The 57,671-nt window shown below is 61.2% G+C and carries 41 protein-coding genes and 1 other RNA gene (1 of these 42 running past the window's edge); 22 read left to right on the forward strand and 20 right to left on the reverse strand.

The window, feature by feature from the left end; all coding sequences use genetic code 11:
• The 4 genes from BMY45_RS22425 to BMY45_RS22440 form a co-directional block, all read left to right on the forward strand.
• Positions 1 to 284: transposase (locus BMY45_RS22425; protein ID WP_143071689.1), on the forward strand; the 284-nt coding region annotated here is incomplete at its 5' end.
• Positions 285 to 489: 205 nt separating this feature from the next.
• On the forward strand, positions 490 to 1,869 hold the full coding sequence (gene hemN / locus BMY45_RS22430) for an oxygen-independent coproporphyrinogen III oxidase (RefSeq protein ID WP_092401682.1): 1,380 nt from the start codon (positions 490 to 492) through the stop codon (positions 1,867 to 1,869).
• A 93-nt stretch (positions 1,870 to 1,962) separates the two neighbouring features.
• Positions 1,963 to 2,697, forward strand: coding sequence for a fumarate/nitrate reduction transcriptional regulator Fnr (gene fnr / locus BMY45_RS22435; protein ID WP_092401685.1), 735 nt, complete (start codon positions 1,963 to 1,965; stop codon positions 2,695 to 2,697).
• Between the two features lie 74 nt (positions 2,698 to 2,771).
• Positions 2,772 to 3,320: an adenine phosphoribosyltransferase gene (locus BMY45_RS22440; protein ID WP_092401688.1), complete on the forward strand. Its 549-nt coding sequence runs from the start codon at positions 2,772 to 2,774 to the stop codon at positions 3,318 to 3,320.
• Between the two features lie 132 nt (positions 3,321 to 3,452).
• Here BMY45_RS22440 and recR read toward each other — a convergent pair whose 3' ends face one another.
• From recR to dnaX, 4 genes are all read right to left on the reverse strand, one after another.
• Positions 3,453 to 4,055, reverse strand: coding sequence for a recombination mediator RecR (gene recR / locus BMY45_RS22445; protein WP_047227281.1), 603 nt, complete (start codon positions 4,053 to 4,055; stop codon positions 3,453 to 3,455).
• Between the two features lie 66 nt (positions 4,056 to 4,121).
• A complete protein-coding gene (locus tag BMY45_RS22450; RefSeq protein WP_092401691.1) occupies positions 4,122 to 5,156 on the reverse strand; it encodes an NADP-dependent oxidoreductase in 1,035 nt (344 codons plus the stop codon).
• Positions 5,157 to 5,440: 284 nt separating this feature from the next.
• Positions 5,441 to 5,779, reverse strand: coding sequence for a YbaB/EbfC family nucleoid-associated protein (locus tag BMY45_RS22455; RefSeq protein WP_003183512.1), 339 nt, complete (start codon positions 5,777 to 5,779; stop codon positions 5,441 to 5,443).
• 64 nt (positions 5,780 to 5,843) lie between these two features.
• The gene (gene dnaX, locus BMY45_RS22460) at positions 5,844 to 7,910 is read right to left on the reverse strand and encodes a DNA polymerase III subunit gamma/tau (protein ID WP_092401694.1); all 2,067 of its coding nucleotides are present in this window, start codon (positions 7,908 to 7,910) and stop codon (positions 5,844 to 5,846) included.
• A gap of 142 nt (positions 7,911 to 8,052) precedes the next feature.
• On the opposite strand from dnaX, the gene BMY45_RS22465 reads away from it, so the two are divergent.
• Entirely contained in the window at positions 8,053 to 8,820 is a 768-nt protein-coding gene (locus tag BMY45_RS22465) for a substrate-binding periplasmic protein (protein WP_092401697.1), read from the forward strand.
• Here the strand turns inward: BMY45_RS22465 and BMY45_RS22470 are convergent.
• Complete coding sequence (locus tag BMY45_RS22470; RefSeq protein ID WP_092401700.1) at positions 8,772 to 10,514, reverse strand: putative bifunctional diguanylate cyclase/phosphodiesterase; 1,743 nt, start codon at positions 10,512 to 10,514, stop codon at positions 8,772 to 8,774. The genes BMY45_RS22465 and BMY45_RS22470 overlap by 49 nt on opposite strands.
• 338 nt (positions 10,515 to 10,852) lie before the next feature.
• Here BMY45_RS22470 and BMY45_RS22475 point away from each other — a divergent pair, with 338 nt between their 5' ends.
• The gene (locus BMY45_RS22475) at positions 10,853 to 11,167 is read left to right on the forward strand and encodes a helix-turn-helix domain-containing protein (RefSeq protein ID WP_092401703.1); all 315 of its coding nucleotides are present in this window, start codon (positions 10,853 to 10,855) and stop codon (positions 11,165 to 11,167) included.
• 157 nt (positions 11,168 to 11,324) lie between these two features.
• Here BMY45_RS22475 and BMY45_RS22480 read toward each other — a convergent pair whose 3' ends face one another.
• The 3 genes from BMY45_RS22480 to BMY45_RS22490 form a co-directional block, all read right to left on the reverse strand.
• Positions 11,325 to 11,570 carry a type II toxin-antitoxin system ParD family antitoxin gene (locus BMY45_RS22480; protein ID WP_092401706.1) on the reverse strand — a complete coding sequence of 82 codons (246 nt, stop codon included), beginning with the start codon at positions 11,568 to 11,570 and terminating at the stop codon, positions 11,325 to 11,327.
• A gap of 263 nt (positions 11,571 to 11,833) precedes the next feature.
• Positions 11,834 to 11,930: signal recognition particle sRNA small type (gene ffs, locus BMY45_RS22485), an RNA gene on the reverse strand.
• 147 nt (positions 11,931 to 12,077) lie between these two features.
• Positions 12,078 to 13,238 carry a zinc-binding metallopeptidase family protein gene (locus BMY45_RS22490; protein WP_092401709.1) on the reverse strand — a complete coding sequence of 387 codons (1,161 nt, stop codon included), beginning with the start codon at positions 13,236 to 13,238 and terminating at the stop codon, positions 12,078 to 12,080.
• A gap of 252 nt (positions 13,239 to 13,490) precedes the next feature.
• On the opposite strand from BMY45_RS22490, the gene BMY45_RS22495 reads away from it, so the two are divergent.
• Complete coding sequence (locus BMY45_RS22495) at positions 13,491 to 16,871, forward strand: hypothetical protein (RefSeq protein WP_143071691.1); 3,381 nt, start codon at positions 13,491 to 13,493, stop codon at positions 16,869 to 16,871.
• Positions 16,872 to 16,998: 127 nt separating this feature from the next.
• Here BMY45_RS22495 and ligA read toward each other — a convergent pair whose 3' ends face one another.
• The 4 genes from ligA to BMY45_RS22515 form a co-directional block, all read right to left on the reverse strand.
• Positions 16,999 to 19,356 (reverse strand): NAD-dependent DNA ligase LigA, encoded by a 2,358-nt coding sequence (gene ligA, locus BMY45_RS22500; protein ID WP_092401715.1) that lies wholly within the window; start codon positions 19,354 to 19,356, stop codon positions 16,999 to 17,001.
• A 192-nt stretch (positions 19,357 to 19,548) separates the two neighbouring features.
• Complete coding sequence (gene zipA / locus BMY45_RS22505) at positions 19,549 to 20,394, reverse strand: cell division protein ZipA (protein WP_092401718.1); 846 nt, start codon at positions 20,392 to 20,394, stop codon at positions 19,549 to 19,551.
• Positions 20,395 to 20,603: 209 nt separating this feature from the next.
• On the reverse strand, positions 20,604 to 24,092 hold the full coding sequence (smc, locus tag BMY45_RS22510; protein ID WP_092401721.1) for a chromosome segregation protein SMC: 3,489 nt from the start codon (positions 24,090 to 24,092) through the stop codon (positions 20,604 to 20,606).
• Between the two features lie 2 nt (positions 24,093 to 24,094).
• Positions 24,095 to 24,754 (reverse strand): GntR family transcriptional regulator, encoded by a 660-nt coding sequence (locus BMY45_RS22515; protein ID WP_092401724.1) that lies wholly within the window; start codon positions 24,752 to 24,754, stop codon positions 24,095 to 24,097.
• A gap of 382 nt (positions 24,755 to 25,136) precedes the next feature.
• Here BMY45_RS22515 and xdhA point away from each other — a divergent pair, with 382 nt between their 5' ends.
• The 4 genes from xdhA to guaD all read left to right on the forward strand — a co-directional run bounded on the left by xdhA (position 25,137) and on the right by guaD (position 31,267).
• Positions 25,137 to 26,591 (forward strand): xanthine dehydrogenase small subunit, encoded by a 1,455-nt coding sequence (xdhA, locus tag BMY45_RS22520; protein WP_092401727.1) that lies wholly within the window; start codon positions 25,137 to 25,139, stop codon positions 26,589 to 26,591.
• A complete protein-coding gene (xdhB, locus tag BMY45_RS22525) occupies positions 26,584 to 28,983 on the forward strand; it encodes a xanthine dehydrogenase molybdopterin binding subunit (RefSeq protein ID WP_092401730.1) in 2,400 nt (799 codons plus the stop codon). Before xdhA ends, xdhB begins: the two co-directional genes overlap by 8 nt.
• Before the next feature lie 117 nt (positions 28,984 to 29,100).
• Complete coding sequence (xdhC, locus tag BMY45_RS22530; RefSeq protein WP_092401733.1) at positions 29,101 to 29,943, forward strand: xanthine dehydrogenase accessory protein XdhC; 843 nt, start codon at positions 29,101 to 29,103, stop codon at positions 29,941 to 29,943.
• A 19-nt stretch (positions 29,944 to 29,962) separates the two neighbouring features.
• On the forward strand, positions 29,963 to 31,267 hold the full coding sequence (guaD, locus tag BMY45_RS22535) for a guanine deaminase (RefSeq protein WP_092401736.1): 1,305 nt from the start codon (positions 29,963 to 29,965) through the stop codon (positions 31,265 to 31,267).
• Positions 31,268 to 31,398: 131 nt separating this feature from the next.
• Here guaD and BMY45_RS22540 read toward each other — a convergent pair whose 3' ends face one another.
• The gene (locus BMY45_RS22540; RefSeq protein WP_003183531.1) at positions 31,399 to 32,163 is read right to left on the reverse strand and encodes a GntR family transcriptional regulator; all 765 of its coding nucleotides are present in this window, start codon (positions 32,161 to 32,163) and stop codon (positions 31,399 to 31,401) included.
• Between the two features lie 242 nt (positions 32,164 to 32,405).
• On the opposite strand from BMY45_RS22540, the gene BMY45_RS22545 reads away from it, so the two are divergent.
• On the forward strand, positions 32,406 to 33,596 hold the full coding sequence (locus BMY45_RS22545) for a benzoate/H(+) symporter BenE family transporter (RefSeq protein ID WP_092401739.1): 1,191 nt from the start codon (positions 32,406 to 32,408) through the stop codon (positions 33,594 to 33,596).
• A gap of 117 nt (positions 33,597 to 33,713) precedes the next feature.
• Here BMY45_RS22545 and BMY45_RS22550 read toward each other — a convergent pair whose 3' ends face one another.
• On the reverse strand, positions 33,714 to 34,058 hold the full coding sequence (locus tag BMY45_RS22550) for a YggL family protein (protein ID WP_047227158.1): 345 nt from the start codon (positions 34,056 to 34,058) through the stop codon (positions 33,714 to 33,716).
• Between the two features lie 231 nt (positions 34,059 to 34,289).
• On the opposite strand from BMY45_RS22550, the gene dacB reads away from it, so the two are divergent.
• A complete protein-coding gene (gene dacB / locus BMY45_RS22555) occupies positions 34,290 to 35,756 on the forward strand; it encodes a D-alanyl-D-alanine carboxypeptidase/D-alanyl-D-alanine endopeptidase (protein ID WP_092401742.1) in 1,467 nt (488 codons plus the stop codon).
• A gap of 137 nt (positions 35,757 to 35,893) precedes the next feature.
• On the opposite strand, the gene BMY45_RS22565 is transcribed toward dacB, so the two are convergent.
• The gene (locus BMY45_RS22565; RefSeq protein WP_092401748.1) at positions 35,894 to 38,278 is read right to left on the reverse strand and encodes a sensor domain-containing diguanylate cyclase; all 2,385 of its coding nucleotides are present in this window, start codon (positions 38,276 to 38,278) and stop codon (positions 35,894 to 35,896) included.
• Between the two features lie 142 nt (positions 38,279 to 38,420).
• Positions 38,421 to 40,691 carry a bifunctional 23S rRNA (guanine(2069)-N(7))-methyltransferase RlmK/23S rRNA (guanine(2445)-N(2))-methyltransferase RlmL gene (rlmKL, locus tag BMY45_RS22570; protein WP_092401751.1) on the reverse strand — a complete coding sequence of 757 codons (2,271 nt, stop codon included), beginning with the start codon at positions 40,689 to 40,691 and terminating at the stop codon, positions 38,421 to 38,423.
• Positions 40,692 to 41,222: 531 nt separating this feature from the next.
• Here rlmKL and rmf point away from each other — a divergent pair.
• Positions 41,223 to 41,438 (forward strand): ribosome modulation factor, encoded by a 216-nt coding sequence (gene rmf / locus BMY45_RS22575; RefSeq protein ID WP_003223300.1) that lies wholly within the window; start codon positions 41,223 to 41,225, stop codon positions 41,436 to 41,438.
• Positions 41,439 to 41,802: 364 nt separating this feature from the next.
• Here rmf and BMY45_RS22580 read toward each other — a convergent pair whose 3' ends face one another.
• Positions 41,803 to 42,837, reverse strand: coding sequence for a quinone-dependent dihydroorotate dehydrogenase (locus BMY45_RS22580; RefSeq protein ID WP_092401937.1), 1,035 nt, complete (start codon positions 42,835 to 42,837; stop codon positions 41,803 to 41,805).
• A 238-nt stretch (positions 42,838 to 43,075) separates the two neighbouring features.
• Between BMY45_RS22580 and BMY45_RS22585 the strand changes: the two genes are divergently transcribed.
• From BMY45_RS22585 to cobA, 8 genes are all read left to right on the forward strand, one after another.
• The gene (locus BMY45_RS22585; RefSeq protein WP_092401753.1) at positions 43,076 to 44,287 is read left to right on the forward strand and encodes a CmpA/NrtA family ABC transporter substrate-binding protein; all 1,212 of its coding nucleotides are present in this window, start codon (positions 43,076 to 43,078) and stop codon (positions 44,285 to 44,287) included.
• A 14-nt stretch (positions 44,288 to 44,301) separates the two neighbouring features.
• Positions 44,302 to 44,877, forward strand: coding sequence for an ANTAR domain-containing response regulator (locus BMY45_RS22590; protein WP_025212689.1), 576 nt, complete (start codon positions 44,302 to 44,304; stop codon positions 44,875 to 44,877).
• A 555-nt stretch (positions 44,878 to 45,432) separates the two neighbouring features.
• Positions 45,433 to 46,644 (forward strand): nitrate/nitrite transporter, encoded by a 1,212-nt coding sequence (locus BMY45_RS22595; protein WP_092401756.1) that lies wholly within the window; start codon positions 45,433 to 45,435, stop codon positions 46,642 to 46,644.
• Between the two features lie 9 nt (positions 46,645 to 46,653).
• The gene (locus BMY45_RS22600) at positions 46,654 to 48,324 is read left to right on the forward strand and encodes a bifunctional protein-serine/threonine kinase/phosphatase (RefSeq protein WP_092401759.1); all 1,671 of its coding nucleotides are present in this window, start codon (positions 46,654 to 46,656) and stop codon (positions 48,322 to 48,324) included.
• Positions 48,325 to 48,897: 573 nt separating this feature from the next.
• Positions 48,898 to 51,351 (forward strand): nitrite reductase large subunit NirB, encoded by a 2,454-nt coding sequence (gene nirB, locus BMY45_RS22615; protein ID WP_092401767.1) that lies wholly within the window; start codon positions 48,898 to 48,900, stop codon positions 51,349 to 51,351.
• The gene (nirD, locus tag BMY45_RS22620) at positions 51,348 to 51,665 is read left to right on the forward strand and encodes a nitrite reductase small subunit NirD (protein WP_092401770.1); all 318 of its coding nucleotides are present in this window, start codon (positions 51,348 to 51,350) and stop codon (positions 51,663 to 51,665) included. Before nirB ends, nirD begins: the two co-directional genes overlap by 4 nt.
• Positions 51,665 to 54,382 carry a nitrate reductase gene (locus BMY45_RS22625; RefSeq protein ID WP_092401773.1) on the forward strand — a complete coding sequence of 906 codons (2,718 nt, stop codon included), beginning with the start codon at positions 51,665 to 51,667 and terminating at the stop codon, positions 54,380 to 54,382. Before nirD ends, BMY45_RS22625 begins: the two co-directional genes overlap by 1 nt.
• An 11-nt stretch (positions 54,383 to 54,393) precedes the next feature.
• The gene (gene cobA, locus BMY45_RS22630) at positions 54,394 to 55,158 is read left to right on the forward strand and encodes a uroporphyrinogen-III C-methyltransferase (RefSeq protein ID WP_092401776.1); all 765 of its coding nucleotides are present in this window, start codon (positions 54,394 to 54,396) and stop codon (positions 55,156 to 55,158) included.
• A 191-nt stretch (positions 55,159 to 55,349) separates the two neighbouring features.
• On the opposite strand, the gene BMY45_RS22635 is transcribed toward cobA, so the two are convergent.
• The 3 genes from BMY45_RS22635 to BMY45_RS22645 form a co-directional block, all read right to left on the reverse strand.
• Entirely contained in the window at positions 55,350 to 56,384 is a 1,035-nt protein-coding gene (locus BMY45_RS22635) for an OmpA family protein (protein WP_092401779.1), read from the reverse strand.
• A gap of 107 nt (positions 56,385 to 56,491) precedes the next feature.
• Positions 56,492 to 57,082, reverse strand: a complete 591-nt coding sequence (gene sigX / locus BMY45_RS22640) for an RNA polymerase sigma factor SigX (protein ID WP_042729583.1) — start codon at positions 57,080 to 57,082, stop codon at positions 56,492 to 56,494.
• 90 nt (positions 57,083 to 57,172) lie between these two features.
• A protein-coding gene (locus BMY45_RS22645) for a mechanosensitive ion channel family protein (protein ID WP_047227144.1) crosses the window boundary here: on the reverse strand, positions 57,173 to 57,671 show its 3' portion. 326 nt of this gene lie beyond the right edge of the window; 499 of the gene's 825 nt are visible here — the last part of the coding sequence; its start codon lies off the right edge, out of view — the gene reads right to left on this strand; it ends in the stop codon at positions 57,173 to 57,175.

A 57,671-nucleotide genomic window follows, 5' to 3' on the forward strand; every position in this document is an offset into this window, starting at 1 on the left:
ATGCTTTCATTGCCTTCTTGGGAATGGATTTGCGAGTGTCGAAATCAGGACAAAAAGACGGTCGCCGCAGCTTGAGTAAACGAGGCGACCCGGAAGTACGCCGGCTTTTGCACAATGCCGCCATGTCGGCTAGTCGCACATCTGCTTGGAAAGGCTTCTATGAAAAGCAAAGAGCTCGCGGTTTCACTACCACTCAGGCGTTGGTAATGCTGGCTCGCAAGCTTGCCCGGATCGTATTCGCTCTGCTGAAAGGGCAAAGCGAATACCAACCAAAAGCGGCTTGAGGGCTTCCCCTCAACCATAGAATCTCCCACACTGGATCGCGGCTGACCCAAACCCTCATGAACAGCGCAAATCCCTGTGGGAGCGAGCCTGCTCGCGATGAGTCCCCACCACCCCCTGCCCCATGCCCGTTGACGCAAATCAACACGCCCCCGCGCCCACTTCCCTAGACTCACGCCCATGCCTGCCTATCCGGGGAACGCCCGCATGCTCGACGCCATTCATTGGGACTCAAACCTGATCCGCCGTTACGATCTGGCGGGGCCCCGCTACACCTCGTACCCGACCGCAGCGCAGTTCGGCAGCCAGGTGGGGACCTTCGACCTGCTCCACGCTCTGCGCGAAAGCCGCAAAGCCCTGAGGCCACTGTCGCTGTATGTGCATGTGCCGTTCTGCGCGAACATTTGCTACTACTGCGCCTGCAACAAAGTCATCACCAAGGACCGCAGCCGCGCCCATGCCTATCTGCAACGCCTGGAGCAGGAGATCCAGCTGATCGGCTGCCATCTCGACCCGGCCCAGCGCGTAGAACAATTGCACCTGGGCGGCGGCACCCCGACGTTCCTCAACCATGACGAATTGCGCCAGTTGATGGCCACGCTGCGCCAACACTTCAACCTGCTGGAGGACAATGGCGGCGACTACAGCATCGAAATTGATCCCCGGGAAGCCGACTGGTCCACCATGGGCCTACTGCGGGAACTGGGTTTCAACCGGGTCAGCATTGGCCTGCAAGACCTTGACCCGGCCGTGCAGCGCGCCGTCAATCGCCTGCAAAGCCTGGAAGAAACCCGCGCGGTGATCGAAGCCGCCCGGACCTTGCAGTTCCGTTCGATCAACATCGACCTGATCTACGGGCTGCCCAAACAGACCCCGGAAAACTTCGCCCGCACGGTCCAGGAAGTCATCCATCTGCAGCCGGACCGGCTTTCGGTGTTCAACTACGCCCACTTGCCGGAACGCTTCATGCCCCAGCGCCGTATCAACAGCCAGGACCTGCCCAATCCGGCGCAGAAACTGGCGATGCTGCAAGGCACCATCGAACAACTGACCGCGGCGGGTTATCGCTATATCGGCATGGACCACTTCGCCCTGCCCGACGACGAACTGGCGATTGCCCAGGAAGACACCACCCTGCAACGCAACTTTCAGGGCTATACCACCCATGGACACTGCGACCTGATCGGCCTTGGCGTGTCAGCCATCAGCCAGATCGGCGATTTGTACTGCCAGAACAGCAGCGACCTGAACCATTACCAGAACACCCTGGCCGACGGCCAACTGGCGACCAGTCGCGGGCTGCTGTGCAATGCCGACGATCGGCTGCGGCGCGCGGTGATCCAGCAACTGATCTGCCATTTCAATCTGCTATTCAGCGATATCGAACAAACGTTCAACATCGATTTTCGCGGTTACTTCGCACCGTGGCCGCAATTGCAGGGGATGGCCGAGGACGGCCTGATCGAATTAGACAGCACCCACATCAGGGTCCTGCCCGCTGGGCGCCTGCTGGTGCGCTCGGTATGCATGGTCTTTGATGCCTATCTGGAAGGACATAATCGACAGCGCTTCTCCCGAGTCATCTGAGCGCGACAATTTGACGACGAAACGCCACTGGCCGGAGTACCTGCGCTGGGTTACCCTTACGGCTTATGTGTGTTTCCCACAAGGATTTAAGTAATGTCCGAGCCAGTCAAATTGCGCGCTCACAACCAGGCCCATTGCAAGGATTGCAGCCTGGCTCCCCTCTGCCTGCCACTTTCATTGAATCTGGAGGATATGGACGCGCTGGACGACATCGTTAAACGGGGCCGACCGTTGAAAAAAGGTGAATTCCTGTTTCGCCAGGGCGACACCTTCGATTCCGTCTATGCCGTGCGCTCGGGCGCCTTGAAAACCTTCAATCTGAGCGATGGCGGCGAAGAGCAGCTCACCGGCTTCCACCTGCCCAGCGAGCTGGTGGGTCTGTCGGGCATGGACACCGAGAGCCATCCGGTCTCGGCCCAGGCGCTGGAAACCACTTCGGTGTGCGAGATCCCGTTTGATCGCCTGGACGAGCTGGCCTTGCAACTGCCGCAACTGCGGCGTCAGTTGATGCGGGTCATGAGTCGGGAGATCCGCGACGATCAGCAAATGATGCTGCTGCTCTCGAAGAAAACCGCCGACGAACGCATCGCCACGTTCCTGGTCAACCTCTCGGCACGTTTCCGCGCCCGCGGGTTTTCGGCCAACCAGTTCCGCCTGAGCATGTCGCGTAACGAAATCGGCAACTACCTGGGTCTGGCGGTGGAAACCGTGTCCCGGGTATTCACCCGTTTCCAGCAGAACGAGCTGATCGCCGCCGAAGGCAAGGAGATCCATATTCTCGACCCGATCCAGCTCTGCGCCCTGGCGGGTGGCTCGATCGAAGGCTGATGAGCAGGCGCGGCCCAGGGTTCGCCTTGCCGCGCTATACTCCGGCGTTTGCAGCCTGCCAGGACACCTAGACGATGGTCTTCGACTCCTTCGACATCAAATCCCTGATCCGCCCCGTGCTCGATTTCCCCAAGCCGGGCGTGATCTTTCGCGACATTACCCCACTGTTCCAGTCCCCCACCGCGCTGCGGCTGGTGATGGACAGCTTCGCCCACCGTTATGTCGAGGCCGAGTTCACTCACATCGGCGCGATGGATGCACGAGGCTTCTTGATCGGCTCAATCCTGGCTTATCAGTTGAACAAGCCCCTGGTGCTGTTCCGCAAGCAAGGCAAGCTGCCGGCGGATGTGCTGGCCGAGGCTTACCAGACCGAATACGGCGAAGCCTTTCTTGAAGTACATGCCGACAGCCTGTGCGAGGGTGATTCGGTGGTGATGTTCGATGACCTGATCGCCACCGGCGGCACGCTGATCGCCGCCGCCAACCTGATCCGCCGCATGGGCGCCAAGGTCCACGAGGCAGCGGCGATCATCGACCTGCCGGAGTTGCTTGGCTCGCAGCGTCTGGAAGACATGGGGATACCGACGTTCTGCCTGACGCAGTTTTCGCTGAGCGAAAGATAACGCCCGTCAACAGCACACAAACTCCATGTGGGAGCGAGCCTGCTCGCGATAGTGGTGTGTCAGCCGACATCAATGGTGACTGACACACCGCTATCGCGAGCAGGCTCGCTCCCACAGTTTTTTGTGTGGTCGTTACAACGCGATCGGTTTGCGCCCGGCAAACGAATGCGCCAGCGTCCCGCCGTCCACCAGTTCCAGCTCGCCACCCAGCGGCACACCATGGGCGATGCGTGAAGCGATCAGGCCCTTGTTGTTCAGCAGTTGGGCAATGTAGTGGGCGGTGGCTTCGCCTTCGACCGTCGGGTTGGTGGCGAGGATGACTTCGGTGAAAGTCCCGGCCTCTTCGATCCGCGCCATCAGTTGCGGAATGCCGATGGCTTCCGGCCCCAGGCCGTCGAGCGGAGACAAATGCCCCTTGAGCACGAAATAACGGCCGCGAAAACCGGTCTGCTCCACGGCGTACACATCCATGGGACCTTCCACGACGCACAGCAGGCTGTCGTCCCGACGCGGGTCGGCGCATTGCGGGCAAAGGTCGTCTTCCGTGAGGGTGCGGCATAAGCGGCAATGCCCTACCCCTTCCATGGCCTGGCTCAGGGCCAGAGCCAGACGCGAACCGCCGCTGCGATCACGCTCAAGCAATTGCAACGCCATGCGCTGAGCAGTTTTCTGACCCACACCCGGCAAAGTTCGCAGGGCGTCGATCAGTTGGCGAATCAAAGGGCTGAAGCTCATGGAGGAAATGTCCGACATAACAACGAGACGCGGTTTATACCCGCGCCTCCGATTAGCGTCAAATACTCAATCCTGCGCCACCCGAACCACCAGCTTGCCGAAGTTGCGCCCTTCCAGCAGGCCGATAAAGGCCTGTGGTGCATTCTCAAGGCCATCGACCACGTCTTCGCGGAACTTGACCTTGCCGTCACGCACCCAAGGCGCCATGGCGCTGATGAACTCCGGCTGACGGCCACTGAAGTCGTCGAACACGATAAACCCCTGGATCCGCACACGCTTGGTCAGCAAGGTACGCTGCAATTGCGGCAAGCGATCCGGGCCGCCGGGGGCTTCATGCTCGTTGTAGGACGCGATCAGGCCACAGAGGGGAATGCGCGCCTTGGCGTTGAGCAGCGGCACCACGGCGTCGAACACCTTGCCACCGACGTTTTCGTAATAGATGTCGATGCCCTGGTCGCAAGCCCGGGCCAGTGCGTCGGCAAAGTCATCGCGCTTGTGATCGACACAGGCGTCGAACCCCAACTCGTCGACCACGTACTTGCATTTCTCGGGACCGCCGGCCACACCGACCACCCGCAGGCCCTTGATCTTCGCCACCTGGCCGACCACCGAGCCGACTGCACCCGAGGCCGCCGCGACCACCAGGGTTTCCCCGGCCTTGGGCTGACCGATCTCCATCAAGCCCATGTACGCGGTCATGCCCGGCATGCCCAGCACACCCAGCGCCATCGACGGGCTGGGCAGCCCGGATGGGATCGGAATGACATTGCGGCCATCGCTGACCGTGTGGCTCTGCCACCCCGTCGCGCCCACCACCAGATCCCCCTCCTGAAACTTCGGATGCATCGAACGCTCGACCCGGCTGACAGCACCACCGGTCATCACCTCATCGATTTCCACCGGCGCGGCGTAGGAAGGTGCATCACTCATGCGCCCACGCATGTAAGGGTCCAATGAGAGAAACAACGTCTTGAGCAGGATCTGCCCCTCCTCCAGCTCCGGCAACGTCACCTGCTCCAGACGGAAGTTGTCCGGGGTGGGGGCACCTGTGGGGCGGGAGGCGAGGACGATGCGCTGGTGGGTGGTCGATGCTTGTGACATGGAAGCGTCTCCTTGATCGTTGAGTGGGACCTATAGGAAGCAGACTCTTTTGAAGGGGGTGTGTTCGATGTTTTTGCCGTTGGACCGCGGCGCCGCTTTCGCGAGTAAGCCCGCTCCCACAGGGCACTGTGGTGGACATAGATATTGATGCCCCCCCGGAACAGTGTGGGAGCGGGCTTGCTCGCGAAAGCAATCGTACAGACGCCACATTTCCCGAGCACAAACAAAAATGCCAGGCGCGATGCCTGGCATTGTGTGTAGCCCATCCCGTCCGGGATGGCGAGTCAGAACGGCAGTTTCATGCCCGGCGGCAGTTGCATGCCAGCGGTCATGCCGGACATTTTGTCCTGGCTGTTGGCTTCGATCTTGCGCACTGCGTCATTGACGGCGGCGGCGAACAGGGCTTCGAGCATTTCCTTGTCGTCTTCGCTCAGGCCTTCGACCACGCTCGGGTCGATGCTGACACGCTTGATGTCGTGGCGACCGGTCATGACCACGGTCACCATGTCGCCGCCGGACTTGCCGGTGACTTCGGCGTTGGCCAGTTCTTCCTGCATCTTGGCCATTTTTTCCTGCATCTGCTGCGCCTGCTTCATCAGGCCGGCCATGCCACCTTTCATCATGGGAATCACCTCGAAAGTACTTGGATAAACACCGCGCCCGGCCCGTTCGGCCTGGCGCTTTCAGTTATGAGCCCTGGGTCACCGGGGCCTCGACAGGTTCGATAGTATCGTGACGGACCACAGCGCCGAACTGTTGCATCATTTGCTGGATGAACGGATCACCGTGGATCGACTCCTCGGCTTCGCGCTGACGGTCGGCACGGCGGCGGGACGCAGCCTGGGCCGGCGTCTCCTGCTCAGGCTTGATCAGCTCGATGCTCAGCGTCAGGGTGCGCTGGTGATACTGGTTCAACGCATCGTTGAGGCGGCGCTGCTGCGTGGCGTTGAACAGCGCGCTGTGGGCCGGGTCCAGGTGCAGCAGCCAGTGGTCGCCCTCCACGGAGATCAGCGTGCAGTTGGCGGCAATGCTGCCGGTCATGCCGGTAATCGGCAGTTTCGGGAACAGCTCCAGCCATTGCAGGGCCAGCCCGGTGGCCGGCATCGCCGCCGGTTCAGGCTCGGGCTCCGGAGCCGGCTCCGCGGTATGTTCGCTGGCCAACTCGTCCAGATAGCTGTAGGCCGAATCCATGTCCGGCTCGATGTAATCCTCGTCCAGTGGCGGCTCATCATCCAGGTCCATGCCCGGCGTGGCGACATCAACGTCCGCCACCGTGGGCTCAGGCACCGGTGCGGCCACCCACTCGGGTGCGTCGGGTACCACGCTGTCGGGCGTGGGCATGGGCATCGGCGGCAGCTCGGGTTGCTCAGCGACGGTTTCCAGCACCGGCTCCACGGCGGGCTGCTGGACGACCTGGGCCTCGACCGGATCGTTCCAGGGCAGGTCGACCACTGCTTCAGCGACTGGCTGCGGCAAGGCCTCGACGACCGGCTCAGGCTCGGGTTCAGGCGCCGCGACGACAGGCACCGGGGCCGGTTGCGCCACCGCTGCCGGGGCAGAGGCCACTGCCGGCGCAACGACGGGCGCGGCAGCCACTGGCTTGGTGGAATCAGCTGTGGCCTGGCTGATCCCCACTGGCTTTAGCGGTTGCCTCGGGGCGTTTTCCGTGTCGGCCGGCCGGAACGCGAGCATTCGCAGCAGCACCATTTCGAAACCACCGCGCGGATCCGGTGCCAGCGGCAGGTCACGACGGCCGATCAGCCCCATCTGGTAATAGAACTGCACGTCTTCGGCCGGCAGTGCCTGAGCCAGGGCCAGCACCCGATCGCGGTCGCCATGGCCGTTGTCGACCCCCTCGGGCAAAGCCTGGGCGATGGCGACACGGTGCAATACGTTGAGAATTTCCGAAAGCACGCCATTCCAGTCCGGCCCCTGCTCGGCCAGGTGACGCACCGCTTCGAGCAACGCCTTGGCGTCGCCGTCGATCAGCGCATGCAATACGTCGTAGACCTGGCCGTGGTCGAGGGTGCCAAGCATGGCCCGCACATCGGCGGCCATGACCTTGCCTTCACCAAAGGCAATGGCCTGGTCGGTCAGGCTCATGGCGTCACGCATCGAACCATCGGCGGCGCGGCCCAGCAGCCACAGCGCATCGTCTTCGAACGGTACGTTCTCGACAGCCAACACGTGGGTCAGATGCTCGACCACCCGCTCGGGGGTCATGTTCTTGAGGGAGAACTGTAGGCAGCGGGACAAAATGGTTGCAGGAAGCTTCTGCGGGTCGGTGGTCGCCAGGATGAACTTGACGTAGGGCGGCGGCTCCTCGAGGGTCTTGAGCAGCGCATTGAAGGAGTGGCTGGACAGCATGTGCACTTCGTCGATCAGGTAGACCTTGAAGCGCCCACGGCTGGGTGCGTACTGCACGTTGTCGAGCAGTTCACGGGTGTCTTCGACCTTGGTGCGGCTGGCGGCGTCGATCTCGATCAGGTCGACGAAACGGCCTTCGTCGATTTCCCGGCATACCGAGCACTCGCCACACGGCGTCGAGGTAATACCGGTTTCACAGTTCAGGCACTTGGCGATGATCCGCGCGATGGTGGTCTTGCCGACGCCGCGCGTGCCGGTGAACAGGTAGGCGTGATGCAGCCGCTGGCTGTCCAAGGCATTGATCAGGGCCTTGAGCACATGGGTCTGGCCGACCATTTCGCGGAACGAGCGCGGACGCCATTTACGTGCAAGAACCTGATAACTCATCGAAAACCATCGCCACTGGAAAGCAGAAGCGGCTAATGCTAGCGGAGCAGGGGCGAAATTGCATCCGGTGTGCTCGTCTAATCTGTCTAAGCTTGGGTCAGAGCACGATTGTCGGCAGGATTTTGCACCATCAGGAGAGTTTATGCGTTCGGCCATGGGGGCTTTGCTGCTAATAGGTTCAGGGTGTTTTGCAGGCGAAATTCCGTTGCGTTTCGCCATTACCGACAGTTGGGCCATGCCCATGGTGCAGACTGAAGATGGTCGCCCGATCCAGGGCATCATCCCCGACGTAATGACCCGCCTGGCGACTCAGGTGGGGATGCCGGCGCAGTTTCATGTGCTGGCCCGCGCTCGACTGGACAATGCCATGAAACACGGCGAAGTCGACGTACGGTGTTATGTCACCCCCGAATGGGTAAAGGATACGGGTGGCAATTACCTGTGGAGCGTCCCGCTGTTTTTCCAGCGCGACGTGCTGGTGGGCACGGCCAGCGCCCCCAAGGTGGTGACGCCCGCCACCCTGCCCCACCAACCGGTCGGGACGGTGCTCAGTTATACCTACCCGACCTTGCAGCCGTTATTCGACGGCGGGCATCTGCGACGTGACGATGCACGCAGCCAGGAACAAGTCCTTGCCAAGCTTCTGGCCGGGCGCTATCGCTACGCGGTGAGCAATCAATGGGCGCTGGACTGGTTCAATCAACAGCATCCCCCGGACCGGCAACTGCGTGCCGTGGCGGTTCTCCAGGAGCGCGTGCTGGGCTGTTATGTGCGCGATGATCCAAACATTCCAGCACAACGCATTCTGCGCACCTTATTGAAGATGAAAACGTCGGGGGAAATCGACGCGATCATCCAGCGCTACACCGGACATAAAGAGTCGTCGGGGGCCGGATCCGATTCGCCCTGAACGTCCGACTGATGCTGCCATTGCGGCGGCGAAACAAATCCCCTCACCCAGCCAGGCACCTGGTCGGGTGGCATGGGTCGGGCGATGAAATAGCCTTGGGCCACTTCGCAGCCCAGGCGCAGCAGCAATTGACCATGCTCCAGGCTGTCCAGTCCCTCCGCCACCACCTGGCGACCAAACGCCCTGGCCAAACCGATGACCGCTTCGGTCAGCGCCAGATCATCGCGGTCATTGAGGATGTCGCGGACAAAGGTCTTGTCGATCTTGATGGTCTGCGTGCGCAGGTGTTTGAGGTCATTGAGCGAACAGTATCCCGTGCCGAAACCGCCCAGGGAAAACCCCACGCCCAAGGCCTGGCACGCCTGGAGACAGGCGCTGACGTGGGCAAGGTTTTCCACCGCCAAGGATTCAACGATCTGCAGATCCAGCATACGCGGCGACACCGCCGGGTGCCGTTGCAACACCTGCCGTAACCGCTCGACGAAATCCGCCCGCTGGAAATGCCGCGCCGAGATATTGATGCTCACCGGCCAGACTTGCCCTGCATGCTGCCATTGCTGCAACTGAATCAGCACCTGCTCCATGACCCACTCACCGATCTCGACGATCAGGTCGGTTTCCTCCACCAGAGGCAGGAACTCCCGGGGCGGCACCAGGCCTCGTTGTGGGTGTTTCCAGCGCAGCAGCGCTTCGAGCCCCACCACCGTGCCATGGCGCATGTTGACCTTGGGCTGGAAATGCAGGCGCAATTCGTTACCGGCCATGGCCTGCCGCACCCGCTCGACAGTCTGATAAGTGGCCCGCACTTCCTGGTCCCGGGACACGTCGAACAAATGAAAGCGATTGCGGCCGCTCTGCTTGGCCACGTACATCGCCTGGTCAGCGTGACGCAACAAGGTATCGGCGTCTTCGTTGTCACCGGGAAACAGGGTGACGCCAATGCTGGCGAAAACCTTGATGACCTTGCCATCAATGGCATACGGCATGGAGACGGCAATCAGCACCCGGTTCAACGCGGCATGCAATTCCTCCAGCCCGCATACATGGCGCAGTACCAGCACAAACTCATCGCCAGCCAACCGCGCCACCACATCCTCCCCGCGCACGATGCTGCGCAGACGCCGGGCGACCTCCACCAGCAACTGATCACCACTGGCGTGGCCGTGACCGTCGTTCACGGCCTTGAAGCCATCCAGGTCGAGCATACACACCGCCAGAGGCAAGCTCTGCGCCCTGGAAAATGCCAGGGCCTGATCCAGCAGGTCGGACAGGTAGGTGCGGTTGGGCAACCCGGTCAACACATCGTGACCGACCCGCCATTGCAGCGAATGCAACAACTGACGCTTCTCGCTGACATCAAAACGAATCGCCAGATAGCGTTCGATCCGACCGGTCGCATCGTCGATCACCGGCACCAGGGTGGTATCGACCCAATGCAGCGTACCGTCCTTGGCCCGGTTGCAAATCTCACCCTTCCAGACCTGCCCCAGGGCGATGGTGCGCCACATGGCGCTGAAGAACTCGTCCGGATGCTGACCGGAGTTGATCAGGCGATGATTAGCCCCCAACAGCTCATCGCGCGGGTAGCCAAAAAGCTTACAGAACTGGTCGTTGACGTAGGTAATGCGCCCGCTCAGATCGGTTTCAGAAAAAATCGCGGCGGCATCAACGGCTCTGCGGTACTTCTTATCCATCGAAGCAGTCATCCATGAGTCAGGCTCATTTGTCGCGCGCGGTTGCAACGCCCCAGGACAGGCGAAAAATCAACTAGGCTCAAACACCTTGAGATACGCTGGAGCGCGGGCCGTGGCGGTGCTATCTGAAGGCGCCAAGCATCGCCCTGTGTACAACAAGAAAACGCAAGGCTCGCCTTTTTCGCACATCCAGGCTTCTGAAGCAGGTCACCAAATGCCCGTGCCAAAGGCCGATTCTACGAAACACATCACATTTTGCAAAGCAAGGTGATGGATCGTGCGGTTGCCTAATGCGAAAATCTATCGTTAAGTTCTTGATTCTAAATGGGAATTAAGCGATGCAAATTTCAAGTTTGGGTCCAGCCATCAGACGCTATCGCAAAGTAGCGGGGCTTACTCAGGCTGAACTTGGCGAAAAAACCGGTTTTGACCCCAAAACCATCAGCCGCTTCGAAACCGGCACCTACACCCCGAGCATCGAAGCCTTGGTCTTGCTTGCCGACAAACTGGATGTGCAGCTCAAAGCATTTTTTGCCGACATGGACGACGAGGACGAACAGCGAGCGTACCTGTTTGGCGTCATACACAGAGCCACCGCGAAGGATCTGGGGAAGCTGATTGCGGCGGTAGATCAGGCACTGTCGAAGCCTTGAAGCAGGCATGAAAAAAGAGGAATTCGGACTGTCGGTGTGCGACGGATCGGGGCCCTCTTGGGCTTTTTTTGCTTGCTCGCTATCCAGCGCTGTTGAAAGGCTAACTGTCACAGATTCCGAAGCGAGATCACGCTCGGCGGCAGGTGTAAGGCGGTATTCAGTCATGCGTTGCCAGCATTCTCTTTTTGAACGCATCGGGATCGAATGGGCGAGGTTTTCCACTGGCCTCACCCTCTTTCAGGGCGGACCGGATAGCCTCAAGTTCGGCGCTACGCTCCTGCTCGCGCCGAATCAGATCGCGAATGTATTCGCTGTCATTGGTGTAGTGACCTGCTTCGATCTGAGCCTTGATCCAGCCGTCCTGTTGGTCGGTGACGGTGATGGTTTTTCGAACGGTACCCATGATGAGCCTCCGGGAAAATGATCGACTCACGCGAAATTATCATACTATTGGTGCGATATCGAGCATGACCACTACAGGGTCCCGTGCGCAAATCCTTTAACCCCAAGCCAAAAAGCCCCACCGCGCGGCGAAAGCAAGGGGGGGCTTTTTGCTTTCCATCAGGCAGCAGAAAACATCGACCGGTAATCGGTCAACAAAACAAAAAAGTAGATAAAGGAATTCGACAAACCTTGCGAACGAAGGCTTGGGCGTTATGGAGGCAACCCCACCAGCCACACCCCGGCACACAATGTTCCCGCTGTGGCTGCTTCCTTCCGGATCTGACCAGGTTCACGGGTAATCGTTGCGGGGGGACCGATGGGGTCACCATAACGACGCCCGCCTGACGGCGAGCCGCGCCATTGTACCTATCTGACGAGAAGTTACAACCGTTCGCGCCGGATTAAAAAACTGAAGATGTTCAAGCACTTGCCTGTGAGAACAAAGCGGCTCCCACACGTCGAGCGGTTACAGCAACACTTGGTCAGCCCGGCCGCCCTCCTCCTGAATTACCAGATGGATGAAATGCAGCTTGGTGATCACCGCAGCCGGTACGACGAACGGGTAGAAATCCGGTTGGCCCATGCTGCGCGACAGTTCGTTGAGCATGCCGGCCAGTTCGATCCAGGCGTTGACGAACGAGAGGAAGGCCACGCCACCAGTGTGTTCGGGATCGAACAAGGTCTCGGGCGGGAACGGCTGGTAGTCGAAATCCATGTCCCCGGCGCTCATACCGAAACCCAGGGCCGTGTCCACCGCGTCCATCATGTGCAGGTAATGCGCCCAGGTTTCCGCCCAGTCTTCCCAGGGATGCATGGTCGCGTAGGCGCTGACGTAGTGGGTTTGCCAGTCCAGCGGCGCGCCTTGCTGATAGTGGCGCTCCAGGGCTTCGGTATAACTGGCTCGCTCGTCGCCAAACTGCTCGCGAAAGGCATCGAGCCAATGGCTGTTGGCGATCAACCGGTCCCAATAGTAGTGCCCCACTTCATGGCGAAAATGTCCGAGCAAGGTGCGATATGGCTCACGCATCTGCTGGCGCACATGCTCACGGTGGGCATCGTCCGCCTCTTTGATGTCGAGGGTGACCAAGCCGCTGGCGTGGCCGGTGGTCGGAGGCGTGCCGTCTAGATCGACGCCGATGAAATCGAAGGCCAGGCCCTCACTTTCACTGACGGTTTTTGGAATGACCGGCAAACCAAGGGTGATCAGTTGCGCCACCAGCCGGCGCTTGGCGGTTTCGACTTTGCACCAGCGTTCGGGGTTTTCCGGGATCGACAGGTCGGGAATGGTGCGGTTCAGGCTGCAGGCGATGCACAAAGTGTCGTGCCCACTGGCCGGCAGCAACCAATTGCAGGCCGCCGGGGTGTCGAGGTTGGCGCAACGGCGGAACAACCCGGCTTGCGGATCGGCGTCCAGCGTCCAGGTGCCGGGTTGCTCCGCGGGTTGCAGGGACGACAACCGGCTTTGCTCCGGTTGATAACCCAGCGCTGCCAGGCAGGCCAGGCACTGGCTGTTGCGGAAAAACAGCGACTGACCGCAACGGCACGGCCAGATTTTGCTGTTCCGCGAGCGATCGCCCGTAAAGGGCGCGGCGATGCGTGAACTCAGTTGCTCGAAGAAGCGGTACATGGTGATCTCCCGGGGGCCTGCAAGACTAGATCACCCGCCGTGTGTGATCGTTCCCACGCTTGCAGCACCAGCGTCCGATAAGCCATGGCGAGAGTACTGATCTTGAAGCCTGGCGTCCTCTTGCGATGAACGGCGCCTGGAACTGTCATTCCTGACAGTAGACGCTCCCGCCCCGGCGCGTATTAATGATTCCTTCCTCCCTGCGCCTCTACTGTTTTATTGGCAGCCCCTCAAACGTCGAGGTGTTTTCCCATGGAAAAGCGATTCCCCCCACGCTATTCGCCCAGCAGCACGCCTTCAGCCGATCCACTTGACCCGCCCTGGTTGCCTAACTGGACGCTGCCCGTGGAGGGCTATGACGCCGGCATTCCAGCCAGGCTGGTGGAGGGCGGATTGCTTTGCGTCGTCGACCCCTGGTTTAACATGGAGGTTGGTGACGGCTTCAGCTTCTACTGGAGTGACAGCACAGCGCCGGTCTGGAGCACCACCATCGACCTGAACCAGAAAGGTCAGCGGCTGACGTTCCGTATCGATGAGGGGCACATCGTCAGCGGCGATGCTTTTCCGGTGTTCTACAGCGTGCTGCGCGTCGCCGCAACGCAGCCAATAGAGTCGCAGCCGCAGTGGAAGCTTTTGGTCAAACTCGACCGGCCTGGTGGTTACGATCCGGACCAAGGCACCCCAGGCCACTCGGGATTGAAATACTCGATTCCCCAGGACATCCTCGACCACGGGGTCGGTCCCGAGGAGGCCGCAGCCGGCGTGCCGATCACCATCAAGCCATACGATAACATGCGCCGCAGAGACCGGATCAACGTGGCCTGGGGCACTCAAAATGTCTATCACACGGTGACCGCTGCTGAGGAAAATACAGAGATCACCATCACCATCCCCAAGGAGATCATCGAGCTGGCCGAGGACAGCGATGGCATCGCCGTGGCCTATCAGGTGGTGGATGAATGCGGCAATTACCCGGGCGGGTACTGGCGCTGGTCGGCGGTGACCTATGTGCTGGTGGATGTGAACAACAACCGCCTCGATCCGCCGCTGGTGCTGGTCAACGGCTTTCCCGTCAGGGAGATTGACCTTGAGGTGTTGGCCGGGGACCCGGTCACCGTGCGTGTCACCGCAACTCGCTACGAACACGCCGTGGGCGATCTCTTGCGCCTGACCTGGCGCGGTACCGCCGCCGACAGTTCGCCGGTGGACGTCGGCCCGCTGGAGCAAACGGTCGACACCATTCCCTACTACTACGATTTCACCATCCCCCATGCCGATGTCGCGGCGATCGCCAGGGGACGGGCCTCGGTAAGCTACGTGAGGATCCGAAATGGCGAAAAAGACCTGCCCTCGAAAAGCGAACCCGTGACCGTGATCGGCGATCCCCGCCAATACCTGGCCCCGGAGATCGTGGAGGCCGTGGGCGGAACGCTGGATCCGGACCTGAATTTCTACACCCTGTCCGTTCCTTACTACCCAGGACGTGCCGACGGCGACGAGATCATCATCATCTGCGACGGTCGCACCGCCACCACGCTGCCGACCTACCATGAAGTGACCGCCATCGTAAGCGGGGAGGCGGTCGGCGCGCCCGTGTTGGCGAACTTGGCCAAAGAGCAGGTCAAGCGGCTCGATGGTGGCTCGCTCACTGTGTACTACAGCGTGAACGGCCAACCCGAATCGGAGTCTCTGGTATTGAGCGTGGGCGTTGCGGCGCCCTCGCTGCCTATCCCGACGGTGGTGGAAGCGCCCAACGACGTGTTGGACCCGGACGATGTCAATCCGTTGATTGGCGTGAACGTTCACGCGACCCATACCGCGACGATTCCCGATGATGTGGTCGTCCTGCGCTGGCGCGGCTCGTCGAGCAGTGCCCCGGACCAGACCAGACTCTTGACCGGCAACACGGCAGGCAAACTGGTGCCGTTTACCGTGCCATTCAGGTACGTGACCGAGAACCTCAACGGCACGGTGGATGTGAGCTATTCCGTTACGCGTGGCACGACTTTGCTGGGCAACTCCATCGTCCGACACCTGACGGTGGGTTCGGCCCTGGACCTCACCGCCCCCTCGGTAGAAGAGGCCAATGGCGCGAGCCTGAACCCGGTCGATGCCAAGGACACACTGACCGTCGTCGTGCCGACCAACGCCGCGCTGCTGCCCGACGACAAACTGAAAGTCACCTGGACCGGCGCGCCGGGCACACCGGCCGAGGGTTCGCACACCTCGGGTGACTGGCCGGTCAGGGATGGATGGAAGGTTCCGATCAGCAACAGCGTGGTGGCGTTCAGTATGGGGAAAGCGGTGACGGTTAGTTATACGGTGATCCAGAACGGCGTGGAGTCGCCGCCGTCGGATGCGTTTGCCTTGAATGTGCAGGCGATGCCTGTGGCGAGCCTGACGATGCCGTTGATTCCGCAGGCGGCGCAAGGTGGGATTGGCAGCGTGCTGGATCTGGGTAGCTTCGCCGGTGATACCCGCGTCACTGTCGCGCCCTGGCCGTTAATCGCGACGGGTCAGCGGGTTTGGCTGAAGTGTGAAGGGACTGCTGCGAGCAATGGTGCGGATTACACGATTGCGCTGCTCTCTGACTCAGAGGTTAGTTCGGGCCAAGTGACTGCCGGGCTTTCCACGCCGCTGCCACGGAGCGAGCTTGAGAAGCTGCGCGATGGTTCTGAGCTCAAGGTTGTGCTGTTGGTGACGTTCAATCGCACCGGTAATCAGAGTGAGGCTGTTACCTTTCCGTTGCGCATTTATACCGTCAATGCACTTGAACTGATTGCACCGACTCTCACCGATATCTCTGACAGCCAAGGCTCGATTGTCGATGGGACCACGGTCGAGACCAGTGTGACCGTCACCGGAACCGGCAACAGCGGTCAACAGATTCAACTGATGGATGGTGCCGCCGACATTGGTAACCCGATCAATATTCCCGACAACAGCACAAACTGGACATCCCGGCTTTCAGAGCTGACCCCAAAAGCCTACGAACTCAAGGCCAGGGCACTCTATGGCACGGGCATACCGGACTCAGCAGTGCTGCGCTTCAATGTACAGGCACCTACGCCGGAGCTGGTGTTCAACACTGCTCCGGTGACCTTGAGCGGCAAGGTTTATATGGTTCACGGGTATCCGAATCTGCCCGCCTTCGGTGACGGTACCGCGGTCCTTCATCAAGCCTCCGGAGGAGTGCCCGGTTACAGCTACAGTTCCAGTGAGCCTGGGGTCGCTGCGGTCGATGAAAACGGTTGGGTCACCGTGCGCAGAAACGGCGCCACCGCCATCACGGCGACAGACAGTGCCAAACAATCGAAAAGCTACACCGTGTATGTGAGCGGAGTCATTGTGTGTCAGGGCTTGGGCAACAATGACTGGACCGGGGCGAGCAACACCGCCGCTAACAATGGAATGCGCTTGCCTTCCATGGTCGAAATGCGGGAAATATGGGATACCTACGGCAGTGGCTGGCCAATAACGGAAAACAGGTTCTACTGGTCCCGCGACCAGGCATCGAGTGGTATCGGCGGTCGATACTACTTTGTGAAGAATCTGATCACAGGCGCGGAGGACAAATTAAAAGACCAAGGGGGCCCCTTCCCGGTGGCAGCACTCGTTGTAGGGCTCAAATGAATCGCCCGGACGCCACACCGCCCGAGCAAAACATCCCCATGTAGCAAGAGGATCTATCCCCGCAGGGACGGGCAGATAGATCCCCTCGCCACAAAAGCTTGAGTGCTGTCCGGCGAAGTGTTCACGGCTAAACCGTGATGCCATGCTTACTCAAAAACGCCACAAACGCCTCTTCATCCAGCACCGTAAGCCCCAGCTCATTGGCCTTGGTCAGCTTCGACCCTGCCCCCGGCCCGGCAACGACGCAATGGGTTTTCGCCGACACGGAACCGGCCACCTTGGCCCCCAGGCTTTCCAGTTTGTCTTTGGCGACATCGCGACTCATCAGCTCCAGCGACCCGGTCAGCACCCAGGTGTGCCCCGCTTCAGGCAGGCCTTCGACGACTTTTTTCTCGCTCTGCCAGTGCATGCCGAAATCCTGCAACTGCTTCTCGGCGGCTTCGGCCTGCTGGCGGTTATCGACGACAGTGAAGAACTCGCGCACGGCGTTGGCCTGTTTTTCCGGCAGGGCCTGGCGCATGTCCAGCCAGTCGGCGTTCATCACGGCCTGGAGTGAGCCAAATTTGTCCGCCAGTTTCTGCGCCCCGCCCGGCCCGACCGAAGGGATGTTCAGCTTGTCCAGGAAACCGCCCAGGGTGGTGCTGGCGGAGAACTCGGCGCCCAGTTCGCCCTGGTCCTGGATCTCCAGGCCATGGCGCAGCAAGCCCTCGATCACCTGACGGTTGTGCGAGTCTTCGAAGAAGCTGTGGATCTCGTGGGCCACTTCCAGGCCGACGTCCGGCAAGTACGTGAGCACTTGAGGCAGGGCCGCTTGCACACGCTCCAGTGAACCGAGGGAGCGGGCCAGGACCTTGGCGGTTTCCTCACCCACGTCCGGGATGCCGAGGGCGTAGATGAAACGCGCCAGGCTCGGCTTCTTGCTGTCGACGATGGCCGACAACAGGTTCTTGCTCGACAGTTCGGCGAAACCTTCCAGGTCGACCACTTGCTCGAAGGTCAAGGCATACAGATCGGCAGGCGAACCCACCAACCCCTCGTCCACCAACTGTTCGACGCTCTTCTCGCCCAGGCCTTCGATGTCCATGGCCCGGCGCGACACGAAATGAATGATTGCCTGCTTGAGCTGTGCGCCACAGGCCAGACGCCCGACGCAACGGTATACCGCGCCTTCGCTGATGGTTTCGCGGCCCTTGCTGCGCTTGATCAGTTGCGTGCGCTCCACATGGGAGCCACACACCGGGCACTGTTGCGGGATTTCAACGGCGCGGGCGTTTTCCGGGCGACGCTCGGTGACCACTTGCACCACTTGCGGGATCACGTCGCCGGCACGGCGGATAATCACCGTGTCCCCGATCATCAGGCCCAGGCGCGCCACTTCGTCCATGTTGTGCAGCGTGGCGTTGGCCACGGTCACGCCGGCCACCTTGACCGGCTTGAGTCGTGCAACGGGTGTCACGGCGCCGGTGCGGCCGACCTGGAACTCGACGTCCAACAGTTCGGTGAGTTCTTCGCTGGCCGGGAATTTATGGGCGATGGCCCAGCGCGGTTCCCGGGCGCGGAAACCCAGCTCGCGTTGGGAGGCGATGCTGTTGACCTTGAACACCACGCCGTCGATTTCGTAAGGCAGCGCGTTACGCCGCTCGCCGATGTCGCGGTAGTAATCCAGGCACTCGTCGATGCCGTGGGCCCGTTTCAATTCGCGGCTGATGGGCAGGCCCCAGGCTTTGAGCTGCTTGAGATTGCCGATGTGGGTGTCGGCAATGTCCGCGGTCACCTGGCCGATGCCATAGCAGCAGAATTCCAGGGGACGATTGGCGGTGATCTTCGAATCCAGCTGGCGCAAGCTGCCCGCGGCCGCGTTGCGCGGATTGGCGAAGGTCTTGCCGCCCGCCTCCAGTTGCGTGGCGTTGAGACGCTCGAAGCCGGCCTTAGACATGTACACCTCGCCGCGCACTTCAAGCACTGGCGGCCAGCCACTGCCCTGCAGCTTGAGGGGGATGTTGCGCACCGTGCGTACGTTGACGCTGATGTCTTCGCCGGTGGTGCCGTCGCCGCGCGTGGCACCGCGCACCAGCAGGCCGTCCTGGTACAACAGGCTGACCGCCAGGCCGTCGAGCTTCGGCTCACAGCTGTACTCCACCGCCGCACCACCGCCCAGCAAGTCGCCCATGGGCAGGTCGAGGCCTTCGGTCACCCGGCGGTCGAATTCACGCATCGTGGTTTCGTCGAAGGCGTTGCCCAGGCTGAGCATCGGGATTTCGTGGCGGACCTGGCTGAAGGCCGACAGTGCCACACTGCCGACACGCTGGGTCGGGGAGTCGCTGGTCACAAGTTCAGGATGCTGTTCTTCCAGGGCCTTGAGCTCATGGAACAGACGGTCGTACTCGGCGTCCGGGATGCTCGGTTCGTCGAGGACGTGGTAGCGGTAGTTGTGCTGATCCAGCTCGGTACGCAGCTGTTGGATGCGGGTTTCGACGGCAGTCATGGATGTTCTCTCATAAAGCAAAAGAGCAGCCTAGGCTGCTCATTCTCAATACTTCGATCGCTGGTAGGAACTGTAGGAGCTGTAGGAGCTGTCGAGTGCAACGAGGCTGCGATCTTTTTTCCCCGGACACTAGCGTCTCAAGCCAAAGATCGCAGCCTTCGGCAGCTCCTACAGGGCCTGCGATCTTTGGCCTCAGCGTTTCTGGGTCAACGCCCGGCGTTCGAATTCGACGATGCGCTGGCGGTAGTGTTCGATGGTCTGGGCAGTCAGCACGCTGCGCTGGTCGTCCTTGAGCTCGCCGTTGAGTTCCTGGGACAGCTTGCGCGCCGCGGCCACCATCACGTCAAAGGCCTGCTTGGGATGACGCGGACCTGGCAGGCCGAGGAAGAAGCTCACCGCCGGGGTGCTGAAATGGTCGATGTCGTCCAGGTCGAACACGCCTGGCTTGACCGCGTTGGCCATGGAGAACAGCACCTCGCCGTTGCCGGCCATGCTTTCATGACGGTGGAAAATGTCCATCTCGCCAAAACGCAGGCCGCTCTCCAGGATGTTCTGCAACAGCGCCGGGCCCTTGAAGCCGGCTGGGTCGCGGCAGATCACGCTGATCACCAGCACTTCCTCGGCCTGGGCCTGGTCCTTGTCGCCGCGCACGGGTTTGTTCTCGTCCGGGAAGTCGTCGTCGCGGCTGCTGAAGCTCGGGCCGCCGTCCAGGTCGAGATTGAGGTTCAGGTCGCCCTGGGACGGTTCGCTGTTGCGCTTGCCGCGTTTGGAACCCGACTCCCGTGGCTCGCGCACTGGCGCGCTCATCGATGGCAGGTCGTGCTCATCCAGTTGCGGCTCCTTATGGGTATCCAGCACCCGGGGCGGGCCCAACAGCTCGGCATTGCCATCATCATCCGGCAGGTTCGACAGGCTGCGGTCGAGGCGAAACTTGAGTTTCCCCTTGCCGCCGCGCATGCGGCGCCAGCCGTCGAAAAGAATACCGGCAATGACAATAATGCCGATGACGATCAGCCACTCGCGCAGACCGATTTCCATGTAATCCCGTGCCTCTATAAAAATGCTGAAAAATAAGGGGCTTAGCTATGTGCAAACCGCTTTAAAACGTGGCGCCAACTCTATGTTCTGAATGGCGTTTTGCCCACGCATACGAAAAATTGACATTAAACTAGCATGACCCGCAGCTACAAGCTACAAGCGGCAAGCCACAAGCCGCCTCACTTGCAGCTTGCCGCTCGCGCTTGGAGCTAACTGTCCACCATCGCCATCGCCTCCTCCACATCCACCGCCACCAGACGCGAGCAACCCGGCTCATGCATGGTCACGCCCATCAACTGGTCGGCCATTTCCATGGCTATCTTGTTGTGGGTGATGTAGATGAACTGCACCGTTTCAGACATCTCTTTTACCAGGCGTGCATAGCGCCCCACGTTGGCGTCGTCCAGCGGCGCGTCCACCTCATCGAGCATGCAGAACGGCGCCGGGTTCAATTTGAAAATGGCAAAAACCAGGGCCAGTGCCGTCAGCGCTTTTTCGCCCCCGGAGAGCAAATGGATGGTGCTGTTCTTCTTGCCAGGGGGGCGCGCCATGATGGTCACCCCTGTATCGAGTAAATCTTCGCCCGTCAGTTCCAAGTAAGCGCTGCCGCCACCGAAAACTTTCGGGAAAAGTGCCTGTAAACCGCCGTTGATCTGATCAAAGGTATCCTTGAAGCGATTACGGGTTTCCTTGTCGATCTTGCGGATGACGTTTTCCAGGGTCTGCAACGCTTCCACCAGATCGTCGTTCTGGGCATCCAGATAGCGCTTGCGCTCGGACTGCTGCTGGTACTCGTCGATGGCCGCCAGGTTGATGGCGCCCAGACGCTGAATGCGGACGGCGATGCGTTCCAGCTCTTCTTCGGCGTCTTTCTCGTTGGCCCCGGCCAGCAACGTGGCGAGCACGCCGTCGAGGTCGTAGCCGTCCTCGAGCAACTGATCCTGCAAGGCTTTGCGGCGCACCGTCAGGGCCTGCCATTCCATGCGTTGCTGTTCCATCTGACTGCGGATCAGTTGGGATTGCTGTTCGGCCTGGCTGCGGCGCTTTTCGGCGTCGCGCAGTTCGCGGTCGGCGTCTTCCAGGGCAATTTGCGCAGTCTTGAGCTCTTCATCAACGCTCATGCGCTTGTCGAGCAACTCTTCGAGTTTGAGGCGCAACTCTTCCAGCGGCGCTTCGCCCTCCTCCAGGTTCAGGCTCAGTTGCTCGCGTTTTTCGGTCAGGCGCTCGGACTGCATTTCCAGCCGTTCCAACGCCTGGCGCGTGGAATCGTACTGCGCCTTGAGCGAGCCCAGGCGCACCGCCAACTGATGGGCGTGATCCTTATGCTGGCGCGCATCCTGACGCACCCGATCGAGGCGTTCACGCAGACTGTCGCGCTGAGCCAGCAGCAACTCGCGCTGCTCGGTGTCCACGGCCATGGCATCGAGGGCTTCCTGCAGTTGCAGGCGCGCCTCACCGATTTGCTCATGCTCCAGCGCCCGTTGCTCGCCCAGCTCGGCGATTTCTTCCTCAAGGCGCGTGCGGCGCAAGGCCAGTTGTTCAACCTTGGCCTTGCCGGCGGACAGCTGCGCTTTGAGTTCGCCCTGCTGGCGTGCTTCGTCCTGCAACAGCCGACGCAAGTGTTCGCGACCATTCTCCTGCTGGCGCTGTTGTGCCCGCAGATTCTGTAATTCGGTTTCCAGGGCTTCGACGCTCGCTTCGCGTTCCTCGCGCTCGGCGCTCAGGCGCTGGATTTCCTGGCCCCGGGCGAGCATGCCGCTCTCGGCTTCACTGGCCCGGCGCACCCGCAGGAAATGCCGACCGACCCAATAGCCGTCCCGGCTGATCAGGCTTTCACCGGCCGCCAGCTGTCCGCGCAAGGCCAAAGCCTGTTCAAGGCTGTCCACCGGCTTCACCTGCCCCAACCAGGGAGACAGGTCGACCTGGGCCTCGACTTTATCCAGCAAGCTGCCCGGCACCCGCACGCCATCACCAGCGGGGCTGAGCAGGCGCAGATCGCCCTGGGTGAAGCCCGACAGATCGAAGCCTGCGAAGTCATCCACCAGCACCGCTTGCAGATCGGCGCCCAGCACGGTTTCCACCGCCAGCTCCCAGCCGGCATCGACCTTCAGGCCTTCAGCCAGTCGCGGGCGCTCGGCCAGATGCTGGTCGCGCAGCCATTCGGCGGTGCCGGTGCCGGGGTCCAGCGCGGCTTGCTGCAAAGCCTCCAGCGAAGCCAGACGGCCATTGAGGCGCTGCAATTCGCCCTGGGCCTGCTGCTGATTCTGCAGAGCCAGTTGCAAAGCCTGGCGCAGTTGCTCGAGCCGTTCGACCTGGGCATCTTCGCTGGCCTGCAAGTCTTCAAGGGTCGCTTCGCTGGCAGCCAGTTGTTCGCTCAGTTCGACAATCGCCGCGTCTTCGGGGTCCGCCGCGAGCAAGGCGCGCTCTTCGGCCAAACGGCGCTGACGCTCGGCCAGGCGTTCCATGCTGGCTTCCAGTTGCTGGATGCGCGACTGCTGGACTTCGGCCTGACGCCGCGGCTCGGCAGAGCTCAGGTTGAAACTGTCCCACTGCTCCTGCCAGCCGTGCATGCTCAGCTCGGCTTCTTCCAGGGCGGCGGCAGCCTCTTCGGCGGCGGCGCTGGTGAGTTCCTGTTCCGGCGTGAGCCGCTCCAGTTCTTCGCCAAGGGTCAGCAGCAACGTGCGGTCGTGGCCCAGGTGGGATTCGGTTTCCAGGCGCGCGCGCTCGGCCTCTTTCAAATCATCCTGCAACTGGCGCAGCCGTTGCTGACCGTGCTGGATGCTCTGCTCGACCCGGGCGATGTCGCCACCCACCGAATAGAAGCGCCCTTGCACCAGATTGAAGCGTTCGGACAGATCGTGGTGGCCGTCGCGCAAACGCTCGATGGCGGCGTCGGCATTGCGCTGCTCGGCCACCAGGGCTTCGAAGCTGACTTCCTGGTTGCCAATGATCGCCTCGCGCTGGCCGACCTGTTCGTTCAGCGCCTGCCAGCGCAGGGCCGACAGCTGGGCCTTGAGCTGACGCTCTTCGCCTTTGTATTCCTGGTACTTCTTGGCGGCCTCGGCCTGGCGGTGCAAGCGTTCGAGCTGGCGCTCGAGTTCTTCGCGCAGGTCGGTCAAGCGGGCCAGGTTTTCGTGGGTGCGACGAATGCGGTTTTCGGTCTCCCGGCGCCGTTCCTTGTACTTGGAGATGCCGGCGGCTTCTTCGATGAAGTTGCGCAGGTCTTCGGGCTTGGCCTCGATCAGCTTGGAGATCATGCCCTGCTCGATGATCGAATAGCTGCGCGGGCCCAGGCCAGTGCCGAGGAAAATATCGGTGATGTCGCGACGTCGGCACTTGGCACCGTTGAGGAAGTAACTGTTCTGGCTGTCGCGGGTCACTTTGCGGCGGATGGAGATTTCCGCATAGGCTGCGTACTCGCCAATCAGGGTGCCGTCGGAATTGTCGAACACCAACTCGATGCTCGCCTGGCTCACCGGTTTGCGACTGGTGGAGCCGTTGAAAATGACGTCGGTCATCGACTCGCCGCGCAGGTTCTTGGCCGAGCTCTCGCCCATCACCCAGCGCACGGCGTCGATGATGTTCGACTTGCCGCACCCGTTGGGCCCGACCACCGCCGCCATGTTACTGGGGAAGTTCACCGTGGTCGGGTCGACGAAGGATTTGAACCCCGCCAGCTTGATGCACTTGAGCCGCACGTTCAGGCCGCCGTCAGGGCAGAAACCACCAGATCGCAACTGCGCTGGGCGTAGGCCGTCAGCACGATGCGGATCTGCGGCAAATCACGGGCCAGCACGGCGTTCAGCAGGCGCTGGAACAGGTCGAGAAATTCGCTCATCTCGGCCTTGCGCTGTTCCAGAGCCAGGAAATAGGCGCGGCTCATGGCCGGTTGCAGGTTCTCGACGGTTTCCTGCAGGTATGGGTTGTTGGCGAAGGGATACGCGGCGCGCATCACGCTGAAACTTTCATCGACGAAGGTGCGGATGTCCTGACGCGCGAAGGCGTCCTGTAGGCGCTGCTGGATCTCGAGGAACGGCGCCATGTCGGCCTGCTCCTGCCAGCCATGAGCAACCGCATTGCCCAACAGGATGTACAGCTCGCTCATCAGCGCACAGAGGCTGCGCACCTTGTGTTCGCTCAGCTCGGTGACGTGTGCGCCACGGCGCGGCAGGATCGCGATCAGATGCCGGCGCTCCAGTATCAGCAACGCTTCACGGACCGAGCCGCGACTCACGTTGAGCGCCAGCGTGACCTTCTGCTCCTGGATGCGCTCGCCCGGCTTCATTTCGCCACGGATGATGCGCTCGGCCAGGTGATGGGCGATTTGCTCAGCGAGGCTGTCCGGGGCCTTGAACGTCATGGTTGTCCTTCAAACTCTTCGATTTGCACAAGCGGCGCAGTGTAGCGCACTCGATACGTCATGGCGCAGGGCCTGCAGCGGGTTTTTGGCACGATAAAAGCAAAAAAGTTTGAGCCCTCATCCTGAAACAGAATCTGTGGAAGAACTTGTGGGAGCCGAGCTTGCTCGCGATAGCGGTCTGTCAGCTTGCATCCATACTGAATGTACCGCCGTCATCGCGAGCAAGCTCGGCTCCCACAGGGTTCTACAGTGTTCCTAGATCGTTGTTCATCGACTAAACGTATTTTCTTGACCTTTAAGTCAGAAAATCGTTGACCGCAAAGTCAGACCTGATAAATTCAGCCCAAGTCGATACAACAATAATGAGTCTGCGAGGCCTTCCGTGATCCAGTTTTTACTCAACCAGGAACTCCGTAGCGAGCACGCCCTGGACCCGAACCTGACCGTGCTCAACTATTTGCGCGAACACGTCGGCAAATCCGGTACCAAAGAAGGCTGCGCCAGCGGCGACTGTGGTGCGTGCACCGTGGTGGTAGGTGAGTTGCAGACCGACGAGGACGGCCGTGAACGCATTCGTTATCGCAGCCTCAATTCGTGCCTGACCTTCGTCTCGTCCCTGCACGGCAAGCAACTGATCAGTGTCGAAGACCTCAAACACCAAGGCCAGTTGCACTGCGTCCAACAGGCGATGGTCGATTGCCACGGTTCGCAATGCGGCTTCTGCACACCGGGCTTCGTGATGTCCCTGTTCGCCCTGCAAAAGAACAGCGAACAGCCCGACGCCCATAAGGCCCACGAAGCCTTGGCCGGCAATCTGTGCCGCTGCACTGGCTACCGGCCGATTCTGGCAGCCGCCGAGCAGGTCTGCTGCACCAGGCAAGCGGACCAGTTCGACGCCCGCGAAGCCGAAACTATCACTCGCCTCAAGGCCATCGCACCGACTGACACTGGTGAGCTCAACAGCGGCGACAAACGCTGTCTGGTGCCGCTGACCGTGGCCGACCTGGCCGACCTCTACGACGCGTATCCCCAGGCGCGCCTGCTGGCGGGCGGCACGGACCTGGCCCTGGAAGTCACCCAGTTCCATCGCACCCTGCCGGTGATGATCTACGTCGGCAACGTCGCTGAGCTAAAGCGTATCGAGCGTTTCGACGATCGCCTGGAGATCGGCGCCGCCACCGCGCTCTCCGACTGCTACGAAGCCTTGAATGCCGAGTACCCGGACTTCGGTGAACTGCTGCAGCGTTTTGCCTCGCTGCAAATCCGCAACCAGGGCACTTTGGGCGGCAACATCGGCAACGCCTCGCCGATTGGCGACTCGCCGCCCTTGCTGATCGCCCTCGGCGCGCAGCTCGTACTGTGCAAGGGCCAGACTCGCCGCACCCTGGCACTGGAAGACTATTTCATCGATTACCGGGTCACCGCCCGCCAGGAAAGCGAATTCATCGAGAAAATCATCGTGCCCCGGGCCAGCGCTGAGCAGGCGTTCCGCGCCTACAAGGTTTCCAAGCGCCTGGACGATGACATTTCCGCTGTGTGCGCGGCGTTCAACCTGCGTATCGAGCATGGCGTGGTCCAGGACGCCCGGGTGGCCTTCGGCGGCATGGCTGCGACACCCAAGCGTGCCAAGCATTGTGAAGCCGCGTTGATCGGTGCTCCGTGGAACGACAGCACAGTCGAACGGGCTTGCGCCGCCCTGGCCGAGGACTTCACACCGCTGTCGGACTTCCGCGCCAGCAAGGAATACCGCCTGCTCAGCGCGCGCAACCTGCTGCGAAAATATTTCATCGAACTGCAAACGCCGCACATCGAGACTCGGGTGACCGCTTATGTCTAACCATCACGCCGTAGAGAAAACTCAAGCCGAGCTGGCCGAACTGTTCGCCCGCGACCTGACCACCGGCGTGGGTCGCAGCGTCAAGCATGACAGCGCCGCCAAGCACGTGTCTGGCGAGGCCCAGTACATCGACGATCGCCTGGAATTCCCGAACCAGTTGCACGTTTACGCCCGGCTGTCGGACCGCGCCCACGCGCGGATCATCCGCATCGACACCGCGCCTTGCTACGCCTTCGAAGGCGTGCGCATCGCCATCACCCATGAAGACGTGCCGGGTCTCAAGGACATCGGCCCGCTGCTGCCCGGCGATCCGCTGCTGGCCATCGATGATGTGCAGTTCGTCGGCCAACCGGTGCTGGCGGTTGCCGCCAGGGACCTGGAAACCGCGCGCAAGGCCGCGATGGCGGCCATCATCGAATACGAAGACCTGGAACCGGTGCTGGACGTGGTCGAGGCCCTGCGCAAGCGGCATTTCGTGCTGGATAGCCACACCCACCAGCGCGGTGATTCGGCGGCGGCACTGGCCAGTGCCGAGCATCGCATCCAGGGCTCGCTGCACATTGGCGGCCAGGAACATTTTTACCTGGAAACCCAGATTTCCTCGGTGATGCCCACCGAAGACGGCGGCATGATCGTCTACTGCTCCACGCAGAACCCCACCGAAGTACAGAAACTGGTAGCCGAAGTGCTGGACGTTTCGATGAACAAAGTCGTGGTGGACATGCGCCGCATGGGCGGCGGCTTTGGTGGCAAGGAAACCCAGGCCGCCAGCCCGGCGTGCCTGTGCGCGGTCATCGCCCACCTCACCGGCCAGCCGACCAAGATGCGCCTGCCCCGGGTCGAAGACATGCTGATGACTGGCAAGCGCCACCCTTTCTACATCGAATACGACGTCGGCTTCGACAGCACCGGGCGCCTGCACGGCATTGCCCTGGAGCTGGCCGGCAACTGCGGGTGCTCACCGGACCTGTCGGCCTCGATTGTCGACCGGGCGATGTTCCATGCCGACAACGCCTATTACCTGGGCGACGCGACCATCAACGGCCATCGCTGCAAGACCAACACCGCGTCGAACACTGCTTACCGTGGCTTCGGCGGGCCGCAAGGCATGGTCGCCATCGAAGAGGTGATGGACGCCATCGCCCGCCATCTGGGGCTCGACCCACTGGCGGTGCGCAAGGCCAACTACTACGGCAAGACCGAGCGCAACGTCACCCACTACTACCAGACCGTCGAGCACAACATGCTCGAAGAGATGACCGCTGAACTTGAGCAAAGCAGCCAGTATGCCGAGCGCCGCGAAGCGATCCGCCGCTACAACGCCAACAGCCCTGTGCTGAAAAAAGGCCTGGCGCTGACCCCGGTGAAATTTGGTATTTCGTTCACCGCCAGTTTTCTCAACCAGGCCGGGGCGCTGATTCACGTCTATACCGACGGCAGCATCCACCTGAACCATGGCGGCACGGAAATGGGCCAGGGTTTGAACACCAAAGTCGCGCAAGTGGTGGCCGAGGTGTTCCAGGTGGAAATGGACCGGGTGCAGATCACTGCAACCAACACCGACAAGGTGCCGAACACCTCACCCACCGCCGCCTCCAGCGGTGCCGACCTCAATGGCAAGGCTGCGCAGAATGCCGCCGAAACCATCAAGCAGCGCCTGGTGGAGTTCGCTGCGCGGCAGTACAAGGTCAGCGAAGAAGATGTGGCGTTCCACAACGGCCATGTGCGGGTGCGCGATCACATTCTGACGTTCGAGGCGCTGGTCCAGCAGGCGTATTTCGCTCAAGTCTCGCTGTCGAGCACCGGTTTCTACAAGACCCCGAAAATCTATTACGACCGCAGCCAGGCCCGGGGCCGGCCGTTCTACTACTACGCCTATGGCGCGGCGTGCGCCGAGGTGATCGTCGACACCCTGACCGGCGAATACAAGATGCTGCGCACCGACATCCTCCACGACGTCGGCGCCTCGCTGAACCCGGCCATCGACATCGGCCAGGTCGAGGGCGGTTTCATCCAGGGCATGGGCTGGCTGACCATGGAAGAGCTGGTATGGAACGACAAAGGCAAGCTACAGACCTGCGGCCCGGCCAGCTACAAGATTCCAGCGGTGGCCGACATGCCGCTGGATCTGCGGGTCAAGCTGGTGGAAAACCGCAAGAACCCTGAAGACACCGTGTTCCACTCCAAAGCCGTGGGTGAGCCACCGTTCATGCTCGGCATCGCCGCGTGGTGCGCCATCAAGGACGCCGTGGCGAGCCTGGGGGCTTACCAGCACCAGCCAAAAATCGATGCGCCGGCGACCCCGGAGCGGGTGTTGTGGGGGTGTGAGCAGATGCGGGCATTGAAGGTGGCCAAGACCGTCGAAGTTGAAACCGAGTTGGCTTCGCTCTAAGACCGCGGCGCGGCCTTCGCGAGCAAGCCCGCTCCCACAGGGGACCGCGATCCAAATGTGGGAGCGAGCCTGCTCGCGATGAGGCCTGAACAGACAACACAGATGTCGAGGTGAAATATGTACAACTGGATCAGCGCCCTCGCCGACCTGCAAGATCGCGGTGAACCCTGCGTGCTGGTGACGATCATCGAAGAACTCGGCTCGACTCCGCGCAATGCCGGTTCGAAGATGGTGATCAGCGCCAGCCAGACATTCGACACCATCGGCGGTGGGCACCTGGAATACAAAGCCATGGAGCTCGCCCGGCAGATGCTCGCCAGCGGCCAGCAAAACACCCATCTGGAGCGCTTCAGCCTCGGCGCCAGCCTGGGCCAGTGCTGCGGCGGCGTGACCGTGCTGCTGTTCGAACCCATGGGCCAGGTCCAGGCGCAGATTGCCGTATTCGGCGCCGGCCATGTCGGCCGCGCCCTGGTGCCGCTGCTGGCGAGCCTGCCCTGCAAGGTGCGCTGGATCGACTCACGGGCAGCGGAGTTTCCCGAACACCTGCCCCACGGCGTGCGCAAGATCGTCAGTGAAGAGCCGCTGGATGAAATCGACGAACTGCCCGCCGGCAGCTACTGCATCGTCATGACCCATAACCATCAGCTCGACCTGGAACTGAGTGCCGCGATCCTCAAGCGCAACGACTTCGCCTACTTCGGCCTGATCGGTTCGAAAACCAAACGGGTCAAGTTCGAACATCGCCTGCGTGATCGCGGCTTCGACAGCAGCACCTTGCAACGCATGCGCTGCCCGATGGGCATCGGCGAGGTCAAAGGCAAATTGCCTGTGGAGATCGCCATTTCCATCGCCGGTGAAATCATCGCCACCTATAACGCGGATTTCGGCCAGCACACCACGCGCGCCGAACCGATTGCCAAGCTGCTGCCGGCCTCGCGCCGCAGCCAGGCGAACCGTTGAACAATCGTTGAGTATTCCCATGCCCCTGACACGTAAAGCCTACCGCGCCGCCCTGCTCCACAGCCTCGCCGACCCTGCCGAAGTCGGCATTGAAGCGTCCTATGAATATTTTGCAGACGGCCTGCTGGTGGTGGAAAACGGCCAGATCAGCGCCATCGGCCACGCCAGCGAGTTGCTGCCGACCCTGGCGGCCGACATCGAGATCACTCATTACCAGGACGCGCTGATCACGCCCGGCTTCATCGACACCCACATCCACCTGCCGCAGACCGGCATGGTCGGGGCTTACGGCGAGCAATTGCTGGACTGGCTCAACACCTACACCTTCCCCTGTGAAAGTCAGTTCGCCGACAAAGCCCATGCCGACGCCGTCGCCGATATTTTCGTCAAGGAGCTGCTGCGCAATGGCACCACCACCGCGCTGGTGTTCGGCAGTGTGCATCCGCAATCGGTCAATTCGTTTTTCGAGGTGGCCGAGCAACTCGACCTGCGGATGATCGCCGGCAAAGTGATGATGGATCGCAACGCCCCGGACTACCTGACCGACACCGCCGAATCCAGCTATACCGAAAGCAAAGCGCTGATTGAGCGCTGGCATGGCAAGGGCCGCCTGCATTACGCCGTGACCCCGCGTTTTGCGCCGACCAGCACGCCGGAACAACTGGCCCTGGCGGGTCAGTTGCTGGGGGAACATCCCGACCTGTACATGCAGACGCACATCAGTGAGAACCTGCAGGAAGTGCAATGGGTCAAGGAACTGTTTCCAGAGCGCAAAGGTTATCTGGACGTCTACGACCACTACCAACTGCTGGGCGAGCGTTCGGTGTTCGCCCACGGCGTGCACCTGTGTGACGACGAATGCGCGCGCCTGGCACAGACCGGTTCGGCCATCGCGTTCTGCCCGACCTCGAACTTTTTCCTCGGCAGCGGCCTGTTCAACCTGCCAATGGCCGAGAAGCACAAAGTGAACGTGGGATTGGGTACGGATGTGGGGGGCGGCACCAGTTTTTCGTTGCTGCAAACCCTGAACGAAGCCTACAAGGTAATGCAGTTGCAGGGCGCCCGCCTGAGCCCGTTCAAGTCGCTGTACCTGGCCACTCTTGGCGGCGCCCGGGCCTTGCGCCTGGAAGACCGGATCGGGACTTTACAGCCGGGTAGCGATGCAGACTTTCTGGTGTTGGACTACAACGCCACACCGCTGCTGAGCTATCGCCTGCAACAGGCCCGGGACATTGCCGAGCGGTTGTTTGTGTTGATGACGCTGGGGGATGACCGGACGGTGGCGCAGACTTATGCGGCTGGCCGATTGGTGCATCAGCGCTAGATTTCTAGCGTCTGTCAGACCGCCAATCGCGAGCAGGCTCGCTCCCACAGGGGTTATGTGACTGACACAAATCCACTGTGGGAGCGAGCCTGCTCGCGATGAAGGCAACTCGGTACGCCTGATTCAACCCATCAAAGCTTGGCCGTCGACCGCCCTGGCTTCTTGCTCTGCAACAAATGCGAAAACACCGCATGCAAATCATCCGATGCGCTTTCTTCGTCGAGGTTGAGCTTGCTGTCGATGTGGTCCATGTGATGCATCATCAGGTCCACCGCCAGGGTGGCATCGCGGGCCTCGATGGCGTCGATCAATTGGGTGTGTTCGTCGTAGGAACAGTGGGAGCGGTTGCCGCTTTCATACTGGGCGATGATCAGCGAGGTCTGGGACACCAGGCTGCGCTGGAAGCTGATCAGCGGGGCGTTCTTCGCCGCCTCGGCCAGCTTGAGGTGGAACTCGCCTGACAGACGGATGCCGGCGCCACGGTCACCACGGGAAAAACTGTCGCGCTCGTCGCTGACCATCTGCCGCAGCTCGGCAAGCTGTTCGGCGGTGGCGTGCTGCACCGCCAGCTCGGTGATTGCCCGCTCCACCAGACGCCGGGCCATGAATACCTGGCGGGCCTCTTCGACACTCGGACTGGCCACCACGGCGCCACGATTGGGCCGCAACAGCACCACACCTTCGTGGGCCAGACGCGACAGCGCACGGCGAATGATGGTGCGGCTGACCCCGAAAATCTCTCCCAACGCCTCTTCGCTCAACTTTGTACCGGGCGCCAGGCGCTGTTCGAGGATGGCCTCGAAAATATGCGCATAGACAATATCGTCCTGGGTTCCGCTGCGACCGGCTTTGCCTGCTCGCGGTTGTTTCTTGAGGGGTTGCAACTGTTCGTTCATGGGCACTCGAGTCGGGAGAACTGCGGCGAATTGACCGTGACTGTAATACGCCTCAGCGGGTCGCTGGCAAGTATCACGTAAATAATACGGCGATTGTACACAACCTCTGATGGCAACACGACTGTACGGCTGTTTGCGGACGTGGCTGTATTGCAATCGGCAACGAGGTTGAGTTTAGGCTTAAACCCCAAATCTGTGGCCCCCCGCCCTTCTGCAATTTACAACAAGGACCACCGCCCACCATGACCGAAGTCACGACCACGCCACTTCGTCCGCTGGCCGATACATCGCCATCAGCGATCGTCGCCGGTTTCATCGCGATGATGACCGGCTACACCAGTTCGCTCGTGTTGATGTTCCAGGCCGGACAGGCGGCAGGGCTGACCAGCGGGCAGATTTCTTCGTGGATATGGGCGATTTCCATCGGCATGGCCGTGTGCTCCATTGGCCTGTCGTTGCGGTATCGCACACCGATCACCATCGCCTGGTCGACGCCCGGCGCGGCGCTGCTGATCACCAGTCTGGGCGGGGTCAGTTATGGCGAGGCCATCGGTGCCTACATCACCTGCGCGGTGCTGGTGACGATCTGTGGCCTGACCGGCAGCTTCGAGCGCCTGGTCAAGCGCATTCCGGCCTCGCTGGCGGCGGCATTGCTGGCGGGGATCCTGTTCAAGATCGGCAGCGAGATTTTCGTCGCTGCCCAGCATCGAACCGGCCTGGTGCTGGGGATGTTTTTCACCTACCTGATCGTCAAGCGCCTGTCGCCGCGCTACGCGGTGCTGGCTGCGTTGCTGATCGGTACGGCACTGTCAGGCTTGATGGGGCTGCTGGACTTCAGCGGCTTTACCCTGGAAGTCGCCACGCCGGTATGGACCACGCCGCACTTCTCCCTGGCGGCCACCATCAGCATCGGCATCCCACTGTTCGTGGTGGCGATGACTTCGCAAAACATGCCGGGCATCGCGGTGCTGCGGGCAGACGGTTACAACGTGCCGGCCTCGCCGCTGATCACCAGCACCGGCATCGCCTCGCTGCTGCTGGCGCCGTTCGGCTCCCACGGCATTAACCTGGCGGCCATCAGCGCGGCCATCTGCACCGGGCCCCACGCCCATGAGGATCGTAATAAGCGCTACACGGCGGCGGTCTGGTGCGGGATTTTCTACGGGCTTGCCGGGGTGTTCGGCGCGACACTGGCGGCATTGTTTGCGGCGCTGCCCAAGGAACTGGTGCTGTCCATCGCGGCGTTGGCGCTGTTCGGCTCAATCATCAATGGCTTGAGCATCGCCATGAGCGAAGCCCGGGAACGGGAAGCGGCACTGATCACCTTTATGGTCACGGCATCGGGGTTGACGCTGTTTTCCATCGGTTCGGCGTTCTGGGGGATTGTGGCGGGGGTGTTGACCTTGCTGATCCTGAACTGGCGCAACGCCTAAAAAAAGATCGCAGCCTTCGGCAGCTCCTACAGGATGTACGCATTCCAATGTAGGAGCTGCCGAAGGCTGCGATCTTTTTGACCGGCAACCCGAGGAACGGGCTGCCGGCTCAAACCATCAAGCGACCGGATTGATCGGCTTTTCCGGGTACCAGACGTCCATCAGCGGGCTGACTTCAACGCTGGTCAGCTCAGGACGCGCCTTGAGCCAGGCTTCAACGGCCGCACGCTGCTCTTCGGACACCGAGCCACGCTTCTGCAGGCAAACCAGACCGTAGTCGTCGCCGCCAACATAGCCCAGACCATTGGCTTCCATGGCTTCTTTCAGGAAAGCGTCGAGGAAAGCGTCAACGGCCTCATCGGCCAGATCTTCTTTGAAATCCAGGTTCAGTTCGAAACCCAGCTCTTGAAATTCATCCACGCACAGTTTTTTGCGCAGACGCTGGGAACGGTTAGTCGCCATTGGAACAATCCTCATAAGTAATAACGGCCGGCACTCTACCAGTTTGGAGCACCCTTTGCCCGCCTGATCGGGTGTGAGGGCCTACCGTCGGTAAAAAATAGCGCCCCAAAGGGCTCAGGCACGGCACAAGCCGCTACACCTTGGGGCATAATGCCGACACTTTCATGACGTTGAGGGCGTTCATTTTCATGTCCTCGTTTTTTTCCCCTCGCCCGTAGGGTTTTATTTCAAATGATCAGATCTTTGCGTCCACTGCTTTTGGCCAGCCTTCTTCTTCCCCTGGCCCTGCCCGCATCCACCAGCGCCACCACCATCAACACGGCCCTGACGCCCAATGTGCAAAAGGCCCTCAAGAACAGCAAGCTGCAAAACAACGCCTTGTCCCTGGTGATGATCCCGCTCAACGGCCCTGGCACCCCGACCCTGTACAACGCCGACGTCTCGGTAAACCCGGCCTCCACCATGAAACTGGTGACCACCTATGCCGCCCTGGAGATGCTGGGGCCCAATCACCAGTGGAAAACCGAGTTCTACACCGACGGCACTCTCAGCGGCGGGATTCTCAACGGCAACCTGTACCTCAAGGGCGGCGGCGATCCCAAGTTGAACATGGAAAAGCTCTGGTTGCTGATGCGCGACCTGCGGGCCAATGGCGTGCAACAGGTGACCGGTGACCTGGTGCTGGACCGCGGTTTCTTCGTCAAGCCGCAGTTGCCTGAATTCAACGACGACGGCAACGACAAAAACAAACCGTTCCTGGTCAAGCCCGATTCCCTGCTGGTCAACCTCAAGGCCCTGCGTTTTGTCGCCCGCAATGACGCTGGCCGGGTACTGGTGTCGGTGGAGCCGCCGATTGCCAGCATTCGCATCGAAAACCAGGTCAAGGCACTCAACTCCAAGCAATGCACCGGTGGCGTGCGCTACAACCCGGTGCCCCAGGCGGACGGCAGCGTCACCGTGACCGTCGGCGGCCAGCTCGGTGACGGTTGCAGTTCCCAGACTTACCTGGCGCTGCTGGACCACCCCACCTACACCGCCGGAGCGGTGCGGGCGATCTGGAAGGAACTGGGCGGCAGCATCCAGGGCAAGGACCGTCTGGCGGCGACCCCGAAAAGCGCCAAAGTGCTGGCCCGGGCATTCTCGCCGGACCTGGCGGAGATCATTCGCGACATCAACAAATACAGTAACAACACCATGGCCCAGCAGTTGTTCCTGAGCCTGGGCGCAGAATTTCGCAACGAAGCCGACGGTGACGACGCCAAGGCGGCACAACGGGTGGTACGCCAGTGGCTGGCCAGGAAAGGTATCACCGCGCCGCACCTGGTCATGGAGAACGGCTCCGGCCTGTCCCGCGCCGAAAGGGTGAGTGCCCGGGAAATGGCGGCGATGCTACAAGCCGCGTGGCGCAGCCCGTACTCCGCCGAATTCATCAGTTCGATGCCCATCGCCGGCACCGACGGCACCATGCGCAAACGTCTCAAGACCACCGCCATGGCCGGCGAAGCCCACGTCAAGACCGGCACCCTGAACACCGTTCGCGCCATCGCGGGCTACAGCCGTGACATCAACGGCAACACCTGGGCCGTGGTGGCGATCCTCAACGACCCGCGGCCATGGGGCGCTTCGTCGGTGCTGGATCAGGTGCTGCTGGACCTGTACCGCCAGCCGAAACTGCCGCAGACGGCTTCGGTGCTCTAAACCGAGGCACAAGGCATGCGCCTGTGGGAGCGGGCTTGCTCGCGAAGGCGGTATCACATTCAACATCTGCGTTGATCAGTGCGCCGCTTTCGCGAGCAAGCCCGCTCCCACAGGTGACCGAGTGCACTTACAGGTAACTACCCCAACTGCGCCTCAACCCGATCCCGTCCGGCCTGCTTGGCCGCGTAGACCCCTGAGTCGGCCCGCAACAGCAACGCATCCGCCCCCTCCCCGACGCGCCAGGTCGCGATGCCGAAGCTGGCAGTGATGACCCCCACGTCCTCGATCGGCGCGCTGCGCAACCCCTCCCACAACCCCACGGCCAAGGCATGGGCGCTTTCGCCGTCGGTGTCCGGGCATAACACCACAAACTCTTCGCCGCCCAGCCGGCAGAACACGTCGGTGCGTCGCAGCCGCTGGGTGATGCGCTGGCAAACCGCCTGCAACACCCGATCGCCCACTGCATGACCATGCTGATCGTTGATGCGCTTGAAGTGGTCGATGTCGAGCATGATGACCGCCAACTCCCCGGTACCCCGCTCCACCCGGGCCATCTCCGTGGTCAGGCGCTCCTGGAAATAGCGCCGGTTGCGAATACCTGTCAGGGCGTCGGTCACTGACAAGGCTCGCAGTTCTTCTTCCACCCGCTTGAGATCGGAAATGTCGGAAATATAACCGTGCCACAACACCCCACCGCCCGGCAGTTCCTCTGGCGTGGCCTCGCCGCGCACCCAGCGCAACCCACGCTGCGGCAGTTGCAGGCGATACTCCTCGCGCCATGGGCTCAGGGTGTCGGCCGAAGTGCGGATCGATCTGCGCACGCGCGCGCTGTCCAGCGGATGAATACGCGAGAAAATCGATTCGGCGTTGCGCACCAGTGTTTCGGGCTCCAGTTCATAGATATCGCGAATGCCATCGCTGGCATAAATCACGCTGAAACGCCCGTTGAAATCCATCTTGAACTGGTAGATGCCCCCAGGCACGTGGGCACTGAGTTTTTTCAGCAACAGGTCTCGGGCGGCCAGGGCCTCATGAACGCGCTTACGTTCGGTGATGTCGATGCAGATCGCCAGATGCCCGACCCACAGCCCCTGATCATCGAGCATCGGTGTCGCCAGCATGTTCACGGTCAGATGGCTGCCATCGCGGCGCACCAGGGTCCATTCCCGGGCCTGCTGGCCACCCTGTTCGCCGCCCTCGACCAGCATTGCGTGGCACGTGGGAATCGGTTTGCCATAACGCGCAGCAAGCTGTACCGCTCGGGCCTGGAGCTCGCGCGGCAGGTGAAGGCTTTCGAGGGTCATGCAGTGCAGAACCTCGCCGCTGTCGTAGCCAAGCATCTGTTCGGCACCCGCATTGAACGTGGTGATCACCCCGCGCAGATCCGTGGCGATAATCGCAACCTGGGTCGCGGCATCCAGCACACCACGCAACTGGCCGTGGGTGCCCCGCAGCTCCTGCTCACGCTCGCGCAGCTCTCGGGTCCGCTGCTCGACCAGTTGCAGGGCCCGCTGTCGCTGGCTGACCAACACATACAGCAGGGCACTGAGGAGCAGGCTGAGCAAGCTACCTAATATCACCACGCTTGCCATCGAAGAAGGGTTGGTGGACAGGAACATGCGACTGGGTCGCAGCTCTATCCGATAGTCGCGATCGGCCAGGCGCAACAGGCGGGTCGCCGACAAGTCACTTTCACCCGGTGGATTGAGCGACTCGAACAGCACTTCCTCCCGATCGTCCGTGGACAGGTCCATGACCCGCATCGAAAGATTGTCCTGACCGGGCGCCGGCAGGCCATCCCCCACCAACTGGCGCATGCTGACGGCAGCCGCGACGTAACCGAACGGTTCCCTGGACCACGCCCTGGAGACCGGCGCGACCAGCAACACCCCGCGCACCGTTGTGGAAGCCTCACCCACCAGGTCCAACGGTTGCGATACCACCATGGCGTCAAGGTGGCGAGCGCGCTCAAGGGTGGCACGGCGCAAGGGATGGGCGAGCAGATCCAAACCCCGTGGGGCCTTGAAGGAAGGCTGACTCTGGAGGTACAGCACCGGCACGTATTCGTCCCGCTCGGCGGCCAGGCGCAGGCCACCGGAGTCGTCTGGCTCACGGATGGAAAACGTATCGCCCTTCTCGGTCCGGGCTTGTTGTTCGAACGATGCTCGTTCGTCGCGCAGCACCCGAGGCGCCCAGGCAAACGCCTGGGTGCGCCGCAATAAGGCTTCGGCATAGCCATGGAATTCCCTCTCGGAAACCCCGGCCGAATTGGCAAAAAAACGCCGCAGACTATCGAGACGTTGCTCCTGGTCCTGGAAACGCTCCACGATGCGGCTGAAGCGCTCCTCGGCTTGCAGTTCAAAGCGCTGGCGCAATTGCTGGTCAAACAGACTGGCCATCGCCCAGGTCAGCAAACCGGTCAGGAACGCACCGGCCAGCAGCACCAGCGAAGCCACCAGCCAGGCCGACACATCTTCGCTGATAAAACCCAGGATCCTGGGGCGCACCTGATGCAATGCCATAAATACAACTCAGAAAGGGGCAGGCATAGGTACCGCCCTGTCCACAGGCTTAAGTTATAGCTATTAGCCATCACTTTGACCAGCACAAAAACGCCTGAAAGCCTTGAGTTTCAAGGCTTTCATGGATCCAATCGACTAAAGGTCAGCGGGCCATGATCTTCCAGGCACGATGAATCTTGCCGTTGCGGGCAAAATCCGGATCGATGGTCTTGGCGGTGATTTCCTCCACCGCGTAACGCTCACCCAGATTGTCCTCGAGCTGGAACTTGCGGAAGTTGTTGGAGAAGTACAGCACGCCCCCCGGCGCCAGGCGGGCCATGGCCAAATCCAGCAGTTGGACGTGGTCGCGCTGTACGTCGAACACCCCTTCCATGCGCTTGGAGTTGGAGAAGGTCGGCGGGTCGATGAAGATCAGGTCGTATTCGTCACGACTGGCTTCGAGCCAAGCCATCACGTCGCCCTGCTCCAGGCGATTCTTGTCCGAGAAGCCATTGAGCGACAGATTGCGCCGCGCCCAGTCCAGGTAGGTTTTCGACAGGTCGACACTGGTGGTGCTGCGCGCACCGCCCTTGGCGGCGTGGACACTGGCGGTCGCGGTGTAGCAGAACAGATTGAGGAAGCGCTTGCCGGCCGCCTCTTTCTGGATCCGCAGGCGCATCGGCCGGTGGTCGAGAAACAGCCCGGTGTCCAGGTAGTCGGTGAGGTTGACCAGCAGCTTCACGCCGCCTTCGTTGACCTCGGTGAACTTGCCCTGGGCGCTCTGACGCTCGTACTGCTTGGTGCCGCTCTGCCGCTCGCGACGCTTGATCACCACGCGGCTCTTGTCGATATTCAGTGCCTGGGGGATGGCGGCCAGGGCGTCGAACAGCCGGGCCGAGGCCTTTTCCGGGTCAATGGATTTTGGCGCGACGTATTCCTGGACGTGAACCCAATCGTGGTACAGGTCGATGGCCATGGAGTATTCCGGCATGTCGGCATCGTAGACCCGATAGCAGTCCACCCCTTCACGCTTGGCCCATTTGCTCAGCAGCTTGAGGTTCTTTTGCAGGCGATTGGCAAACATCTGCCCACCTTCGCTCAACCGCGCCTGCTCAACCACGGGTGCTGGGGCCGGGGCCGGTTTGATCGGGTTGCCGTTCTTGTTGTACTGGCGCTCTTGCGGCACCTCGGGCGCCTGTTCGTACTCAGCCTGCTCACGCTCGGCCTGGCGCTGTTCCGGGGTACGACGCTCACCGGTGACGAACTGATCCGGCAGGACCTTGATCAGCAGCAATTTGCACGGCAAGGCGCCGTTCCAGAACGAATACTGCTTGTGACTGCGAATACCCATGCGCTTGCCCAGGTCCGGCGCACCGGTGAACACTGCGGCCTCCCAGTTCAGGCAGGCCTGGCGCAGGCGCTCGCCGAGGTTCTGATAGAGATAGAGCAAGCTGGCTTCGTCGCCCAGACGCTCGCCGTACGGCGGGTTACAGATCACCAGGCCTTTCTGGTTCTGGTCCGGGCGGGGTTCGAACGTGGCGACTTCACCTTGATAGATCTTGATCCACTCGCTCAGGCCGGCACGCTCGACGTTGTTGCGGCCAGGCTGAATCAAGCGTGGGTCTGCCTCGTAGCCGCGAATCCACAGCGCAGGCTTAGCCAACCCGGCGGCGGCACGGGCGCTGGCCTCTTCGTGCAGCTTCTTCCACAACGCCGGCACGTGGCCGAGCCAGGCGGTAAACCCCCACTGCTGGCGACGCAGGTTCGGCGCCATGTCGGCGGCGATCATGCCGGCTTCCACCAGGAAAGTGCCGACACCGCACATTGGGTCGGCCAGTGCCCCGCCTTCAGCGGCAATACGCGGCCAGCCGGCACGGATCAGGATGGCTGCGGCGAGGTTTTCCTTCAGGGGCGCGGCACCTTGCTGCAAGCGATAGCCGCGCTGGTGCAGGCTGTGGCCGGAGAGGTCCAGAGAAAGGATCGCCTCGCCGCGGTCCAGGCGCAGGTGAATGCGCAGGTCCGGGTTGAGCTTGTCGATGGATGGCCGCTCGCCTGTCGGGGTGCGCAGCTTGTCGACAATGGCGTCCTTGACCTTCAAGGCGCCGAAGTGGGTGTTGTCGATGCCCGAGCCGTGGCCGCTGAACTCCACCGCCAGGGTGCCATCGGCGAGCATGTGGTCTTGCCACTCCACATCCAGCACGCCGTGATACAGGTCCTCGGCGTCTTTCATCGGGAAGCGCTTGAGCACCAGCAATACGCGGTTGGCCAGGCGCGACCACAGGCACAGGCGGTAAGCCGTTTCCATGTCGGCCATGCCACGCACGGCCGAGGTGTGCTCACGCGCCTCTTCAAGGCCAAGCCCGACGGCTTCCTCGATAAGCAGGCCTTCAAGACCTTTGGGGCAAGTGAGGAAGAGTTCGAAACGATCGGACATGGGATTTCCAGAGCCTTTGGCTAAGTGGACCGGGCAACGCATTGCCGGGCCGGGTTCAATCAGGTGCTTTTCTCAAGAGCACCCGCGTGGCACGAAAGTGTGCCGTCCCGCCCTCGCCGCTCAGGTTAAAAGAGCTTAGAGGCGAGGGCAGATAAAAAATTCTGTGCAACAAATTGTGAAAACTCGACCCTTTCGTCGAATAGTACCCGAGTGCAACAGGGGGACATTCTCATTCGCCTGGCGGTTGCACCCTTCGATGCAGGGCCGATCATACAGGGGTCTTGCCTAAAAGCGGGTGACGAACATCATGTTACTTATCGCCCTAACATCTTTATTGTTACGTGCTTATGACAAAACGATCATTCCATCCATGTGACGCTTTGGTTAGAACTCAACACAGGTTGACGTCGCAACGGCGTCAACACCTCGGCTCGTCACGCCGGCAACGAGCCACCAACGGCAGAATGATTCTGCCCCGGCCTCGATAGAGGTCAACGCGAAGCAACAGTCAACAAGTGAGGGCAACACCCTATGAGAAGACTTAAGCGTGATCCGTTGGAAAGAGCATTTTTACGCGGTTACCAATATGGCGTTGGTGGTAAATCCCGTGAGCTTTGCCCCTTTACTCTACCGTCGGTACGTCAAGCCTGGATCAATGGCTGGCGAGAAGGACGCGGCGACAACTGGGACGGTATGACCGGCACTGCGGGTATCCATAGACTCAACGAACTTCACGCCGTCGGCTGACACAGGGCTTAACACTCAAGAACTCGACAATTTGATACCCACATCGATTTAACCACGCGCGTCCCATCCGGACGCCGGGCTTCGGCCCAGGGGGCTCCTTCGAGGAGCCCTTTTTAATGCCTGGGTTTCAGCGAACACTGCAAAAAGCCGAGCGGTGAACACCCTTGCTCCCGCTGGGCTGCGCCCTGTAGGAGCTGTCGAGTGCAACGAGGCTGCGATCTTTCCTCTGGCAATGGGGTCTAGAGCGAAAGATCAAGATCAAGATCAAAATCAAAATCAAAAGATCGCAGCCTGCGGCAGCTCCTACAGAGTCCAGCGGGAGCAAGCTCCCTCGCCACAGTGAGTCTGCGCAGTCTTTAAGAACTTACCCGCGTTGAAATTGGCCAAGCGCGGCAATCGCATCCACCGACTCACGAATCAACGCCGGCCCCTTATAGATAAAGCCCGAATAAATCTGCACCAGGCTCGCGCCTGCGCTGATTTTCTCGGCAGCATGCTTGCCCTCGGTGATGCCGCCCGCCGCGATGATCGGCAAGCGTCCGGCCAGTTCGGCGGCCAGCACTTTCACGGTATGGGTGCTCTTGTCCCGCACCGGCGCACCGGACAGCCCGCCCGCCTCGTCACCGTGTTCCACCCCTTCGACGCCTTCGCGACCCAACGTCGTGTTGGTGGCAATCACCGCGTCCATTCCGGTGTCAATCAGGGCCTGGGCTACCTGCGCGGTCTCTTCGTCGGTCATGTCCGGGGCGATCTTGATGGCCAGTGGTACATGCTTGCCATGGATCACCGCCAATTCGGCGCGACGTCGGGCCAGGTCGGCCAGCAGTTGCTTGAGCGAATCACCGAATTGCAGGCTGCGCAGCCCCGGCGTGTTCGGGGAACTGACGTTGACGGTCACATAACTGGCGTGGGCGTAGACCTTGTCCAGGCAGATCAGATAATCGTCGACCGCGCGCTCCACCGGTGTATCGAAGTTCTTGCCGATGTTGATGCCCAGCACGCCCTTGTACTTGGCCGCGGCCACTCGCCCCAGCAAATGGTCAACGCCCAGGTTGTTAAAGCCCATACGGTTGATGATCGCCTCGGCTTGCGGCAGGCGGAAAATCCGTGGCTTGGGGTTGCCCGGCTGGGCACGCGGGGTGACGGTGCCGATTTCCACGAAACCGAACCCCAACTGGGCAAAACCGTCGATGGCCGCGCCATTCTTGTCCAGGCCCGCCGCCAGCCCGACCGGGTTGGGGAACTCAAGCCCCATCACATTCACCGGCAATTTAGCGGGTGCCTTGCACAACAGACCATTGAGGCCCAAACGTCCACCCGCGCCGATCAGGTCCAGGGACAGATCGTGGGAGGTTTCCGGGGAAAGTTTGAACAGCAGTTCACGGGCCAGGGTGTACATGGGCGGCTTGGACTCGGGCGACGAAATGAGGCGGCGATTATAGCCGGGCAACGACGATGCACGCGAGGCGCCTGCACAAAACAGCAGCGATGGCATATGCCTTGCACCACTTGCGTTCATCGGCACCCATGCCAACGACGGAATGAGTGCCACACTGTATTTGAAGGACAACGGCGTCGTCATCCGGCCTTGCAAACGTCCGGATACGGCGCCTTTTTTTGTGGAAAGGTGATGCGCGATGAATGAAATTCCAGCCAACCCCCTGGCCTGGGTCAACGGCAGCGATGCCCCGGAAAAGAGCGCGATCAATCTTGGCTTCATGGCCTTGAGCGACTGCGCGCCGCTGGTGGTGGCCGCTACCCAGGGCTTCGCCCAGCCTTACGGGCTGACTTTGAACCTCAAGCGCCAAGCTTCCTGGGCCAACCTGCGGGACAAGCTGGTCAGCGGTGAAATCGATGCCGCCCACAGCCTGTATGGCCTGATCTACGCGGTGCACCTGGGCATCGGCGGGGTCGCACCGACCGACATGGCGGTGTTGATGGGGCTGAACCAGAACGGGCAGAGCATCAATCTTTCCCATGGCTTGCAGGCCCAAGGCGTGACCAGTCCTGAGGCACTGGAACAGCATGTGCACCAAACTCGCCCGAAACTGACCTTCGCCCAGACCTTCCCCACTGGCACCCACGCCATGTGGCTGTATTACTGGCTCGCCGCTCAAGGCATCCATCCGCTGTCGGATGTTGACAGCGTGGTGGTGCCGCCGCCGCAAATGATCGCCCACCTGCAGGCCGGACGGATCGACGGCTTCTGCGTGGGCGAGCCATGGTGCGCCAGTGCGGTAAAACAGAACCTGGGCTTCACCCTGGCGACGACCCAGACCATCTGGCCCGATCACCCGGAAAAAGTCCTCGGCTGCACCCGTGCATTTGTCGAGCAATACCCCAATACCGCCCGCGCACTGGTGATGGCGATCCTGCAAGCCAGTCGCTTCATTGAACAAAGCACCGAGAACCGCCGCAGCACCGCACAACTATTGAGCGCGCCCGAATACCTGGATGCGCCGCTGGATTGCATCGAGCCGCGCCTGTTGGGGATCTACGCCGATGGGCTGGGCAACAGCTGGCAGGACCCTCACGCGATGCGCTTCCACGGTAACGGTGAAGTGAACCTGCCCTACCTGTCCGATGGCATGTGGTTCATGACCCAGTTCCGCCGCTGGGGCCTGTTGCGTGAAGACCCGGATTACCTGGCCGTGGCACAGCAAGTCCAGCAGCTCAAGCTATACCGTCAAGCCTGCGCGGCACTGGACATCCCCTCCCCCCGCCAGGACATGCGCAGCAGTCAATTGATCGACGGCACCACCTGGGACGGCTCGGATCCGGCCGCTTATGCCAAAAGCTTCAAACTGCACGCCTTGAGCGATGCGGCTCCCCTCTTCGCCAGCCGCTGACAGGAGCCACGACCATGCTACGTATCCTGCTGATCAACGACACCGCGAAAAAAGTCGGCCGCCTCAAAGCCGCCCTGATTGAAGCTGGGTTCGAAGTCATCGACGAATCAGGATTGACCATCGACCTGCCAGCGCGCGTCGAAACGGTGCGTCCGGACGTAATCCTGATCGATACCGAGTCACCGGGGCGCGATGTGATGGAGCAAGTGGTGCTGGTCAGTCGCGACCAGCCACGACCGATCGTCATGTTTACCGACGAACATGACCCGGATGTCATGCGCCAGGCGATCAAGTCGGGCGTCAGCGCCTACATCGTCGAAGGCATCCACGCGGCGCGCCTGCAACCAATCCTCGACGTGGCCATGGCACGCTTCGAAAGCGACCAGGCCCTGCGCGCCCAGCTCCTGGCCCGGGACCAGCAACTGGCCGAGCGTAAACGCATCGAACTGGCCAAGGGCATGCTGATGAAGATGAAAGAATGCAACGAAGAACAGGCCTACACCCTGATGCGCCGCCAGGCCATGAGCCGCCAGCAGAAGCTGATCCAGGTGGCCGAGCAGATCATTGCGATGAACGAGTTGCTCGGCTGAAAGCCTTGCAGTGCCTGGCCCGACGCTATCGCGAGCAGGCTCGCTCCCACATGGGCTCCAGGGTGAACGCAGCATTCTCGAACGGCCCAGATCAAGTGTGGGAGCGGGCTTGCTCGCGAAGACGGTGGGGCAGTCGATATCGATGTTGGAGATGAGATTGCTTTCGCGAGCAAGCCCGCTCCCACATGGGCTCTAGGATAAACGCAGCATTCGCTAACGCCCCAGATCAAGTGTGGGAGCGGGCTTGCTCGCGAAGACGGTGGGGCAGTCGATATCGATGTTGGATATGAGATTGCTTTCGCGAGCTTGCTCGCGATAGGCCTTGCCCCAATCCTCTGTTGGCACAGTTCTCGCTTTAACAAACTCACAGGTAACCAACGGCGGTTGCCCCACCTACGACAAAGACGTCGCACACCCTCCTCGCCCCCTGGCGATTCGGGTTGCGGCGTTTTTTTGTTTTGGCCCCAGAGCCCGGGGCCGGTGGTGCAGCCACAGGCGGCGCACTGCTTCAAGGCACTGACTCATTTCTCGAGACTTTTACAGCTGAGGTGCGCGATGAATTCAAGCTTCTGGAAATCCGGCCACACCCCGACACTGTTCGCGGCCTTCCTCTATTTCGACCTGAGTTTCATGGTCTGGTACCTGCTCGGTCCACTGGCGGTGCAGATCTCTGCCGACCTGCACCTGACCACCCAGCAACGCGGCCTGATGGTGGCGACACCGATCCTGGCCGGTGCCGTGCTGCGCCTGTTCATGGGCCTGCTGGCCGATCGCATTTCACCGAAAACCGCCGGCATGGTCGGTCAGGTGATTGTGATCGGTGCACTGTTCTGCGCCTGGAAACTGGGCATCCAAAGCTACGAACAAGCCTTGCTGCTGGGGCTGTTCCTGGGCGTGGCCGGTGCTTCATTCGCCGTGGCCCTGCCGCTGGCGTCCCAGTGGTATCCGCCACAGCATCAGGGCAAGGCCATGGGCATTGCCGGCGCCGGTAACTCGGGCACCGTACTGGCTGCGCTGATCGCCCCGGTGATGGCAGTGGCATTCGGCTGGAGCAACGTGTTCGGTTTCGCGCTGATCCCGCTGATCGTGACCCTGATCCTCTTCGCCTGGCTGGCCAAGAACGCTCCCGAGCGGCCAAAAGCCAAATCCATGGGCGACTACCTCAAGGCCCTGGGCGATCGGGACAGCTGGTGGTTCATGTTCTTCTACAGCGTGACCTTCGGCGGTTTCATCGGCCTGGCCAGCGCACTGCCCGGTTACTTCAACGACCAGTACGGCCTGAGTCCGGTGACCGCCGGTTACTACACCGCAGCCTGCGTCTTCGGAGGCAGCCTGATGCGTCCATTGGGCGGCGCCCTGGCGGATCGTTTCGGCGGTATTCGCACCCTGTTGGGCATGTACACCGTCGCGGCCGTCTGCATCGCGGCCGTGGGCTTTAATCTGCCGAGTTCCTACGCGGCCCTGGCCCTGTTCGTCTGCACCATGCTCGGTTTGGGTGCCGGCAACGGCGCGGTGTTCCAACTGGTGCCACAACGCTTCCGTCGCGAGATCGGCGTGATGACCGGGTTGATCGGCATGGCCGGCGGCATCGGCGGTTTTGCCCTGGCGGCGGGCATGGGTGCGATCAAGCAAAGCACCGGCAGCTATCAACTGGCACTGTGGTTGTTCGCCAGCCTCGGCGTGCTGGCCTGGTTCGGCCTGTACGGCGTCAAGCGTCGCTGGAGGACCACCTGGGGTTCGGCCGCTGTCACCGCGGCTCGGGTATAACTAGCCCCCATGAGCCTGCAACTGAGTTTTGCCGAAGCCAGCGCCATTGGCCCGCGGGAAGAAAACCAGGACGCCCTGCGCCTGGTGACCCCGGCGCCTGCCCTGGCCGCCAGCAAGGGATACCTGTTCGCCATCGCCGACGGCGTGAGCCAATGCGCCGATGGCGGACTGGCCGCTCGTTCGACCTTGCAGGCCCTGGCCCTGGACTACTATTCCACACCGCAAACCTGGGGTGTCGCCCAGGCGCTGGACCGGTTGTTACTGGCACAGAATCGCTGGCTGCAAGCCAACGGTGGCGGGCAACCGCTGCTCACCACCGTCAGCGCCCTGGTCCTGCGGGGCCGGCGCTTCACCCTGGCCCACGTGGGCGATTGCCGGGTCTACCGCTGGCACGACAATCATCTGCAACGGGTCAGCGAGGATCACGTCTGGGAACAACAGGGCATGCAGCACGTGCTCAAGCGTGCCCTGGGACTGGATCAGCACCTGATCCTGGACTTCCTTGATGGAGAACTGCGCGCCGACGAGACCTTTGTACTGCTCAGCGATGGCGTCTGGGCGGTTCTGGGGGACACGGCCATCGCCGCTATCCTTCGCGACCAGCCGGATCTGGACATTGCCGCGCAAACCCTGGTCAATGCCGCGCACTTGGCCGGCAGTCAGGACAACGCCAGTGCCCTGCTGGTGCGGGTCGACGCGGTGGGCGAAGCAAGCATTGGCGATGCACTGGCCCAGTTGCAGCAATGGCCCCTTCCCCCGGCCTTGAAACCGGGGCAGGTGTTCGAGGGCTGGCAGATCGAGGGTCTGCTCGGTCAGAGCCAGCAATCGTTGCTCTATCGGGTACACGATGGCCAGGGCCAGCCGTGGTTGCTGAAAACCTTGCCGGGGCATCTTCGGGACGATACCCAGGCCGGGCAGTCGTTGCTGTCGGAAGAATGGTTCCTCAAGCGGGTCGCAGGGCGGCAGTTTCCGGAAGTCCACGGCGTTCCCCAGCGTCAGCATTTGTACTACGTCATGCGGGAATATTCGGGCAAGACCCTGGCCGATCTGTTCAACCAGGGCGGCCCATTGCCTCTGCCTCAGTGGCAGGACCTGGCGCAGCGGCTCGTGCACGCGGTGGGCCTGTTGCATCGAAGGCAGATCTTTCACCGCGATATCAAGCCGGAGAACCTGCACCTGGGCGAGGATGGGGAACTGCGCTTGCTGGATTTCGGGCTGGCGTACTGCCCGGGATTGTCTGAAGATCAGGCCAACGTGCTGCCCGGCACGCCCAGCTATATCGCACCGGAAGCCTTCGCGGGCACGGCACCGACCGCGCAACAGGATTTGTACGCCGTCGGCGTGACCTTGTATTTCCTGCTGACGGGGCACTACCCCTACGGCGAAATCGAAGCGTTTCAGCGTCCGCGCTTTGGCGTGCCCGTCAGTGCCAGTCGCTATCGGCCGGACCTGGCCGAATGGCTCGGGCAAAGTCTGGAGCGTGCCATCGCCGCCGATCCGGCACAGCGCTTTGAAACGGCCGAGGAGTGGTTGTTGCTGCTGGAACAGGGCGAGCGGCGCAGCTTGAGTGTCAGGCCTCGGCCGTTGCTGGAAAGGGAGCCGCTGAAGGTCTGGCGGACCTTGGCGCTGGTGTCCTTGGTGGTGAATCTGGTGCTGCTGTATTTAGCGTTGCATGGCTGAAACCCAGTCGCGTCCATCGCGAGCAGGCTCGCTCCCACAGGTTTTGTGTCCACCGCAGATCCAATGTGGGAGCGGGCTTGCTCGCGAAGGCGGCGGCACATCCAGCGTTGATGCAAACTGATCCACCGCTTTCGCGAGCAAGCCCGCTCCCACAGGGAATTTGCTTGATATGCAGCTTCAGCATGCACTGAAGCCCTCTGTGGGAGCGAGCCTGCTCGCGATGGCGGCCTGACTGGCCATACAATCTTTCCCCGACAAACGCTCCATTACCGGGCAACCCGCTTTGATTCGGTGCAATAAATCCCTGCCCCACGCGTGCAGCCCGTCGTTTGCCCAGTAAATCCGCATCCTCAAGCCACTTGGCACAACCACTGCATAGCCTCTCTCACCATACATAAAGCCACGCCTCCAACGATGAAGGCGGTGCTTCCCGAGAGAACGGGACCAGGACAAAGGCGTCCTCGCTAGCTTGCTAGCGGGACGCCTTTTTTTTTGTTTTCGTAAAAATTGCCGAGCCAGCCCGAACGCCGTGATGAACGTGACGAAACCGGTCTGGGCTTGCGGAGAACCCTGATGAAAAAACTCAAACTGGTGATGATCGGCAACGGCATGGCCGGGGTTCGAACCCTCGAAGAACTGCTCAAGCTGAGCAATGAGCTGTACGACATCACGGTGTTCGGCGCCGAGCCTCACACCAACTACAACCGCATCCTGCTCTCGCCCGTGCTCGCCGGCGAGCAGACGTTTGAAGAGATCGTGCTCAACGATCTGAGCTGGTACCTGGACAACAACATCAAACTGCTGCTCAACCGCAAAGTCGTGGAGATCGACCGAATCAAGCGCCGGGTCATCGCCGAAGACGGCAGCGAAGCCGAATACGACCGCCTGCTGATCGCCACAGGCTCCACGCCGTTCATCCTGCCGATTCCCGGCAACACCCTGGAGGGTGTCATCGGCTACCGCGACATCGCCGACACCCAGGCGATGATCAACACCGCCAAGACCCACAAACACGCCGTGGTGATCGGCGGCGGGCTGCTGGGCCTGGAAGCCGCTAACGGCTTGAAACTGCGGGGCATGGACGTGACGGTGGTGCACCTGGGTGAATGGCTGCTGGAGCGTCAGCTGGACAAAACCAGCGGTCAGTTGCTGCAAACCGCCCTGGAAAACCGTGGCCTGAAATTCCGCCTGAGCGAACAGACGCAAGCCCTGCACGACGCTGGCAATGGTCGGGTTGGCTCGGTGCAATTCAAGAACGGTGACATCATCCCGGCCGACCTGGTGGTGATGGCGGCCGGTATCCGCCCCAATACCGAACTGGCGGAAAAGTCCGGCATCCCGTGCAACCGCGGGATTCTGGTCAACGACACGATGCAAACCTACGACCCGCGCATCTATGCCATCGGTGAATGCGCCAGCCACCGTGGGACCGCCTACGGCCTGGTAGCACCGCTGTTCGAGCAAGCCAAGGTCTGCGCCAACCACCTCGCGCAACTGGGCTTCGCCACCTACAAGGGTTCGGTGACCTCGACCAAACTCAAAGTCACCGGCATCGACCTGTTCTCCGCCGGGGACTTCATGGGCGGCGAAGGCACGGAAACCATCACCCTTTCCGACCCTATCGGCGGCGTCTATAAAAAGCTGGTGATCAAGGACGACGTGCTGGTCGGCGCCTGCCTGTACGGCGATACGGCAGATGGCGGCTGGTATTTCCGTCAGATCCGTGAGAACCACACCATCAGCGAAATCCGCGATCACCTGATGTTTGGCGAAAATGCTTTGGGCGACGTAGGACACCAAGGCCAGGACAAAGCCATGAACATGGCCGACACCGCCGAAGTCTGCGGCTGCAACGGCGTGTGCAAGGGCACCATCGTCAAGGCGATCCAGGAGCATGGGCTGTTCAGCGTCGATGACGTAAAAAAACACACCAAGGCCGCCAGCTCCTGTGGTTCCTGCGCCGGTTTGGTGGAGCAGATCCTGATCAACACCGTGGGCGGCGCGGCGGACGTCAAACCGAAAAGCGAAAAAGCCATCTGCGGTTGCAGCGACCTCAACCACGGGCAGATTCGCCAGGCGATCCGCGACCAGCATCTGCTGACCATCGCCGCAACCATGAGCTACTTGAACTGGCGCACCCCGAACGGCTGCGCCACCTGCCGCCCGGCGCTCAACTACTACCTGATTTCCACCTGGCCCGGCGAAGCCCACGACGATCCGCAGTCGCGCCTGATCAACGAGCGTGCCCACGCCAACATCCAGAAAGACGGCACTTATTCCGTCGTCCCGCGGATGTGGGGTGGCGTGACCAATCCGTCTGAACTGCGGCGCATTGCCGACGTGGCCGACAAGTACAACGTGCCGATGGTCAAGGTCACCGGCGGCCAGCGTATCGACCTGCTGGGGATCAAAAAGCAGGATCTGCCCGGAGTCTGGAAAGACCTGGACATGCCGTCCGGCCACGCCTATGGCAAATCCATCCGCACCGTAAAAACCTGCGTGGGCAGCGAGTTCTGCCGCTTTGGCACGCAAAATTCCACCCAACTGGGAATCGAGCTGGAGCACGACCTCTTCAACATGTGGTCGCCCCACAAAGTGAAGCTGGCCGTGTCCGGTTGCCCACGCAACTGCTCGGAAGCGGGCATCAAGGACGTCGGCATTATCGGCGTCGATTCCGGCTGGGAGATGTACATCGGCGGTAACGGCGGGATCAAGACGGAGGTCGCCGAATTCTTCGTCAAACTCAAGACCGCCGAAGAAGTGCGCGAATACAACGGCGCATTCCTGCAGTTGTATCGCGAAGAAGCCTTCTACCTCGAACGCACCGTGCACTACATGCAACGGGTCGGCATGGAGCACATCAAGAAAGCGGTACTTGAAGATCCGCAACGACGCAAAGCCTTGCATGACCGCCTGAAGTTCTCCCTGTCGCTGGAACAGGACCCATGGAAAGAACGCCTGGAACAGCCCCAGCTGAAGAAAGAGTTTGAAGTCATCCCCGTGAAAAACCTGGAGGTGCCGGCATGAACTGGCTGGATATCTGCGCACTGGAAGAGATCAACGCCCTGGGCTCGCGCATCATCAATGGCCCGAAAGGCGATATTGCGATTTTTCGTACCAGCGACGATGAGGTTTTCGCACTCGATGACCGCTGCCCCCACAAGGGTGGCCCACTGTCCCAAGGGTTGATCTATGGCAAGCGCGTGGCCTGCCCGCTGCACAACTGGCAGATCGACTTGGAAACCGGCCAGGCCCAGGCCCCGGATGTGGGTTGCGCGCATCATCATTCGGCGCGGGTCGAAAACGGCCGGGTGATGCTAGCCTTGCGGGAAGCAAGCTGATGAGCCGTCAAACCACCGCCTCGACCTGCTGTTATTGCGGGGTCGGTTGCGGCGTGCTGATCGAACATGACGACGAGCGCATCCTCGGCGTCAGTGGCGATCCCGCCCACCCGGCCAACTTCGGCAAACTGTGCAGCAAGGGTTCGACCCTGCACTTGACCGGCGACCTCGCCGCGCGCGCCTTGTATCCCGAACTGCGCCTGGGCAAGGGCCTGTCCCGAGCGCGCACAGACTGGGACAGCGCGTTGGATCACGCGGCCAGCATCTTCGCCGATACCATCGCCGAACACGGCCCCGACAGCGTGGCGTTCTACATCTCCGGGCAACTGCTGACCGAGGACTACTACGCCTTCAACAAACTCGCCCGGGCGCTGGTGGGCACCAACAACATCGACAGCAATTCCCGGCTGTGCATGTCCTCCGCCGTGGTGGGCTACAAGCGCAGCCTCGGTGCCGATGCGCCGCCCTGCAGTTATGAAGACCTGGAGCTGAGCGACTGCGTGATGATTGTCGGCAGTAACATGGCCTACGCCCATCCGATCCTGTTTCGCCGCCTCGAGGAAGCCAAGTCCCGCCGGCCACAGATGAAAATCATCGTCATCGACCCACGGCGTACCGACACCTGCGACCTTGCCGACCTGCATCTGGCGATCCTGCCGGGCACCGATGTCGCCTTGTTCCATGGGATTTTGCATCTGCTGTTGTGGGAAGACTGGGTCGACCGCGATTTCATCAAGGCCCACACCGAAGGCCTGGCGGACCTCAAGAACCTGGTGCGCGACTACACCCCGGCCATGGTCGCCCAAATCTGCGGCATCAGCGTCGAGCAACTGCACCAGTGCGCCGAATGGGTCGGCACGTCGCCCAGCTTCCTGTCGCTGTGGTGCATGGGTTTGAATCAATCCACCGCCGGCAGTGCGAAGAACAGCGCGTTGATCAACCTGCACCTGGCCACCGGGCAAATCGGCCGGCCGGGCGCCGGGCCCTTCTCGCTGACCGGTCAGCCCAATGCCATGGGCGGTCGGGAAACCGGTAGCTTGTCGAACCTGCTGCCGGGTCATCGCGACGCCGCCAACGCCGAACATCGCGCCGAAGTCGCCCGCTACTGGGGTGTTGAGCAATTGCCCTCGACCACGGGCTTGAGCGCCATCGAACTGTTCGAAAAGGTTCGCAGTGGCAAGATCAAGGCGCTGTGGATTGCCTGCACCAACCCCGCGCAGTCGATGCCTGACCAGACGGCGGTACGGGAGGCCCTGCAAGCCTGCCCATTCGTGGTGCTGCAAGAGGCCTTCCGGACCACCGAAACCGCCGCGTTTGCCGACCTGTTGCTGCCAGCGGCCAGTTGGGGCGAGAAAGAAGGCTCGGTGACCAACTCCGAACGGCGTATTTCCCACGTCCGCCGGGCGATTGCCGCACCGGGCGAAGCACGACCGGACTGGTCGATCACAGTGGATTTCGCCCAACGCTTGGAAAAACGCCTGCGCCCGGGTCAACCCAGCCTGTTCGCCTTTGAAACCCCGGCCCAGTTGTTCGATGAATACAAGCAACTGACCCGTGGCCGCGACCTGGACTTGTCCGGTATCAGCCATGCGCTGATCGATCAACTCGGTCCTCAACAATGGCCCTTCCCGCAAGGCGCCAGCAGCGGAACACCGCGCCTGTATCTGGACGGGATTTTTCCTACCGACACTGGCCGCGCGCGGTTTGTCGCAGAACCGTATCGCGCCGCCAAGGAGGTGCGCGATGCCCGCTACCCATTGACCCTCAACACGGGTCGACTGCGGGACCAATGGCACGGCATGAGCCGCACCGGCACCGCAGCGCAATTGTTCGGCCATGTGAACGAAGCCGTGCTCAGCCTGCACCCTGACGAACTGCTTCGCCATCGCCTGCAAGCCGGTGACCTGGTCAGCCTCAAGAGCCGCCGTGGCGCCGTGATCGTGGCGGTGGACAGCGACGACAGCGTGCGCCCCGGCCAGGCGTTTCTGCCCATGCACTGGGGCGACCGCTTTCTCAAGGGTGGGGTCAATACCCTGACTCAACCGGCGTTCGACCCCCTGTCAAAACAGCCGGAACTCAAACACAGCGGCGTGCGCCTGGAACCGGTGAACCTGCCCTGGCAGCTTTTCGCCCTGGTCGAAGGCGATGTTCAACAGCACTTGGAGACTTTGCGACCACTGTGTGAGGCGTTTGCCTACGTCAGCCTGAGCCTGACTGGGCGCGAACGTCCCGCGTTGCTGATTCGCGCGGCCAGCGCGGTCGCCCCCGAACCGCAGTTGCTGCAGGCGATCGACGAGCAATTGGGGCTGATCGAAGGGCCGGTGCTGGCCTATGACGACCCGCGGCGGTCCATCGGTAAACGCGTGCGAATCGAGAACGGTCGCATCACCGCCATTCGCCTGGCCGGCGAAACCCTGGCCCGCCACTGGCTGCAAAACCTGTGGCTGGAAGGCCGCGCCGATGAGCAGTTGCGGCGCTGGCTGCTAGCACCTTTGAGCGCCCCACCAGGCAATGCCGGCGCCGCCGTTGGCGGCAGCAAAACACTGTGCAACTGCATGAACGTCAGCCAGCGTGCGATCTGCGCCGGCATTGAACGTGGCCTGGACTTGCAAGGGCTGAAACAGGAGCTGGGCTGCGGCACGCAATGCGGCTCCTGTGTACCGGAAATCAAACGCCTGCTGGTTGCCACCGCGCAACCAGTGGCCGCTGTCTCGTGAGGAAAAGCACTATGAACGCAAAAGTCTGGCTGGTAGGTGCAGGTCCTGGCGACCCTGAATTGCTGACCCTCAAAGCCGTACGCGCCTTGGGCGAAGCCGACGTGGTGTTGATCGACGATCTGGTCAACGATGCGGTGCTGGAGCATTGCCCTGGCGCACGGATCATCGCCGTGGGCAAGCGCGGCGGATGCCGTTCCACGCCCCAGGCTTTTATCCATCGGCTGATGCTGCGTTATGCCCGGCAGGGCAAATGCGTGGTACGCCTCAAGGGCGGCGACCCGTGCATCTTCGGCCGGGGCGGCGAAGAGGCGCAGTGGCTGCGCGAGCATGGCGTCGAAGTGGAGCTGGTCAATGGGATTACGGCCGGCCTTGCGGGTGCGACGCAATGTGATATTCCGCTGACGCTGCGTGGAATTGCCCGGGGCGTCACGCTGGTCACCGCCCACACCCAGGACGGTAGCAGCCTGAATTGGGGAGCCTTGGCACAAAGCGGGACCACCCTGGTGGTGTACATGGGGGTGGCGAAACTGAGCGAGATCCGCGAACAACTGCTGGCCGGAGGCCTGGCGGCGGACACGCCGGTGGCCATGATTGAAAATGCCTCCCTGCCCCATCAGCGCGACTGTCGCAGTGATCTGGCCTCGATGGAGGCCGATGCAGGCGCATTTCAACTCAAAAGCCCGGCGATTCTGGTGATTGGGGCAGTGGCGGGTGCCGCTGAGCGCACAGTATCACAGCCTGCTTGGGCCCAGGCTTCTGTAGCTAGTCGACACTGAAACGAAAGTGGGAGCGAGCCTGCTCGCGATGGCGGTGGATCAGCAACATTGATATTGACTGACACACCGCCATCGCGAGCAGGCTCGCTCCCACAGCTTTTTGTGTTTCTCCAGCCCCGCCCCTGATCTTCATAAATCGCAGGCAAAGAAAAGCCCGGCCTAAGCCGGGCTTTTCCAAAGCTGTGGGCTAATTACTTAGCTTCGGCTTCAACTTCTGCTTCTACGCGACGGTTTACAGCGCGGCCAGCGTCAGTAGCGTTGTCGGCAACTGGGCGGGATTCGCCGTAGCCAACAGACTGAACGCGGGACGATTCAACACCGTACTGGTTGGTCAGAACGTCTTTAACGGCGTTTGCACGACGCTCAGACAGCTTCTGGTTGTAAGCGTCAGGACCGACGGAGTCAGTGTGACCTTCAACAGTGGTGCTGGTGGATGGGTACTGCTTCATGAAATCAGCCAGGTTCTTGATGTCGCCATAGCTGTTTTCTTTAACGACCGACTTGTCGAAGTCGAACTTGACGTCCAGCTCAACACGTACGACTTCAGCAACAGCTGGGCAGCCATCAGCGTCAACAGTTACGTTGGCTGGGGTGTCAGGGCACTTGTCGACGTTGTCGCACACGCCATCGTTGTCGCTGTCGGAGCAGACTTCAGCCGGAGCTGGAACTGGAGCAGCAGCAGGCTTGGAGCCGCCACCGAAGTTCACACCGATACCGACGCTTGGAGCCCACTCGGTGTCGCCCTGGTCGATGTTGTACTGAGCTTCAACGCCGGCACGGGCGTAGAAGTTGTCAGTGAAGTACAGCTTGGCACCGCCGCCAACGTTGGCGAAGGTGGAGCCGTTGCGACCGCTACGGCCGTTCTGACCGATGCTCTGATCGGAGAAACCAGCCGATACGTACGGACGCAGCATGTCGCCTGGGTTGTTGAAGTGGTACAGAGCGTCCAGGGCAGTGTTGGAGCCCTTGATGTTACGACCGTCGTCGGAACGTGCGTTGTGCACTTCGTCGTAAGCCAGACGCAGCTCAACGTCGTCGGTCAGGAAGTAGCCGATCGAACCGCCGAACAGGTTGCCGTTGTTCTTGAAGTTACGAGCGCTGTCGAATTGTTCTTTCTTGGCGAAGCCTTCGATTTCAACTGCGCCTTGGCCTTGTGCCAGAGCGCCGAACGAAGTGGCAGCAATCAAAGAACCAATGGCAAAGCCCAAGGTGTTTTTCAGTTTCATCCGTTAAATCCCCATCTGGTGATTGTAAAGCAGTCCCGCAAACCGGGGGACAACTCGGCGACAAGTCTATCAGAACTTGCCTACACGTAAGAGATATTTGCGCCGAACTAAGTTTCAGCAATACCCGCAAATTTCTCACGCAATTTATCAAGAGCGCGCTTGTAACGCATTTTTGTCGCGCTCAACCCCATGTGCATTATGTCTGCGATCTCTTGGAATTCCAGCTCTGCGACAAATCGTAGCACCAGAATTTCCCGGTCGATCGGGTTCACATGGACAAGCCAGCGATCCAGCCCACCCTTTTCCTCTGGTTTGGGCGCCTTTTCTTCAGACGCTTCCTCCAGAGGGTCCAGGCTCAAAGCATCCATCAAGCGACGCTTTCGCCGTTCCTTGCGGTACTGCGTGATGCATTCGTTGTACGTGATGCTATAGAGCCATGTCTTGAACTTCGATTTCCCCTCGAAGTTCTTCAGGCCATACAGCACCTTCAACATCACCTCCTGACAGACATCGTCAGCATCACGATCGTTCCCCAGATAACGCGCACAAACGTTAAATAAAGTTCTCTGGTAACGGCGCATCAATTCTTCATAAGCACGCGTTACGTGGAAAAGTTCCGTATGCGCGCGCGCGACCAACTCCTCATCGGAGAGATCACGGGGGTCGTAGCGCGTGGATAGCGATTGGGGTTTGTTCAAAACAAGTCGGGCCGACAGTCTAGGTCAATGTGCGCCGCAGCCTGCCTTAACGGCATTTTGCGGCGGCATACATTAGCAGGGTTTGCCGGGTTAGCGGCTACTCACATGCTGCTCGAGCAGGATCCGATTGGAGAGCGATACCAATTCGCCCTCCTCGGTCAGCAATGTGGTCTTCACCGTGCCGATCTCTTCGATCTGGCCTTCGACCTCGCCAACACGCACTTGTTGCCCAACCTCATACAATTCACGCACATAGATTCCCGCAAGAATCTGGCCGGCGATTTCCCGGCTTCCCAACCCCATGGCCAGCGCAACCGCCAGACCAACGGTAATCAATACGATGACGATCACATGGTTGAGCAGGTCAGTCTTGACCTCCAACTGGCTGATCGCGACCGAAATACTGATGATGATCACCAGGCCTTGGGCAATTCGTCCCAAGCCCTGGGCGTAGTCAAGCCCGACACCTTCGGCCGCGCCACGCACCAGCCCGTTGGCCAATTGCGCCAGCAGAACGCCCACCAGCAATACCAGTGCGGCACCGAAAACCTTCGGCAAATACAACGCAAGCATGTCGAGCGTAGCTGAA

It is taken from the genome of Pseudomonas sp. NFACC39-1 (assembly GCF_900110355.1).
Lineage (GTDB): Bacteria > Pseudomonadota > Gammaproteobacteria > Pseudomonadales > Pseudomonadaceae > Aquipseudomonas > Aquipseudomonas tehranensis.

Bases quoted from the DNA above. Each gene is read 5' to 3' on its own strand.
- hemN (WP_092401682.1), top strand. From the start codon at position 490: ATGCTCGACGCCATTCATTGGGACTCAAACCTGATCCGCCGTTACGAT.
- fnr (WP_092401685.1), top strand. From the start codon at position 1,963: ATGTCCGAGCCAGTCAAATTGCGCGCTCACAACCAGGCCCATTGCAAG.
- BMY45_RS22440 (WP_092401688.1), top strand. From the start codon at position 2,772: ATGGTCTTCGACTCCTTCGACATCAAATCCCTGATCCGCCCCGTGCTC.
- recR (WP_047227281.1), bottom strand. From the start codon at position 4,055: ATGAGCTTCAGCCCTTTGATTCGCCAACTGATCGACGCCCTGCGAACT.
- BMY45_RS22450 (WP_092401691.1), bottom strand. From the start codon at position 5,156: ATGTCACAAGCATCGACCACCCACCAGCGCATCGTCCTCGCCTCCCGC.
- BMY45_RS22455 (WP_003183512.1), bottom strand. From the start codon at position 5,779: ATGATGAAAGGTGGCATGGCCGGCCTGATGAAGCAGGCGCAGCAGATG.
- dnaX (WP_092401694.1), bottom strand. From the start codon at position 7,910: ATGAGTTATCAGGTTCTTGCACGTAAATGGCGTCCGCGCTCGTTCCGC.
- BMY45_RS22465 (WP_092401697.1), top strand. From the start codon at position 8,053: ATGCGTTCGGCCATGGGGGCTTTGCTGCTAATAGGTTCAGGGTGTTTT.
- BMY45_RS22470 (WP_092401700.1), bottom strand. From the start codon at position 10,514: ATGGATAAGAAGTACCGCAGAGCCGTTGATGCCGCCGCGATTTTTTCT.
- BMY45_RS22475 (WP_092401703.1), top strand. From the start codon at position 10,853: ATGCAAATTTCAAGTTTGGGTCCAGCCATCAGACGCTATCGCAAAGTA.
- BMY45_RS22480 (WP_092401706.1), bottom strand. From the start codon at position 11,570: ATGGGTACCGTTCGAAAAACCATCACCGTCACCGACCAACAGGACGGC.
- BMY45_RS22490 (WP_092401709.1), bottom strand. From the start codon at position 13,238: ATGTACCGCTTCTTCGAGCAACTGAGTTCACGCATCGCCGCGCCCTTT.
- BMY45_RS22495 (WP_143071691.1), top strand. From the start codon at position 13,491: ATGGAAAAGCGATTCCCCCCACGCTATTCGCCCAGCAGCACGCCTTCA.
- ligA (WP_092401715.1), bottom strand. From the start codon at position 19,356: ATGACTGCCGTCGAAACCCGCATCCAACAGCTGCGTACCGAGCTGGAT.
- zipA (WP_092401718.1), bottom strand. From the start codon at position 20,394: ATGGAAATCGGTCTGCGCGAGTGGCTGATCGTCATCGGCATTATTGTC.
- BMY45_RS22515 (WP_092401724.1), bottom strand. From the start codon at position 24,754: ATGACGTTCAAGGCCCCGGACAGCCTCGCTGAGCAAATCGCCCATCAC.
- xdhB (WP_092401730.1), top strand. From the start codon at position 26,584: ATGTCTAACCATCACGCCGTAGAGAAAACTCAAGCCGAGCTGGCCGAA.
- xdhC (WP_092401733.1), top strand. From the start codon at position 29,101: ATGTACAACTGGATCAGCGCCCTCGCCGACCTGCAAGATCGCGGTGAA.
- guaD (WP_092401736.1), top strand. From the start codon at position 29,963: ATGCCCCTGACACGTAAAGCCTACCGCGCCGCCCTGCTCCACAGCCTC.
- BMY45_RS22540 (WP_003183531.1), bottom strand. From the start codon at position 32,163: ATGAACGAACAGTTGCAACCCCTCAAGAAACAACCGCGAGCAGGCAAA.
- BMY45_RS22545 (WP_092401739.1), top strand. From the start codon at position 32,406: ATGACCGAAGTCACGACCACGCCACTTCGTCCGCTGGCCGATACATCG.
- BMY45_RS22550 (WP_047227158.1), bottom strand. From the start codon at position 34,058: ATGGCGACTAACCGTTCCCAGCGTCTGCGCAAAAAACTGTGCGTGGAT.
- dacB (WP_092401742.1), top strand. From the start codon at position 34,290: ATGATCAGATCTTTGCGTCCACTGCTTTTGGCCAGCCTTCTTCTTCCC.
- BMY45_RS22565 (WP_092401748.1), bottom strand. From the start codon at position 38,278: ATGGCATTGCATCAGGTGCGCCCCAGGATCCTGGGTTTTATCAGCGAA.
- rlmKL (WP_092401751.1), bottom strand. From the start codon at position 40,691: ATGTCCGATCGTTTCGAACTCTTCCTCACTTGCCCCAAAGGTCTTGAA.
- rmf (WP_003223300.1), top strand. From the start codon at position 41,223: ATGAGAAGACTTAAGCGTGATCCGTTGGAAAGAGCATTTTTACGCGGT.
- BMY45_RS22580 (WP_092401937.1), bottom strand. From the start codon at position 42,837: ATGTACACCCTGGCCCGTGAACTGCTGTTCAAACTTTCCCCGGAAACC.
- BMY45_RS22585 (WP_092401753.1), top strand. From the start codon at position 43,076: ATGAATGAAATTCCAGCCAACCCCCTGGCCTGGGTCAACGGCAGCGAT.
- BMY45_RS22590 (WP_025212689.1), top strand. From the start codon at position 44,302: ATGCTACGTATCCTGCTGATCAACGACACCGCGAAAAAAGTCGGCCGC.
- BMY45_RS22595 (WP_092401756.1), top strand. From the start codon at position 45,433: ATGAATTCAAGCTTCTGGAAATCCGGCCACACCCCGACACTGTTCGCG.
- BMY45_RS22600 (WP_092401759.1), top strand. From the start codon at position 46,654: ATGAGCCTGCAACTGAGTTTTGCCGAAGCCAGCGCCATTGGCCCGCGG.
- nirB (WP_092401767.1), top strand. From the start codon at position 48,898: ATGAAAAAACTCAAACTGGTGATGATCGGCAACGGCATGGCCGGGGTT.
- nirD (WP_092401770.1), top strand. From the start codon at position 51,348: ATGAACTGGCTGGATATCTGCGCACTGGAAGAGATCAACGCCCTGGGC.
- BMY45_RS22625 (WP_092401773.1), top strand. From the start codon at position 51,665: ATGAGCCGTCAAACCACCGCCTCGACCTGCTGTTATTGCGGGGTCGGT.
- cobA (WP_092401776.1), top strand. From the start codon at position 54,394: ATGAACGCAAAAGTCTGGCTGGTAGGTGCAGGTCCTGGCGACCCTGAA.
- BMY45_RS22635 (WP_092401779.1), bottom strand. From the start codon at position 56,384: ATGAAACTGAAAAACACCTTGGGCTTTGCCATTGGTTCTTTGATTGCT.